47 protein-coding genes (2 of these 47 only partly in view) are annotated in these 57,671 nt (G+C 44.4%); 34 read left to right on the plus strand and 13 right to left on the minus strand.

Going from position 1 to position 57,671, the window contains the following annotated elements:
- A protein-coding gene (gene pqqB / locus KIH87_RS01970; RefSeq protein ID WP_232359865.1) for a pyrroloquinoline quinone biosynthesis protein PqqB crosses the window boundary here: on the minus strand, positions 1-678 show its 5' portion. Its footprint begins 294 nt before the window's first position; only the first 678 of its 972 coding nucleotides appear in the window; it begins with the start codon at positions 676-678; its stop codon lies beyond the left edge, outside the window.
- Between the two features lie 134 nt (positions 679-812).
- The gene (pqqA, locus tag KIH87_RS19450) at positions 813-884 is read right to left on the minus strand and encodes a pyrroloquinoline quinone precursor peptide PqqA (protein WP_332460736.1); all 72 of its coding nucleotides are present in this window, start codon (positions 882-884) and stop codon (positions 813-815) included.
- A 546-nt stretch (positions 885-1,430) separates the two neighbouring features.
- Here pqqA and KIH87_RS01975 point away from each other — a divergent pair.
- The 3 genes from KIH87_RS01975 (at position 1,431) to KIH87_RS01985 (ending at position 10,262) form a co-directional block, all read left to right on the plus strand.
- Positions 1,431-3,209: an NHL repeat-containing protein gene (locus KIH87_RS01975; protein WP_232359866.1), complete on the plus strand. Its 1,779-nt coding sequence runs from the start codon at positions 1,431-1,433 to the stop codon at positions 3,207-3,209.
- A 547-nt stretch (positions 3,210-3,756) separates the two neighbouring features.
- Complete coding sequence (locus tag KIH87_RS01980; RefSeq protein WP_232359867.1) at positions 3,757-9,579, plus strand: Ig-like domain-containing protein; 5,823 nt, start codon at positions 3,757-3,759, stop codon at positions 9,577-9,579.
- Positions 9,576-10,262, plus strand: coding sequence for an outer membrane beta-barrel protein (locus KIH87_RS01985; protein WP_232359868.1), 687 nt, complete (start codon positions 9,576-9,578; stop codon positions 10,260-10,262). The genes KIH87_RS01980 and KIH87_RS01985 overlap by 4 nt, the downstream gene beginning before the upstream one ends.
- 64 nt (positions 10,263-10,326) lie before the next feature.
- Here the strand turns inward: KIH87_RS01985 and KIH87_RS01990 are convergent, their stop codons facing one another.
- Positions 10,327-11,163 carry a LysR family transcriptional regulator gene (locus KIH87_RS01990; RefSeq protein WP_232359869.1) on the minus strand — a complete coding sequence of 279 codons (837 nt, stop codon included), beginning with the start codon at positions 11,161-11,163 and terminating at the stop codon, positions 10,327-10,329.
- Between the two features lie 196 nt (positions 11,164-11,359).
- Between KIH87_RS01990 and KIH87_RS01995 the strand changes: the two genes are divergently transcribed.
- The 4 genes from KIH87_RS01995 (at position 11,360) to mltC (ending at position 17,504) form a co-directional block, all read left to right on the plus strand.
- Positions 11,360-12,541, plus strand: coding sequence for an acyl-CoA dehydrogenase (locus tag KIH87_RS01995; protein ID WP_232359870.1), 1,182 nt, complete (start codon positions 11,360-11,362; stop codon positions 12,539-12,541).
- 226 nt (positions 12,542-12,767) lie between these two features.
- Positions 12,768-15,038: a dehydrogenase E1 component subunit alpha/beta gene (locus KIH87_RS02000; RefSeq protein WP_232359871.1), complete on the plus strand. Its 2,271-nt coding sequence runs from the start codon at positions 12,768-12,770 to the stop codon at positions 15,036-15,038.
- A complete protein-coding gene (locus tag KIH87_RS02005) occupies positions 15,031-16,089 on the plus strand; it encodes an ACP S-malonyltransferase (protein WP_232359872.1) in 1,059 nt (352 codons plus the stop codon). Before KIH87_RS02000 ends, KIH87_RS02005 begins: the two co-directional genes overlap by 8 nt.
- Positions 16,090-16,307: 218 nt before the next feature.
- Positions 16,308-17,504 (plus strand): membrane-bound lytic murein transglycosylase MltC, encoded by a 1,197-nt coding sequence (gene mltC / locus KIH87_RS02010; RefSeq protein WP_232359873.1) that lies wholly within the window; start codon positions 16,308-16,310, stop codon positions 17,502-17,504.
- A 26-nt stretch (positions 17,505-17,530) separates the two neighbouring features.
- Here mltC and KIH87_RS02015 read toward each other — a convergent pair whose 3' ends face one another.
- Both KIH87_RS02015 and KIH87_RS02020 read right to left on the minus strand, forming a co-directional pair.
- Complete coding sequence (locus KIH87_RS02015) at positions 17,531-18,052, minus strand: ECF-type sigma factor (RefSeq protein ID WP_232359874.1); 522 nt, start codon at positions 18,050-18,052, stop codon at positions 17,531-17,533.
- A gap of 29 nt (positions 18,053-18,081) precedes the next feature.
- A complete protein-coding gene (locus KIH87_RS02020) occupies positions 18,082-20,919 on the minus strand; it encodes a protein kinase domain-containing protein (protein WP_232359875.1) in 2,838 nt (945 codons plus the stop codon).
- Between the two features lie 413 nt (positions 20,920-21,332).
- On the opposite strand from KIH87_RS02020, the gene KIH87_RS02025 reads away from it, so the two are divergent.
- The 11 genes from KIH87_RS02025 to KIH87_RS02075 all read left to right on the plus strand — a co-directional run bounded on the left by KIH87_RS02025 (position 21,333) and on the right by KIH87_RS02075 (position 31,444).
- The gene (locus tag KIH87_RS02025; RefSeq protein ID WP_232359876.1) at positions 21,333-22,415 is read left to right on the plus strand and encodes a sigma-54-dependent transcriptional regulator; all 1,083 of its coding nucleotides are present in this window, start codon (positions 21,333-21,335) and stop codon (positions 22,413-22,415) included.
- A 335-nt stretch (positions 22,416-22,750) separates the two neighbouring features.
- Positions 22,751-23,401: an RNA polymerase sigma factor gene (locus KIH87_RS02030; RefSeq protein WP_232359877.1), complete on the plus strand. Its 651-nt coding sequence runs from the start codon at positions 22,751-22,753 to the stop codon at positions 23,399-23,401.
- Positions 23,402-23,484: 83 nt separating this feature from the next.
- Positions 23,485-24,726 (plus strand): hypothetical protein, encoded by a 1,242-nt coding sequence (locus KIH87_RS02035; RefSeq protein ID WP_232359878.1) that lies wholly within the window; start codon positions 23,485-23,487, stop codon positions 24,724-24,726.
- 81 nt (positions 24,727-24,807) lie between these two features.
- Entirely contained in the window at positions 24,808-25,569 is a 762-nt protein-coding gene (locus KIH87_RS02040; RefSeq protein ID WP_232359879.1) for a chemotaxis protein, read from the plus strand.
- 5 nt (positions 25,570-25,574) lie between these two features.
- Positions 25,575-26,753, plus strand: a complete 1,179-nt coding sequence (locus tag KIH87_RS02045; RefSeq protein WP_232359880.1) for a type III PLP-dependent enzyme domain-containing protein — start codon at positions 25,575-25,577, stop codon at positions 26,751-26,753.
- Entirely contained in the window at positions 26,750-27,913 is a 1,164-nt protein-coding gene (locus KIH87_RS02050) for an MFS transporter (RefSeq protein WP_232359881.1), read from the plus strand. Before KIH87_RS02045 ends, KIH87_RS02050 begins: the two co-directional genes overlap by 4 nt.
- Positions 27,914-27,973: 60 nt before the next feature.
- Complete coding sequence (locus KIH87_RS02055; protein ID WP_232359882.1) at positions 27,974-28,996, plus strand: ligand-gated ion channel; 1,023 nt, start codon at positions 27,974-27,976, stop codon at positions 28,994-28,996.
- A gap of 140 nt (positions 28,997-29,136) precedes the next feature.
- Positions 29,137-29,646, plus strand: a complete 510-nt coding sequence (locus KIH87_RS02060) for a DUF2589 domain-containing protein (protein ID WP_232359883.1) — start codon at positions 29,137-29,139, stop codon at positions 29,644-29,646.
- A gap of 28 nt (positions 29,647-29,674) precedes the next feature.
- Complete coding sequence (locus tag KIH87_RS02065; protein ID WP_232359884.1) at positions 29,675-30,298, plus strand: DUF2589 domain-containing protein; 624 nt, start codon at positions 29,675-29,677, stop codon at positions 30,296-30,298.
- Between the two features lie 150 nt (positions 30,299-30,448).
- Positions 30,449-30,805, plus strand: coding sequence for a hypothetical protein (locus KIH87_RS02070; protein WP_232359885.1), 357 nt, complete (start codon positions 30,449-30,451; stop codon positions 30,803-30,805).
- A gap of 93 nt (positions 30,806-30,898) precedes the next feature.
- A complete protein-coding gene (locus KIH87_RS02075; protein ID WP_232359886.1) occupies positions 30,899-31,444 on the plus strand; it encodes a pesticin C-terminus-like muramidase in 546 nt (181 codons plus the stop codon).
- Between the two features lie 94 nt (positions 31,445-31,538).
- On the opposite strand, the gene KIH87_RS02080 is transcribed toward KIH87_RS02075, so the two are convergent.
- From KIH87_RS02080 to rpmE, 5 genes are all read right to left on the minus strand, one after another.
- The gene (locus KIH87_RS02080; protein WP_232359887.1) at positions 31,539-31,919 is read right to left on the minus strand and encodes a VOC family protein; all 381 of its coding nucleotides are present in this window, start codon (positions 31,917-31,919) and stop codon (positions 31,539-31,541) included.
- A 27-nt stretch (positions 31,920-31,946) separates the two neighbouring features.
- On the minus strand, positions 31,947-33,089 hold the full coding sequence (locus tag KIH87_RS02085; RefSeq protein ID WP_232359888.1) for a phospholipase A: 1,143 nt from the start codon (positions 33,087-33,089) through the stop codon (positions 31,947-31,949).
- A gap of 230 nt (positions 33,090-33,319) precedes the next feature.
- Complete coding sequence (locus tag KIH87_RS02090; protein ID WP_232359889.1) at positions 33,320-34,075, minus strand: substrate-binding periplasmic protein; 756 nt, start codon at positions 34,073-34,075, stop codon at positions 33,320-33,322.
- A gap of 203 nt (positions 34,076-34,278) precedes the next feature.
- Positions 34,279-35,535, minus strand: coding sequence for a malic enzyme-like NAD(P)-binding protein (locus KIH87_RS02095; protein WP_232359890.1), 1,257 nt, complete (start codon positions 35,533-35,535; stop codon positions 34,279-34,281).
- A gap of 390 nt (positions 35,536-35,925) precedes the next feature.
- Positions 35,926-36,138, minus strand: coding sequence for a 50S ribosomal protein L31 (rpmE, locus tag KIH87_RS02100; protein ID WP_232359891.1), 213 nt, complete (start codon positions 36,136-36,138; stop codon positions 35,926-35,928).
- 252 nt (positions 36,139-36,390) lie between these two features.
- Here rpmE and priA point away from each other — a divergent pair, with 252 nt between their 5' ends.
- The 4 genes from priA to hslU all read left to right on the plus strand — a co-directional run bounded on the left by priA (position 36,391) and on the right by hslU (position 41,730).
- Positions 36,391-38,601, plus strand: coding sequence for a primosomal protein N' (priA, locus tag KIH87_RS02105; protein WP_232361411.1), 2,211 nt, complete (start codon positions 36,391-36,393; stop codon positions 38,599-38,601).
- Positions 38,602-39,097: 496 nt separating this feature from the next.
- Positions 39,098-39,619, plus strand: coding sequence for an SPOR domain-containing protein (locus tag KIH87_RS02110; protein ID WP_232359892.1), 522 nt, complete (start codon positions 39,098-39,100; stop codon positions 39,617-39,619).
- Between the two features lie 244 nt (positions 39,620-39,863).
- Positions 39,864-40,388 (plus strand): ATP-dependent protease subunit HslV, encoded by a 525-nt coding sequence (gene hslV, locus KIH87_RS02115; protein WP_232359893.1) that lies wholly within the window; start codon positions 39,864-39,866, stop codon positions 40,386-40,388.
- Positions 40,389-40,401: 13 nt separating this feature from the next.
- Positions 40,402-41,730: an HslU--HslV peptidase ATPase subunit gene (gene hslU / locus KIH87_RS02120; protein WP_232359894.1), complete on the plus strand. Its 1,329-nt coding sequence runs from the start codon at positions 40,402-40,404 to the stop codon at positions 41,728-41,730.
- A 71-nt stretch (positions 41,731-41,801) separates the two neighbouring features.
- Here hslU and KIH87_RS02125 read toward each other — a convergent pair whose 3' ends face one another.
- Both KIH87_RS02125 and KIH87_RS02130 read right to left on the minus strand, forming a co-directional pair.
- Complete coding sequence (locus tag KIH87_RS02125) at positions 41,802-42,269, minus strand: nuclear transport factor 2 family protein (RefSeq protein WP_232359895.1); 468 nt, start codon at positions 42,267-42,269, stop codon at positions 41,802-41,804.
- Positions 42,270-42,328: 59 nt separating this feature from the next.
- Positions 42,329-43,501: a serine hydrolase domain-containing protein gene (locus KIH87_RS02130; RefSeq protein WP_232359896.1), complete on the minus strand. Its 1,173-nt coding sequence runs from the start codon at positions 43,499-43,501 to the stop codon at positions 42,329-42,331.
- A gap of 287 nt (positions 43,502-43,788) precedes the next feature.
- On the opposite strand from KIH87_RS02130, the gene KIH87_RS02135 reads away from it, so the two are divergent.
- From KIH87_RS02135 to KIH87_RS02190, 12 genes are all read left to right on the plus strand, one after another.
- Positions 43,789-45,201, plus strand: coding sequence for a DNA-3-methyladenine glycosylase 2 family protein (locus KIH87_RS02135; protein ID WP_232359897.1), 1,413 nt, complete (start codon positions 43,789-43,791; stop codon positions 45,199-45,201).
- Positions 45,198-45,653, plus strand: a complete 456-nt coding sequence (locus tag KIH87_RS02140) for a methylated-DNA--[protein]-cysteine S-methyltransferase (protein ID WP_232359898.1) — start codon at positions 45,198-45,200, stop codon at positions 45,651-45,653. The genes KIH87_RS02135 and KIH87_RS02140 overlap by 4 nt, the downstream gene beginning before the upstream one ends.
- 271 nt (positions 45,654-45,924) lie before the next feature.
- Positions 45,925-46,821, plus strand: a complete 897-nt coding sequence (locus tag KIH87_RS02145) for a DMT family transporter (RefSeq protein ID WP_232359899.1) — start codon at positions 45,925-45,927, stop codon at positions 46,819-46,821.
- Positions 46,822-46,849: 28 nt separating this feature from the next.
- Positions 46,850-47,743: a DMT family transporter gene (locus tag KIH87_RS02150; RefSeq protein ID WP_232359900.1), complete on the plus strand. Its 894-nt coding sequence runs from the start codon at positions 46,850-46,852 to the stop codon at positions 47,741-47,743.
- A gap of 233 nt (positions 47,744-47,976) precedes the next feature.
- Positions 47,977-49,362: a bifunctional UDP-N-acetylglucosamine diphosphorylase/glucosamine-1-phosphate N-acetyltransferase GlmU gene (gene glmU / locus KIH87_RS02155; protein WP_232359901.1), complete on the plus strand. Its 1,386-nt coding sequence runs from the start codon at positions 47,977-47,979 to the stop codon at positions 49,360-49,362.
- 31 nt (positions 49,363-49,393) lie between these two features.
- Positions 49,394-49,858, plus strand: a complete 465-nt coding sequence (locus KIH87_RS02160; protein ID WP_232359902.1) for a GNAT family N-acetyltransferase — start codon at positions 49,394-49,396, stop codon at positions 49,856-49,858.
- A gap of 273 nt (positions 49,859-50,131) precedes the next feature.
- Positions 50,132-50,905: a DeoR/GlpR family DNA-binding transcription regulator gene (locus tag KIH87_RS02165; RefSeq protein ID WP_232359903.1), complete on the plus strand. Its 774-nt coding sequence runs from the start codon at positions 50,132-50,134 to the stop codon at positions 50,903-50,905.
- A gap of 19 nt (positions 50,906-50,924) precedes the next feature.
- Entirely contained in the window at positions 50,925-52,757 is a 1,833-nt protein-coding gene (gene glmS / locus KIH87_RS02170) for a glutamine--fructose-6-phosphate transaminase (isomerizing) (protein WP_232359904.1), read from the plus strand.
- Between the two features lie 401 nt (positions 52,758-53,158).
- Entirely contained in the window at positions 53,159-53,842 is a 684-nt protein-coding gene (locus KIH87_RS02175) for a hypothetical protein (protein ID WP_232359905.1), read from the plus strand.
- A 468-nt stretch (positions 53,843-54,310) separates the two neighbouring features.
- Complete coding sequence (locus tag KIH87_RS02180; RefSeq protein WP_232361529.1) at positions 54,311-54,466, plus strand: hypothetical protein; 156 nt, start codon at positions 54,311-54,313, stop codon at positions 54,464-54,466.
- Positions 54,467-54,553: 87 nt separating this feature from the next.
- Positions 54,554-55,663, plus strand: a complete 1,110-nt coding sequence (locus tag KIH87_RS02185; RefSeq protein WP_232359906.1) for a Fic family protein — start codon at positions 54,554-54,556, stop codon at positions 55,661-55,663.
- A 310-nt stretch (positions 55,664-55,973) separates the two neighbouring features.
- Positions 55,974-57,083: a Fic family protein gene (locus KIH87_RS02190; protein WP_232359907.1), complete on the plus strand. Its 1,110-nt coding sequence runs from the start codon at positions 55,974-55,976 to the stop codon at positions 57,081-57,083.
- A 283-nt stretch (positions 57,084-57,366) separates the two neighbouring features.
- On the opposite strand, the gene KIH87_RS02195 is transcribed toward KIH87_RS02190, so the two are convergent.
- Positions 57,367-57,671 carry the final stretch of a serine hydrolase domain-containing protein gene (locus KIH87_RS02195; protein ID WP_232359908.1) on the minus strand. Its footprint extends 811 nt past the window's final position, so 305 of the gene's 1,116 nt are visible here — the last part of the coding sequence; the start codon falls outside the window, past its right edge; the stop codon is at positions 57,367-57,369.

A 57,671-nucleotide genomic window follows, 5' to 3' on the forward strand; every position in this document is an offset into this window, starting at 1 on the left:
ATCGTCGTTGGTTTCCACAATGCCTGGCGCATAAAACACGGAGTGGCCAGTATTGTCATCGACGATCTTCAAGCCGATGTTATTGCCGGGGACGGGTTTGTCTCTGTAGGGCGAATAGGGCGGTGCATTGGAGTACAAGGGAACCGGATAAAAGGTGAGTTCTGGCACTTTCTCAACTTTGAATGGCGCAGGAAGGTGATTGTTTCCGGCTGCATCAATGTTGATGGTTTTTCTTTGATAACCGCCGTGCCAATGCTTCATCACAGGAAAAATGGGTAAGCTTTGGCTGAGATCTTCAAAGACGATGTCGGTGCAATACACATCAAGTGGTAAGCCTTCACGCATGATCATCAAGCCTAATGTATGGTCAATTTGGCTGTCGGTGAGGATCACACCTTTAATGTTCGTGCCTCGACTAATCGTGCTTCCATCTCTGCTGTTATCACGGCTTTTTCCGCAATTAGGCCACAGTTGCGGCGATTGATTAATTTGTTGACGAAGGTCGGGAGAGGCGTTGATTAAAACCCAGTCTTTTCCGTTTGGGCTAACCGCGAGAGATGATTGGGTGCGTTCAGTGACGTGAGGAGAACCTTCTCGAACGGCTTTGCAATTATGACAATGACAATTCCATTGTGGCACACCGCCACCAGCTCCGGAGCCTAATACTAATACTTCCACTGCGAGATCCTAATGTCGTGATTGGATGACAATATTGCTTACCCAGAATTCAGTTTATTCCGAACAGGTTACAGATAAAAAAATCCCCCACGATGACAATTGGCGTGAGGGATGTTTTCTTCTGCGTTTCTATATTAGCGATTGCTGATATATAGCGTTACTTCGAAACCTAAACGCATTTCTTCGAAATCAGGTTTAACCCACATAACGTTCTCCTAAATAAAATAAACAAAAGGCCAGATAAATTAAAAGGCGACAAATAAAACGATTCAATATTGAGCATCATTATTACCAGAAGTAGCGATGCTTGAGAAATATTCAACCCAAAAAAAGTGTAAATTTTCTCTACAAGTTTGATGAGGGCTGCGAGATGATTGAGTAGAAGAACTGCTATCAATCACCCTGAAAGTATTCAGTATGGGTAAAATTATCACACGCACATCAATAAGTAAAAGACGAAGTAAAAAACTTCTCCAACTATATCAGCGTTAATATCTCTCAGATTTCATACCTCTGCTTTCACGCATCTACTTTCATCGCGCTCAATGAAAAATCCTTTCTCTTTCAGAATTATGTGAACTGCTTCACGGGTTTTTTCGATATGTGAAACAGGTCACAGTCTTGCGGGTACTTTTCTTTCAATACGTAACTATTATTACCCACCAGCTTGTTGAACGTTTTAGTACGGCAAGTGCAGGTCGCGAGGTGTGACTTTATACATGTCTTAATTTAACCAGTGATGGAGATTCACTATGTTTACTCAAAATGATTTTGGAAAATGGCAAGGTGTTGTAAAACGTTTGTGTGTGGGCGCAATGTTTACAGCCGTTTCCAGCGTGGCTTTTGCCACAGGTTCCGTCGACCAAAGCTTTGGTAACGGCGGTGTGGCAAAAATAACGCTACCGAATGGCGGCTCAGACATTACCGACGCTGTGATGTTGCCAGATGATCGTATGATTATTGGTGGCTCAGGGTTTAACGGTCAGAATTCCCTGTCTTTTGTCCGATACTTGAATAATGGTGCTTTAGATACCTCCTTTGGCGGTGGTAATGGTTATGTAACCTATAGCCCGCCAGATGTACCAGTGACAGTGGTCGAAGGTTTTTCTGTTGATGCTGATCTGAACCTGTATGCTGTGGGGCATGGTGGAACGAGTTCAAATGATGCTTATATATATAAATTAGACAGTAAAGGCTTTATTGATACCAGCTTCGCCAATGCGGGAATGTATTTGCATTCCACACATCCCAGATTACCAGCAAATACCGATACTGTATTTACTGCTGTTGCGGTGCAGCCTGATGGCAAAGTGGTTGTTGTCGGGAAATCACAAAGCTTCAATGTTGGTTCATTCTTGTTACGTTTAAACCCAAATGGAACCCCTGATATCAGTTTCGGCTTAATGGGTGATGGCTTGGTGTTGGTTGGGCAACTACCGATTACACCTTCTACTATTAGTTCCACTAACCTTGGTTCTGTAAAAGTGCTTGATAGCGGAGAAATCGTTGTTGGCGGCTTTGTTCAAAATGCGGGGTGGGGCAGTTTTGTTTCTCGATATACCTCTAATGGCGTATTAGACACCACCTTTAATGGCACAGGTGTGAATATGATTGTCAACGGTGGTTGGGCTGCTGACTGGGCCGGATTTATTGAAGTTGATCGCCTTGGGCAAACCTATTTGTTATCAAGGGTAACGCTAAGCGGCTATTTTGATCGTTGTGTGGTGACCAAGTTTGGCAAAAACGGTCAAATGGATGCCAGCTGGGGAACTAACGGTCAAACATGGCTTATACCTCCGACCGGGGAACACTATAACTGTGGTTCATTAGCGCAATCCTCTGAGGGTGGTTTGGCGATTGCTATCCAAGGTCATCATCCTCTAGGAGGTACTTATAATGGCCCAGCTATTGTCGCTCGCCTGGATAGCTCGGGTAATCTGGATCACAATTTCGGAACTCAAGGCGTGGTAACTGTATGGACGCCGTACATTGTAAACAGCACCTACCTTGCAGGCTTGTTTAACCATACGTTTGTTGAGCCCCAGTCTGATGGCAGTCTGGTTTGGGCTATTGGCGAGTATCAAATGAATGGCGTGGGTTATACGCTAGGACGCTTGAATGATTCCGCTAATCGCTTCGCTGTTGCGCCAGTTTCAGGGTTTGTGGATAAAGGCATGCAACCCGCTTATTCATGGGTTTCTTCCAATATTATTCAGGTTCAGAATCTGAACAATAACGTGGCGATTAAGGTTCAGATTGATAATGGCGAATATTCTATCAACGGCGCACCCTATACATCAGCACCGGGATGGATATTCAATAACGATTTGATTAACGTGCGCAATCAAACTGGCGCGTCCCCGGGGTTTGTGGCAACCACTACATTAACCTTGGGCGGTGATCACGATCGTAAAAATGCGGGATTGATTCGCGGTGTGCAAATGGAGTTGGAATTCCTGATTTCCACCGACCCGATTACTATTGACCCAATCGACCCCGAGCCAGGCCCGCTAGAGCCGTTTACACCGTAAAGATTGATATTTTTTAATTACTTGAACAAAAGCTGCTCCTTCAACCGAGCGGCTTTTTTTATTTATAACGGCAGTGCAGGTAGCTCTGTTCGACACAATCGTGTGAAGGAGTTAGCAACTGAGGTGACAGAAAATCCTAAAAATAGAATATTTAAAATGGATATTTTTGTGGTCTTTTTTTGTTCTTCGGGTGAAATTTATTCCGTATTTTTGTACTAATTTTTCCCGTAAAAGACGTATTTGTGTTTCTTTTTGCTCGATATCTTAGGGGGTTCCAAATATATATAGGTAGGAACATACAGTGTATTTAATAGTCCCCAACTTATTAGCAGTTATTTGTTATTTTTTTTCTATTGGAGCATTCGCATCTTCCGCGAACCCAAATGTAGCTCATATTGAGACATCTCAGGCGAAACAGATTGAGCAATCAAAACAACTCCGAAGCGCTGCCTTTAAGCGTTATGGACAGAGGCACGGGCGAAAAAACAAACCGTACCCTAAAGAGAAAGCAGCGGTAGACTCTTTACATACCGCTCTGGTTAATGTGTTGAATGGAAAACCTTATCAATTTAATGGCAGTTCGCTATCAGGTTTTGGTGGTGCAAATGCAATCTCGGCAGGTAATGACCAGAAGCTGTCATCTGGTTCAAACACCGCATCGCGGAGCTTTTGGCCTTTCATTCCTTCTGCTGCGGCAATCGATACTCCAACCAATCTCACAGTGGCTGAGGATGAGTTGTACATCACCACTATTACAGCAACAACTGACGCTCCCATAAGATCATTTGACATTACTGGTGGAGCCGATCAGTTTATGTTCCGGCTAAATTCTCTCACTGGTGAATTGAGTTTTGCCAGCACAAAAGATTTTGAATCACCGGATGACGGCAATGGTATTGCTGATGGTACTTACGAAGTGGATATTGAAGTGTCGGACACTGATAACAGCACCGCTTCTCTTACTTTCAGCGTCGCCTTGACGGATGTCGATCCGGACCCCGTGCTTTCTGACACTCGTTCTGTATTTAATAACAAGGGTGAACTCTTCCTTGGCGGTCGTTATATGAAGCTCAGTATCAGTCAGTGGGGCGATTTTGGTCATGAGTGGGATCCTCCGGAAAGCTTTTTAGCACCGGACGATCTTCCAATTGTTAGACTGGCTTATGACCCGGATGGATTTGGTGAAGGAACTCGTCCCCGCACCGATTTTCTGTATGGTGACGAACGCTTTGTTGTAGGGTTTGATGATGGTCAACGTACGAGTACGTCAAACTCTGCTATGTACGGTCAGAAAAGCATGTTCACTACCGTGGAAAACCAATCTTCCGGTTCGCTGTTAAAGGCCAAGGTGAAGTCAGTATGGTCAGATAACATGCTGGTTCAGCAAGAAATCAGTTTTGATGAAAATAAGGCGTTTATCAGGAATGAAGTTACGCTGACGAATATTTCCGGTGTTAACTGGAACAGTGCTCGTTATATGCGCTCTATAAACCCAGGCAATACCTTCGAGTTGGGAGGGTTGCTCTCAACAGAAAATGAAGTGTTGTTTTCTCATCAAAGTGGCGATGATAAAGAGGTGGTTGTTGCCCGAACATTCAGTCAAATAGATCCTGCATTACAGGCTGCCAGCTCCCGTCAACCACTGTTTTTTTATTCGAAAGATGCCCGGGTAAGGGTATCCAGCTTTGGCGTGCGTAATACAGACCCTTATGCATCAGCAGCCTACGACAATACTCTTCCAAAAGGGCAGAAAGTCATCAGTGATTCTTCAATAACCATTACGTTTGAATCCGGTGCTCTGAATGACGGTCAATCCGCCAAATTTGTGTATTACACCAGCCTGGATGAAAGGTCGTTGCCTTTGGTAATGCAGGATATTCAGGCAACCGAACATGCTGATGATGCTTCTCCCATTATTGATAGTCTTTCTATCTTCATGGATAAAGCTGACGTAAACGGCACGACAACCCAGGTATCAAGTGCCGTGTCTAATGGATCAGGCTATTATGCAAGCAATGCCTATGTCGCGGGTAATGGTCTTGGTTTTAGCTTTACGCCCATTATCTTTAATCCACAAGGAGAGGTGTTGACATTTAGTATTGAAAATAAGCCTTCATGGGCAAACTTTAATCCAAATACGGGAGAGTTAAGTGGTACACCAATAAAAGAAGGAAATCACCCAAACATTAAAATTAGAGTCACTGGCGCTCCTTCGAATAATGAAGATTATTTGACACCCTTTAGCATCATCGTAATTGGCAATAATGATAGTCCGACTCTGGCTCCTGAAATATTTTATGGCGATGAATTTCCTACTCTTCATACTGATGAATATTACGGTTTTTCATTTACTCCCGAGCTTTCTGATGGCAACCAGTTTGATATCCATTCCTTTCAGGTAACCAACCTGCCTTCCTGGGCTGAGTTTGATACAACGACGGGAATGATTTCTGGTTATCCAGAAGAGGATGATGTGGGTACATACAGTAATATTATTATTAGTGTCCAGGATGGATTGCGCCAGAGTACAGGAACCCTGGGGCCTTTTGATATTGTAGTTGAGGATGTGTTTGCACAAGGCACATTTGCCGATCGAGTTCTGGTTACCAGCGAAGATACTGCATTGCATGTGGCTAATCCCCATAATGGGCAGGATTTTGTATTGGAATACTATAATGGCGCACCACCAAAATATGGGACGCTTTTGGGGTTGCCTGATAGAGTTACCTATGCACCTGGGGTGAATTACCACGGGAATGACCAATTTACGTACATTACCTGGGTTGGCGAAGATATTTATTTTGAAACGAATGTCAGCTTTTCCGTTATTTCACTCAACGATCCCCCAGAAGCAAGATCTTTGAATCTGAGCACTTCGGAAGAACGCTCAGTATCCTTTACTATCAAAGGATATGATCCGGATTATGATCATCTTACTTACATAATAGTTACTGCCCCTCAAAATGGTGTACTTAGTGGCACACCACCTACACTTATTTATACCCCTAATGAAAACTTCGTAGGTGATGACAGTTTTACATTCAAAGTGAATGACGGCAACCTGGATTCGGCAACCGCAACAGTGAGTATTGTCACTACTGGTGTCAATGATGCTCCGGTGGCAAATTCCCAAACCATTGAGTTGGAAGAAGATACTCAGGCGACCATCATACTGGATGCTACTGATGCTGAAGGCGACAGTCTTTCTTACAAAGTGATTTCGTCACCTGCTCATGGCGTACTTACTGGTAATGCGCCGGATCTGGTGTATACGCCAAATGGCAACTTTTTTGGTAATGATAGCTTCACTTTTGTAGTCAATGACGGCTCTGTTGATTCAGAAATTGCGACCATAAACCTTGTTGTGATTGGAGTAAATGATGCGCCAGTATCACAACCCCAGAGCATTCAAACGCCAGAAGACACTCCTGCCACCATCAATCTTGAAGCATTTGATCCGGATGGCGATGCACTGACTTATCAGTTTTTAACATTGCCGGAAAAAGGTGAGTTAATCGGTTTACCGCCCAATCTGACTTATCAGCCACGTCCCGACATTAATGGTAATGATTCATTTACCTACACAGTGAGTGACAATGTCTTTACCACTGATATCGTCACAATAAACATAGTGATTACCGCCGTGAATGATGCGCCTACGGTGGTTAATGATGAGGTTACCGTTGAGCAGGACAGTATTAATAATCTGGTCAATGTGCTCCTTAATGATTCAGATATTGATGGTGATAATCTGACTTTGCAAAGTGCCACGGCACAAAAGGGCAATGCTATTGTCACCTCAGATGGCAGATTACTCTATACCCCAACCCCGGAATATTCTGGCACTGATACCATTGCGTATATGATCAGCGATAATCATGGTGGCACGGGGAGTGGAACTGTATTTGTTACGATCAATGAAAAAGAGGTGAATTTGCCTCCGATAGCCGTTGAAGATAATCTTGAGTTCACAACCTTTGAATCGGTCATTATTGATGTTTTGAGTAATGATACTGACCCGGAAAATGACGAACTGAAACTGCTTAACGCGGCCTCTGATTCCGGCTCAATTGAGATTATTCAACAACAGATTCAGTTCACCCCGAATGCTGATGTGGGTGGTGATGTCAGTATTCAATATTCGATAGCGGATACCGCTGGCAATACGGCATCAGGTTTAGTGAATCTAAGGTTTTTCAATGCAGATGCACCAGTCATCACATCCCCACCTGATTTATGCGACGAGGCAGCCATTCATGCTGATTCGCTTTACACCCGGATTGATGTTGGCCTGGCTTCGGCAGTTGATCGATTTGGCAACGCTGTGCCAGTTTCAAAAGTGGATGGTGTGCGACGTTTTCCTCCGGGTAAAAACAGAGTGAAGTGGAAAGCCACCGATAATGAAGGTAATGCCAGCACACTGATGCAGAATGTTTGTGTAATGCCTCTTGTTTCATTCGCCAAAGACCAAACGGTTACTGAAGGGCAAAGGGCTATTGTCACTGTGCATTTAAACGGAAAAGCGCCTAAATATCCGGTTTCAATTCCCTATAGTGTGTCGGGTACAGCGAATGCGGCTGATCATGATTTAACGGATGGAATATTGGTGCTTGAGCAGGGAACCAGTGGGAAAATTCACATTAACATTAAGCAGGATGAAGTCGACGAAAATGAAGAATTCATTTTGCTAACACTGTCTGACACAGTAAATGTGGGCGAGCACAAAACTCACAAACTCACCATAGTGGAAGGAAATGTTGCACCACAGACAAAACTGAAAGTGAGTCAGGTGGGGGAAGAAAGGTTCCAGATTAGCAAGGAGGATGATTATGTTGATATCCGAGCTCTTGTAAAGGACGCCAACGAAAATGATAAACACTTCTATCAATGGCAAGTTGAGTCAGAGGACTTTGTTAATAACAGCCTGAATGATGATATATATCGTTTTGACCCTGAATCTCTCGCCCCCGGTTTATACACAATATCTCTTACGGTGTCTGATGACGGAGAGCCGGTAAAAACCAATCAATCTTCCGTATTTATCGAAGTCGTTGAGCAGCTGCAACCTCTCGAAAACGTCGATAGTGATGGCGACCTTATCAGTGATATTGAGGAAGGTTATGGTGATAAAGATGCTGATGGCATTCCCGATTACCTCGACCGTATTCAGGAATGTAATGTTCTGCCAGAACAAGTCTCTACCCATGATGGATATTTGATAGAAAGCCAACCCGGTACTTGTTTAAGACGCGGGGAATATACCTATCAGGGAGAAACCGGTGGTGCTCAGCTCAACTATGAGGATATTGCAAACATTAACACCGGACTGGTTGCTGATGATGTTGCGGTTGACGTTGGGGGGATCTTTGACTACATCGCTTATGGGTTACCCGTTTCGGGAACGGATTTTGCCGTTGTTACTCCACAACGAAATCCTATCCCGGAAGATTCGATTTTACGTAAGTTCTCAGTGGATAAAGGTTGGTACACCTTTGTTGAAGATGATCATAACAGTCTGTGGTCTTCTGCCGGAGAGCCAGGCTATTGTCCACCACCAGATACCGAACAGAGAAATGGCTCGGTCTGGACACCAGGAATGACTCCCGGCCACTGGTGTGTCATGTCAGTGATCCAGGACGGTGGACCTAATGACAGTGATGGTGTTGTGAACGGAACGATTGTCGATATTGGGTTCGTGGGTGTGCAGGCGGGTAATTTTATCATGCCAATTGCTGTTGATGATGTTGCTGAGGTTGTAGAAAACCATTCCGTCACTATTGACGTTCTGGCGAATGACAGCGCCCCTGATGATGGGGTGCTAACCATCACTTCTGCCTTATCAGACATTGGAACTGTCACTATTGATGAGCAGTCTTTGTTATATACACCTCCTCAAGATTACGTTGGTGAAGACGAGATTGTTTACGGCATAAACTTAATCGGTGGTGGCAGCGCACAGGCAAAGGTGTTGATAACTATCATCGCAAACGCCGCTCCACAGTTAGAGGATGATTACAGTGACGTGGTGCAGGGAGAATCAATCACCGTCAATCTGCTGAATAATGACAGTGATCCTGAGCAGGACAGCTTTATCCTGAAAAATGTAGATCATCCTGATGTCTCTTTTTCAGAGAATGGGCAGGCTACTTTTACTGCAAGCTCAAACTTTATTGGTGAAATAACGATTGAATATGGCGTTGAAGACAGCCATGGCAATAGCAGTGCTGGTCACTGGCATATTAATGTGACGCAAGCGCCGCCGGTGGTTTCGCGTACAAGTGGTGGTGGAAGCTTGAATCTTTGGTTGCTGCTACTTTTATTCTGCATAGCAATGATGGTTCGTTTAAATTATTCAGGAGAACGTCAATGATAAGACAACTATGGATGGCATCGACTATTGCTGTGGCTTCTTTTTCTGCCGCTGCAAATGATGAGGTCATTGAAAAAGAAGACGTCGTCAACAACGCTCAGTCATGCTGTCAAAACCGCCAAGGCTGGTATATCGGCGGTCAGCTGGGTAGGTCTGAAACGAGGTTAGATAATAGTGCGGTCGCTCGACAGTTTGACAGTGCCGAACTGTATTTTGATTCACTTCAGACCGATAACCAGGACTTGGGCTGGTCGGTGTTTGCAGGTTATCAGTTCAACGATTTTCTAGGGCTGGAGACCGGATACATTGATCTGGGAGATCGCAGCGTTGAGTTTGTCGGCAGATATAGCGATTCTGATGCTTACTATGACGCAGTAGAGCATATTTACCCTCAGTCGACGAAAGGACTCAGCCTGGGGTTGGTTGGCTCTATTCCCCTGTCTGAGCAGTTTCATCTCTCAGGTAAACTGCGCGGGTTATTGGGAAAGGGTAGCTATAAGACAACTGAAGACAGCACAAGAGAAGGGCAGGATAACATCTCGGATAATGCGCTGTGGTATGGGCTGGAGGCTAATTATCAGGTCTCACACCAATGGCAAATATACATTCTTTACTCGCACTTTAAACTGAGTCGAGATACAAATACCATGAAGGGTATAGGTATTCGTTATTATCTGTCATAGCCTTGTTTTTAAGTTGGGAACCAGAAACCAATATGGTTTCTGGTTCTGCATTTTCGATGATCTATCACGCATTAAACGCTTGATTCTCAAGTATTTGAATAAAGGATGTGACAAACAGGGATTCTTGTTCGTAGGCTAATCCGATATGGCGTGTCAGTTCGACATTTTCGATATAGCGAAACACCAGTTCTTCGTTGCTGTCGATCTCGCTGTAATCCGGGATTAGTGCGCAACCTACGCCAGCTTTTACCAATCCCACTGCATATTCTATGGTTTGAATTTTGGCGCGTATGTCGAGCAGAATGCCTTGTTCATTCAGTTTCGTTTTGAGCTTGTCCCAGGCTTCACAAGGGGTTCTTTGGATAAAAGGCATGTTCTCCAGGTTTTGCAAGGTGATGTGTTTTTTCAAACTTAGAGGATGATTCACCGGGATGGCGAGGCTGAAGTTCTCTTGCCACATGGAAAAGAACAGTTCGTTGTCTTTCAGCTCTGCTTTATTGATGATTCTGGCATCGCACACATCATCGGTTGGAACCAGAGTTAGTTCCATATTTTCATTGGCGGTTGTGAATTGTTTTAGCAGGTTGCTCATTCTCGCCACGCCGAGCCCTTTGGTTAAACCAAGCTTAAAGGGTTGCTTGCTGCCACTTTGCTTGAACATATCTCGAATCGCATTCGCTTGCCCTAACAACTGTTTGGCAACCGGGTAGAGTTGCTCGCCAGCTTCGGTTGCCATAACGCCTCGAGCGTGTCGAACAAAAAGCGCTTTTCCCAGTGATGTTTCCAATTGTTGTAATGATGAAGAAATGGATGGTTGGGCAATAAAGCAGGCCTTTGAAGCGGCACTGATGCTGCCTGTTTCAAACACGGCGATAAAGTAACGCAAGGCTCTTAGATCCATAGTGACTTGTTGCTCTAAAGTTAAAGCTGGGTTGTATTAATGTAAATTTTAGGAAATTAAATCATCGAGGTATAGCTTTAATGTATATCAAATAAAGATTTTTAATATTTTTTGTTGAGCTAGAATCGCCGTACTATTGCCCAGTTATAAAGACTGGTTATAAAGCACCGATTACAAAGCAAAGGTATTAAATACAATGGCTAAACGTCCTGAATTTGATTGGCAAGATCCTCTATCCCTTGATTCCGTTTTATCTGAAGAAGAACGCATGATCCGTGACAGTGCTCATCAGTATTGTCAGGAAAAGCTTCAAACTCGCGTATTAATGGCAAACCGCAACGAAGTGTTTGACCGCGAGATCATGAATGAATTGGGCGAGCTAGGTCTATTAGGTTGTACTTTACCTGAGCAGTACGGTTGCGCTGGCGTAAACCACGTTGCATACGGCTTGATTGCGCGTGAAGTTGAGCGTGTTGACTCTGGTTATCGTAGTGCCATGAGCGTGCAGTCTTCTTTGGTTATGTACCCGATTTATGAATACGGTAATGAAGAGCAACGCAACAAGTATCTGCCTAAATTGGCCTCTGGCGAATGGGTGGGTTGCTTTGGTTTGACTGAGCCAAATTCAGGTTCTGATCCTGCGAGCATGTCTACTCGTGCTGAAAAGGTTGACGGTGGCTTCCGTGTGACTGGTAGCAAAATGTGGATCACTAACTCTCCTATTGCCGACGTGTTCGTTGTATGGGCGAAACTGGAAGGCAAAGTGCGTGGTTTCATTTTAGAAAAAGGCATGGAAGGATTAAGTGCTCCGAAAATTGAAGGTAAATTCTCACTTCGTGCGTCTATTACAGGCGAAATCGTTATGGATAACGTGTTTGTGCCTGACGAAAACCTGTTGCCGAATGTTGAAGGTATTAAAGGGCCTTTCGGTTGCTTGAATAAAGCGCGTTACGGCATCGCGTGGGGCGCGTTAGGCGCAGCAGAATTCTGCTGGCACGCAGCACGTCAATATACGCTGGATCGTGAGCAATTTGGTCGTCCTTTGGCGGCAACTCAGTTGGTACAAAAGAAACTGGCTGACATGCAAACTGAAATCACTATCGGCTTGTTCGCTTGCTTACAAGCGGGTCGCATGATGGATCAAGGTATGTTGGCTCCAGAAGCGATTTCCATTATCAAGCGTAACTCTTGTGGTAAAGCCTTGGATATCGCTCGTATTGCTCGTGATATGCATGGTGGTAACGGTATTGCTGATGAATTCCATGTGATCCGTCACGCAATGAACCTGGAAGCAGTGAATACCTACGAAGGTACTCACGACGTTCACGCATTGATTTTAGGTCGTGCGCAAACAGGCATTCAGGCGTTTTCTGCTTAATAAAGTGTGTTAACGAACGAGCAAAGTACGAAAATTTGCAGTCATTGTTTTCAGATTGTTTATAGGTGAGTTCCGCCGTTGCTGTATAGATAACGGCGGAGCTTCTCCTTCTTTTCTCGTTTGTATTGAGCGTTTTAGCGTTGAGTTTTCACTTGCGTCACAGGGGATGATTCCCATCGCCGTAATGCCAGTGAAATAGCAAATACAATAACAAGAAGAAGTGAACATGAAGGACAGCAATACTCGTATTGACGAACAGTTCATCGCATCTGTTCTTGCTGGTGATTTACCTGCCATCGAAAGCTTACTGACACCGCAGCAGGCAGGTTTGTCTGATGCTGAGGTCGTCGATTTATTTGAAACTCAGGTCATGAGTCGCCATCTGGATCTGCAAAGTCGTATCATGCAGAAAAAAGGCCAGAGCTTTTATACCATCGGTAGTGCTGGGCATGAAGGCAACGCCGCTTATGCCAAAGCGTTCCGCCCGGATGATATGGCATTTTTGCATTATCGCAGTGGTGCATTTGTGATCCAACGTAGCAAGCAAGTGCCAGGGCAAACGCCGCTTTACGATATGTTGCTGTCGTTTGCAGCTTCCTCAGAAGATCCGGTATCAGGTGGACGCCACAAGGTACTGGGTAGCAAAGATTTATTTATTCCCCCGCAAACCAGCACCATAGCTTCTCATTTGCCTAAAGCCATGGGTGCAGCATACAGCATTGGTCTGGCATCCAAGCTGGAAGCCAATCCTGTGTTGCAGGACGATGCCTTGATCGTGTGTAACTTTGGTGATGCATCCGCTAACCATTCCACGGCGCAAGGGGCTATTAACGCGGCGGCTTGGGCGTCGTTCCAGTCTTCTCCCATGCCGATAGTATTTATCTGTGAAGATAATGGTATCGGTATTTCTACACCCACGCCGAACGGTTGGATACGCGCTAATTTCGAGCATAAACCCGGTTTGAAATACATGGCTTGTAACGGCCTGGATATTTTGGATACCTATAAAACGGCGGCAGAAGCGGTTGAGTACGCGCGTCGCACTCGTAAGCCGGTGTTTTTGCATTGCAAAACCATTCGTTTACTTGGACATGCGGGCTCTGATGCCGAGTTTGTGTACCGCGATTTAAATACTATTGCGGAAATTGAACGCAAAGATCCACTGCTGCATACGGCGGGTATTCTTATTGATAACGGCATTATGACGCCTCAACAAGTGGTTGATTTATATGAATCAGTAAAAGGACGTATAGCCCGAATTGCAGATTATGCCGGAAGCCGCCCTCGTTTAACCAATGCCAAACAAGTGCTGGAAAGCTTGATACCTGGAAAATCTCCGAATCCAGCCCCGGTTCCTGCTGTTCCTAGAGACAGAGCCGAACTGTTTAAGCATGAAAAACACAATATTGATAAACCTCAACACCTTGCCAAAATGATTAACTGGGCATTGCTGGATTTAATGGCAGACAATCCAAATGTGGTGATGTGTGGCGAAGACATTGGTCGTAAAGGCGGTGTGTATAACGTCACTAGCCGTTTGGTGGAGAAGTTTGGTAGTTCTCGCGTTATTAATACGCTATTGGATGAACAATCCATTTTGGGCTTAGCCATTGGTATGGCGCATAACGGCATTCTGCCTATTCCTGAAATTCAGTTTTTGGCGTATGTCCATAATGCTGAAGACCAGATTCGTGGTGAAGCGTCTACCTTGTCGTTCTTTTCAAGAGGCCAGTACACCAACCCTATGGTGATCCGTATCGCTGGCTTGGCTTACCAAAAAGGCTTTGGTGGGCATTTCCATAATGATAATTCATTGGCGGTATTTAGAGACATTCCCGGCATTGTTGTTGCCGTTCCATCCAATGGTGCTGATGCAGTAGAAATGCTGCGCGAATGCGTGCGCTTGGCGCGTGAAGAACAGCGCGTGGTGGTGTTCATTGAACCTATTGCTTTGTATATGACCAAGGATTTGTTGGAAGAAGGCGACGGTTTATGGACGTTTCCATATGTTGAGCCAGCCAAGGCAACGCCTATCAAGATTGGGGAAATCGGTGTTCATGGTGATGGCAAAGATTTAGCGATTGTTACCTATGGTAACGGCAACTACCTGTCGAGACAGGTTCAGAACGATTTAGCGCAACAAGGCATAAAAGCGCGAGTTATTGATTTGCGCTGGCTAGCGCCTTTAAACGAAGAGGCTATTTTGGCAGCCGTGGCGGATTGCCAACACATTCTTATCGTTGATGAATGCCGTAAAACCGGTTCTATCAGCGAAGCCCTGTTTACCTTATTGGCAGAAAATAACCATAAACTGTTGGCAAATATGGCAGAAATTGGTCGTATCTGCGCTGAAGATTCATTTATTCCATTAGGCTCTGCCTCATACACTGTTTTACCGTCTCGGGATGGTATTTTGCAAACGGCATTAAATCTGGTGAATAAAGGGCAAGCTGCATCCGGTGCAGTGAACAAGGAGAAGGAGGCGGCTAATGTCTAATTCTACTGGTAATAACAAAAAACAAACTGCATTAGTGGTTTGCCCAGGGCGCGGCACATACAACAAAGACGAGCTTGGCTATTTGCATCGTTATCATGCCGACAAATTACATATTCTTGACGCCATTGACACTGAACGTGCTGGTAATGTTCAGGTTTCTGTTCGTGAACTGGATAGTATGCCTGCTTACAATCTTCGCCAGCATACCGCTGGAGAAAATGCGGCTTCGTTGATTTATGCCTGCTCTAAAGCTGACTTTATGGCAATTGATCGAGAAAAATACGACATTGTCGCGGTAACAGGTAATTCCATGGGCTGGTATATTGCCTTGGCAGTGGCGCAAGCCTTGAATGAAGCGAATTCGGCGAAGCTAATCAATACCATGGGTTCCATGATGGCGGGCGGTACGATTGGTGGGCAGAGTATCTATCCCATTGTCGATGAAAACTGGATGGTGTCTGAAGGTATGGTTGCTCAAGTGCAACAGGCCATTGCTGACATTAATAAAGAGCCAGAAGCTGCGTTATATGAGTCCATCCGTTTAGGCGGTTATATGGTGTTCGGTGGTAACGAGAAAGCACTGAAAATGTTGGAGCAAGCGTTGCCAAAATTGGAAGATCGCTATCCAATGCGCTTGTATAACCATGCGGCTTTTCATACGCCGTTGCTGGATGAGATTGCGGTTAAAGCTCAGCAGTTGTTGCCTGCGTCCATGTTTCAGAAACCTGCCTTGCCCCTGATTGATGGTAAGGGGAATATTTGGCAGCCGCACAGTACCGATGTAAGCAAACTGCATGATTATACTTTGGGTGAACAGGTGAATCGGACTTACGATTTCACTAAAGCCATTGAGGTTTCAATTAAGGAATTCGCTCCCGATAAGATCATTGTGTTAGGCCCAGGGGCTACGTTGGGCGGTTCAATTGCACAAACACTTATCATGAATAACTGGCATGACTTAACGGACAAAGCAGATTTTATCGCTTGCCAGAAAGAAGACCCTCTGCTGCTTGCCATGGGAATGGAGAAGCAAAGAGAGCTGGTTGTTTAGTTTATTCCTTTCTTTTCTTTTCTTATTCCGCTTACTCCAGGAATTTATCAAGACAGCGGATGTAGCTTAGGTGCTACATCTGCTGCTTTGGTGTGAAGTAGAGAGTGAGCTTTTGCATCCATAGATTGGTGCAGTATTCTGACGATAAACCACTTTATTATGGAAAATAAAGGCTAAATGACTTCATAATGGAATGTAAATTCCTTATAGAGCTATCTATGATTCTGGCCAAAAGCCTGACTAAATCCCTCACTGGAAAACTATTGTGTTATTTGTGCATTGCGGCAATAGCATTACTGGTTTTGAATGCCTGTACTACAACCGACCGACGCATGTTAGCGCAGGCTGCAAAAGGTCGAAATGTAGAACAGGCTGCTGAAAGTTTTGCTCGCCAGAAAAAGCATCAATATCAAAATGACCCGACTGCACTTGTGCGAGATGTTCAAAACCTGACAGTATTATTTGAGCAGCTACGAGGTAATGCGGGAAAAGTCTGGGGAGAAAAGAATGTTAACTTACCCTCTCGTAAGAAGTATGTGAAATACACGGATCACTACCGCTCTCGCGCATTAGTCGACTTTGATTCAGGCAGCATCACTGTTGAAACCTTGAATGGTAAAGCGCCTGATAGCCAGTTAAAGCAAGCCATTGTGACCACATTACTGACAACCGATGACCCCGCCGAAACCGATATTTTTACGGACACACCACCTAATTTTTCAGGTCAGCCCTATCTTTACGGGCAGGTTCTGGATCAAGAGGGGAAGGCGATTCGCTATGAATGGCGCGCCAAGCGTTTTGCTGAGTATCTGATAAAACACCACCAGCAACGCAGTGAGACAAGTAAAGGCACTCGATATTCCGTCACTTTCCCGATGGTGCAGAACCATCATCAACTAAGAAAACAGAAATATTCCGAGTATGTGCTGGAATCTTCTGCCAAATATCAGGTTCCTCCTGCGCTGATATACGCCATTATTGAAACCGAGAGTAGTTTTAATCCGTTCGCTGTGAGCCCTGCTAATGCCTATGGGCTGATGCAGGTTGTACCCAAAACCGCTGGCAAGGATGTTTATACGCGTATTAAGAAACGCAATGACCAACCCACTCGTTCAGTGTTGTTTCGTCCGCAGGACAACATCGATATTGGAACGGCTTATTTGCACATTCTTGATGATATTTATCTGGATGATTTAAACAATCATCAGAGCAGGGAATATGCGGTTATTTCAGCTTACAACGGTGGTGCGGGAAATGTGTTTAAAACCTTCTCGAATAATCGTAAGCATGCGCCATCGGTGATTAATGGTTTATCTTCAAGTCAGGTATATTGGCGCTTGACTCAAAAACACCCCCGAGCCGAATCGCGTCGTTATCTGGAAAAGGTCATGCAATATCAGGAAAAATATCGTTAAATTGCAGTGCTTAATTCAGAGTTAATCTAGGCTCGTGCCATTTGCAATTCTCGTTGAACCGTGCGCACTGAAATGCCCAGCGTTTCTGCTGCTTCTTCATGACTGAGTCCGCCAAAGTAGAATAATTCCGCAAGCTTACTTTGACGCTCGTCTATTTCGCCCAGCTGTGTCATTAGCTGGTCGATGTGTAGGATATTGGTGTATTCACCGGATATGTCCACATTGTTTTTCAGATTTGATGAGGCTGTGTGTCGTTTCTGGGTCAACTTGGTTCGTGCGTGATCGACCAGGATCCGTCGCATGATATTTGAGCCAATGGCGAGAAAATGCGCTTTACTTTTGAGATCCACGTCGTCCAGGCCCATCAACTTTTCGAACGCAATATGCAAGAGTTCGGTGGCTTGCAGTGTATGGTCGTGGCGCTCTTTTCCCAAATGATAGCGAGCAATGCTTTTTAGCTGTGTATATAACAGCTCGGTCAGCAGTTCCAGTGCTTGTTGATCGCCATTTTGCCAGCGTATTAGCAGATTTGTCGCATTGCCTGTCATACTTAGTACCTCTACATCTTTTTTAATATTCAGGGAAGTTGTACTAACAATGAAGTCAGTGAGTGGGGGCGGTGTGGATTATTTAACAAGTCGTCAGCATAACGGATACTGGCTGAGTCTGTTGGTAATGTTGTCAGCAAGATTGCACGGGCATTTGAGATGCTAGCTGCCACAAGAGAGGCATCCGCGCCTAACATGAGCGAAATATCGTTGTTGATAAGAGTTAATCTTGCGCTGTTTAGTGGCGAATAAAAGGCTAATTTACGGGTCATGGTCAAGGCTTGTTGAGCGGCCTTTTGTGCTTTCAGGTAATCGTTCATTACATAGGCAAGCATGGCTTCATATTTCAATTGTTCTATTCGTATTGGGCTATTGGCAGGCATTTGAGATGCATTCAGGTGTACTGCGCTTTGAGCGATATGTTGTTTGGCCGATACGATGTTTTTGGTTATCAGTGCAAGGTGAGTTTGCATGTGTAAAGTGGCGATCAACCCATTTTTATTGCTTTCTTTCGCGTAGTTGTCTGATACTTGTTGCAATATTATGTCGGCTTTCTGGTATTGGTTCTGGTGAATAAGCATATGAGCCAGATTGATTCGTGACTCTCCAAGATCCCAATGATTTTCTGGCAAGTTTCGCGTTCGAATATCAAGGCTGAGTTCAAGGAGTGGCCAGGCTTGCTCATAATGCTCAATCTCCAAATAGAGACTGGCCAGGTCGTTGCTGTGTCGCGCGTAATTGAGTGTTGAACCTCTGACAGCATATTCCTGTTGAATGATATTCTGATAGATTTCTTCTGCCTGGCTATATTTGCCGTTTTTTACCAGAAAGGCCGCCTGACGACTTTTTACCCAAAGGACGTTTTTATTGTCGGGTTGATAAATGGTTGTCACCAGATTTGTCAGTTCATTGATACTGGATTCTGTTTCCGGAGCGTTGTTGTCCAAATAGATATGCACCAGATTGCCCAAGGTGGTGATATATCGCGGGTGTACCTTTCCAAACAGTTGTTCTTTTATTTTTAACACTTCCTTATATTGAGCTATCGCTTTTTGCAACATTCCTAACTCACCCGATGTCATGGCCTGATTGTGTCTGATAACAATCAGCCTTTCCTGTAGGGCGTCTGCAAATTCAGCGGCAGACTGATCAGCCAGATCAAACCATTTTTGTGCCGACACATAGTTTGAGGTATTCAATTCCAGAACACCATAATTGTTATAAACCTTGGAGTGGCTTTGAGTATTGCTGTGAATGTGAGTCAGACTGTCGAGGGCTTGGTTTTGCCATTGTCGCGAAATTTCAAACTGTGAATTTTTGCGAGCGTTGTCACCAAGCATACTATATATTTCAGCGACATTTTCCCAATTGGGGGATTCGGCTTTCTGCTCCTGAGAGAGTAGTTCCTTATACAGTTCATCCGCAACCGTATATTCCCCGAGCGCTTCATAGGCCTTGGCTATTGTGAGCTTGATGGAGATATCCAGAACCGGATTAAGGGAGGGTTGTTTGTTGAGTTCCTCTCTACCATTATCCAGTAATTCTTTAACGCTATATTGCCTCCCCTGACTGTAGTTAGGGTCAGCTTTTTTGAATAGATTCACAATAAACTGAGTGGTCTTTTGGTATTTCAAACTTTCGGTTTCTGCGGTTTGTCGAAGATTCACTTCCCGATATCCCCAAAGAACCGATAACGCCAAAATGGACAATAATGCTCCAGCTAACCACATTTGGCGTCGTACCCAGAGACAAAATCGGGTTAACAGGGTTGTAGATGTGGCGAGTACAGGGTATTTCGCCAAATATCGTTCAATGTCGGTTTTCAATTCATTGACGGTTTGATAACGCAACAATGGGTCGATGTGGGTTGCTTTACTAAAAATGGCACGTAATTGTGGTGATGTAATGTGTGCTGAGGCATCACTCAAACCCTGTTGAATTCGATTAAGTAATGGCTTGGTTGGCTTCTGGTGGCGATATTTTTTCAGAGTTGTCAGGGTTTCTTCTGACAGATGGTTAGGGTGCTGCTGAACTGCCAATTCAAATAATAATATGCCCAGTGAAAAGACATCGCTTTCGGTACTGGGAGGTATTTGAGCCATGGCTTCCGGGCTGGCATAGGAATAGCTGATTGCTATGTGTTGCTGTTTCCAGTCGGCCACGGTTTCGGTGGTGGTTAGATTCGCGATACCAAAATCGAGTAATTTGAGGATGCCTTCCTGTGTAACCAGGATATTATCGGGCTTGATATCACAATGTATGATTAGTTTTTGATGGGCTGATTGCACAGCGTGGCAGATGGTAATAAACAGCGACAACCGTTCCTGGAGGCTAAGATTGTTGTTCTGGCAGTATTCCGTAATGGTAATGCCTTCAATGAATTCCATGACGAAATAGAGCATTCCATCCGATGTGGTTCCGCCATCGAGCAGGTGGCAGATATTGGGATGATTGAGGTCGGCCAGAATTTGTCTTTCTCTTTGAAAAAACGTGTGTACAGATTGATGGTGTAAGCCATCGCGAATAATTTTGATGGCGACTTTTTGCTGAAACTCATGGTCGCTTCGCTCTGCAAGATAGACATCACCCATACCACCATGACCAAGGCGTTGGGTCAGTTTGAATTTGTCAATGTGTGTACCCACTAACGAGGCTTCCTGGCCTATTTCATTAGCGACTTTACTGACAGTATCGAGGATAAGATCTTGATTGCTGATGGCAAATGAAACCATCTTCATGACTTTTTGAATACAGGCTGGATTGCCATCACATTCATTTTCTACAAAAGTCTGGCGTGACGATTCTTCAACTTGCATGACTTTCTCAAATACAAACTGAAGACGTTTAATATCAGTCGTGGAATTCATCCATCAATCCTGTTTATTTGTCTTAATTGAGAAAATGCAGAGATCACGAGTTGGATAACGCCGAATCTGCCGCAATACTGGAGTGTGAACAGGGCCCGTCGTTGAATGGGAATGCTTATAAGAGAACTATCAGTATTTCAACGTCTTAACCTTTTCTATGAAGGCTTTTCCATTGTTTACAGCGATTCTATATTCTCCTTTTTACCACCACTCCAATTTTTGCTGTGAAAATAAATTAACTTTTTTTGGCGGTTTTGCCAACCAATCTCGCTTTAACCCAAAAGGCTAAATGTTTATTCGCTATTGAAGCGTCAATGGGAATGAAATACTCGGGGAAAGTGATGAATGTGATTCAATCTACGTTTGAAAGCTTTATATCTAGAGATAGTTTATTACCTGTAATTGGAAGGGATTTGCAACAAAAGCTTCCTTTATTGAAGACCTTCTCCATGTCTCATGAAACCCTACTGATTAAAGGCGATTCTGGCGTGGGTAAATCACGGTTGGCAAGATGGTGTCATGCCAATTCAAAACGTCGATATGGTGCCTTTGAGGTTTTGGATTTGGCGACGATCCCGGATGAAATGAAAATGGGGGCGCTGTTTGGATGGAAGAAAGGCGCGTATACCGGAGCCATGCAATCAAATCCTGGAGCAGTGGGGAGAGCCATGGAAGGTACCTTGTTTATTGATGAGATTGATAAGTTGTCCATGGAAGCGCAGGCCGGATTATTGCAGTTGTTGGACGGTGGATATTACCAGCCATTGGGTGATCGTGAGTCTTTACGCAAGGCTGATATCCGCTTCATTATTGGTACCAATGCCAATTTACAAACCTTGGTCAGGGAAGGGCGGTTTAGAGAGGATTTGTACTACAGGATCAATGTATTACCCGTGAATTTGTTACCGCTGTCACAGCGACCCGATGAAATTGTGCCTTGGGCAGAATACATGCTGCATCGCTGCTTGCAAACAAATCAAAGCGACCGTCATGTTACTTTGAGTTCTTCTGCGAAACAACGACTGGAGCATTGTCCTTGGCCGGGCAATCTTAGACAACTGGACACTATTGTCCGTAGAGCCGATGCAATCTGTCGTTCAGAAAATCAGGTAAAGAGTCCGGCAGCGAAACACTATTGCATTGATGATACACATATTACCCAGGCATTAATGATGGATGGTTCCAGTATGCTGGATTCACGCGGTATGAGTGGCGATTCTATTGAGAAAAACCTCCAGTGCTCAATGTGGAAAACCGCAGAGCTTTTCGTTGAGCTTGCGATGAAAAAAGATACGCAGCAGAAAAAATTGTGTTTGAGTCTTGCAGATACCTTTAAGGCTCATGTACTAAACGTTGCTTTGGCAAAATTGATGGATAAAAAGCTTGTATATCAGCTTTTTGGGCGTGAAAAGGCAATATTAAATCGAACCTATCAGCGAGAGCTTCGTAAAGAGTTAGAGCGTATAGAAGAGTTTGAACACGCTATCGGGCGATAACTGACGCGATAGTTCACTCGCTCCTTAACTCGCAGGGAATGACGTTTGTCATTCTCATCTATCAATGCCGTCTATTAATTCAAAGAGTCCCTCTCATTATTACAGAACCTGTCTGTTTGAGTCTGTTTCTTCATTGGCTTTCTTTTTGTCCTGCAAGTCGAACCTGTTGATTGCGTGAGGATTGACGCAGACTTGCTGAATCCCGCGTCACGGGGTACGCAAAACAGCATGGGGTAAGTGAAAATGTATTAATAAACAATAGGATAGCTATTGGTATTCACGTTGCTAAACGTCAAGGACTGATTCGTTTACACATGAATAAAGAGGTTATCCCAATGTTTGATATGCAACATGGTTTTGACGAGAACAGCGCATCTTTTGGGCATCATACTGATCTTCACACACACCAACATCTTTCTCATCACATCGTTCATCCATCAAGCGATACCGTTGATGGTGATACAAGTGATAATGCCAGTGTGTCGAAGCAATTCTGGCTGTTATGGTTAGGGTTGGAGAAGAAGATTTTTAGTTACTGTTATTTCCGGCTAACACAGCATTTTCATGATGCTCAAGATTTGTGTAGTGAGACCATGTTAGTGGCTCATAAACACCTGCCTAATGTTAAACATTCCGATAATTTGCAAGCTTGGTTATTTCGCATTGCCCGGCACACTTATTTTGACCAATTGCGACGTAACAATTGTCATTTACGGTTTTGCCTGAGTTTGGAAAATGACCCGGAATTTTCACGGGATGATCTGTTTAATAGCACCCTCAATGATCGAGCCATCATATTCATCAAAAGGGCAATAAAACGCTTACCGAAAGACTATAAAAATATCGTCTTTGACTTTTTCTTTAGAGACAAATCTTATAGGGAAATTGGTATAGAACAAAGTGTCACTGAAGCGCAAGTTCGCAAGGTTATTTTTCGTTTTAGAAAACGAGTTTATCCATCAATCCACCGTTATCTGAGTAAATAATTGGAACAAAATGTACGGGGTATCCGTTTGTAAGCGACAGACTCTGTGTTGTTGAAATTAATTTAAATAGAAAAAGGTGATTTATGAGTGAACTTACGATCAGCCAAAAAACGCTCAATTTTTTGAATGCGTATCTTGGATTGATGAAATCTGATGAATATAAGGCTATTGAGACGACGGTGGCCAAAATTGATAGCGATAACAAATCATTATTGAGTAAGGATCTGGTAAAAACGTTTCACCGTTTGGTGGAATTTCATCGAGGTAAAAGTGACGAAGATCCTGCCAGTACCACATGGTATACCAATTGTCAGATTGCAGATTTGAACATCGTCGAAGAGAATGGTGACTACTACTTTGATGTAAACACTGATCGCTCAACAAATATCGGAGCTGGTTGGTTTACCTGGGCAGCGGGTGTGTGTCCTGACGATGTTAGTAGTAAATCGGAATTAGTCGATTACTGGTTGTTTTCAAATGCGGCGAAATCCTTTCTGGAAATCACGCAACTTATCAATGACATTTCTGAAAATGGTTCCAAACTTTCCAGCACTGAGAAGAGTTCAAAAATTGTTAGTAATGTTGAGAGTCTAAAAGATTCAAGATTCTTGAATGAGTTAAAAGCAGCAATTTTGGCGTTGGGTGCAACGGGGAAAAGTGATAGTCCCCAGTCCCATTATAAGGTGCTTAAGTTTACTCGCGCCAAAGGTGCGGGATGGACTAAAGAGATTTCTACAAAAGAAATGGAGAAACTCCATCAAAAGCTGGGCGAAGGACATCTTGGCGACAAGCTGCAATCAATGCGCCTTGGTAGATTGTTTATTGATGTCAATGATGCATTTACCAGTACGGTTGAAAAGTCCTTAAAGGATGCATTGAAAACGCAGCAAGAGCTGCTTGCAACCCCCGGGTTTATTACTATTGATACAAGACAGCCTAATGATCCTGTGTATGCTGAATTGAAAAAACTGGCCTTGATGCAGGCAATTATTTCCAATTTCAGACGGGTTGTATTGAAAGAGCTCAATGATCAGCGCTGGGGTCATAAGGTTGCCCATATCAGTGTGCGTCAAACGGTCGATAGTTTGACTGCTGCCAATAATATTGTTGGCGCGGCTTTAGAAATGAGCGGTATGACGGGCATTAAAGACCTGTTTAACAGCATTTCGGATGCTGCGACAAAAGTGGCTGTTAACGCTGCTGCCATTCCTGTCGAAATTGATGGCATGTTGTTGGAATACTTCGATACAGAAGTGGGGCGTCTTAACGACCTTGCAAAACAAATTGCAGATAACTACAACATGCTATTGCAGTACCGAAACTAGTTTACTGGTGCATAGCCTTGACTGCCAACCTCGGAAGGCGGTCGTTTCCAGTGCTCTTGGAGTGAATATGTTGGAGCGAAAATGCCAAGTAAAACCTCTTTATCGTTAAATCCCCCTGCATATCAATTTCGCCCTTTAAGAGAAGCGATTTTTATCGGCATTCTGATTTTGATTGCTACCACCCATGCTAACTATTTTTTGTACCAAAAAGCATTGGAAGCACAAAAGGGCGAAATTAATGACGGTTTGATGCTGTTGAGTAAGGCATTGGTGAAATTCATTGAACCATCGTTGCACCAGTCATTAACTGCGCGGGAACAGCAGTACACTGAGGCATATCGTGAAGCGTTGGTTCCATTGGCAAAAGTGCTTCAGGGAAGTAAGGAAATCGTCAATGTTTACACCATGGTACGGCGAGATGAAGATATTTTGTTTGTGCTTGACCCCACGCCTTCGGGTGACATTGATCATGATGGTCAGGAAGACAAGGCGTTTTTAATGGAAAAGTATGAATCGCCCCCCCATGAGTTACGACAAGCCTTCGCTGCACAGCAATATACCGTTACTGAACATCCTTATCAGGACAAATGGGGAGAACATTTCAGCAGCTTCACACCACTGCTTGACGAGCAGGGAAATATGTACGGCATGTTAGGACTTGATTTAAGTGCAGAAGGATATCGAAAGCGGCTCTATCCCATTCAGCGTCATTTTGTACGCACCTCCGCAGTGAGCGTCTTTATTGCCTTTATCGTGGCGTGTTTTATCTGGTTTTTAAGGCGTTTTTGCCAGGTTGTGCATCAAAACCGAATGCAGTTGATTAATTTTCTTCGGAAGGAATAACCCTCATGTCGAGTAAGTTTTCAGAGTGGATGTCGAACATACGCGATGACTGTATTGGTTATGACCTTGAGCGCATGGCGATACATTGCGCAGAGTTGCAGGATGTACTGCCAGAGGTGGATTTTCGATTTGCCATTAAAGCCTGCCCACAGCCCGTGTTGCTTAATCACATAGCGCGATCCGGGATGGGGTTTGATATTGCCAGTGTTCAGGAGTTGGATTTGGCGTTGAGAGCCGGAGTTAGTGTAGAGCGAATTCATTTTGGCAATACTATTAAATCGGCAAAAAGCATTCAGTATGCGTATCGTCGAGGAATTCGGGATTTTGTTACCGACAGTGTTGAAGATTTACTGAATATTGCGCAGTTTGCCCGTGGTAGTCGGGTATTTTGTCGCATTTATGGTACGGGTGAAGGAGCTCTTTGGGGGCTGAAAGATAAATTTGGTTGTTCACCGGAAGACGCCGTATCGCTGTTAATTAAAGCCAAGGCATTGAATCTGGTTCCTGCGGGTATTTCTGTTCATGTGGGGTCGCAGCAGTTGCTGCCCGAAGTGTGGAAAAGCACTTTTGATCAGCTGGCGTTGCTACAACATCAACTACTGATGTCAGGAATTCAACCTCTTTATTTTAATCTTGGTGGTGGGCTTCCCGCATCAGGTTACAAATACCCTAATGGCGAGAAAATGCAGACCAATTGGCCATTAACCGTGCAGTTTATCCAGCAGGGTATTGAACAATTACGCCATGTTGGCGGGAAATCACTGCATTTTATGATGGAGCCAGGGCGTAGTATTGTTGCTGATTTTGGAGTGTTGAGGTGTCATGTAGTGCGCTTTTCTGAGCGCGTAAGTGCCAACGGTGACAAGGTGTTCTGGCTGTATTTGAGCGCCGGACGTTTTAACGGATTATATGAAGCCGATGCATTGCAATATGAGTTGCATTTTCCCGGACACTCCGCTGCATCGGAGCACGTACCAGCGATCTTGGCCGGACCAACCTGTGATAGCGATGATGTTATCAACAAAGGGCAACATAAAATTGCCGTACCTAAACACTTGCGCGAAGGTGACCCGGTCTGGTTTCTCTCATGTGGAGCGTACAGTTCCAGTTATGCCACTGCGTTTTTCAATGGTTTTACCCCGCTACCTGTGAAATATCCCGGTTCAGAGGAGCATAGATTATGATGAGGATTCTCCCGGTTCTGATCCTGGCTATGAGTGGCTTTTTGGTCAGTGTTGCCATGTCGATTTCGGTTATCTTCATTCCGGTGAAACTGGAATCCATGTTTCAGGATGAACATATTATCGGTGCGTTGTTGTCCCTTGAGCCGTTTCTGGTCGTAGTGTTCTGCTTCTTTTTACCGGCAATGCTGCGCTTCCAGGGGACTTTGTATTGGTTGGCGTTAATGCTGCCCATCAAAGGTATTGCATTTAATCTGATGCAGTATTCAAGCGTATGGACTTGGGGAGGCGCGATCATTTTACTGGGCATTGCTGGTGGGGGACAAATCACTTTGTACCAGTATTGGTGCAGTCAGTATTGTTCTCAAATGTTTTCTGGCAACCAGGGAATGGTGCTGGGGATATTCGCTACAGCGATCTCCCTTGGTTTGGCGGTGGGGCCGTATTTTCAAGCCGAGCTCTTGAGCATGGCAACCTACTTTCCGTTATTGCAGCAATGGCAACTCAATAATGCGTCGGGTTTGATTTTGTTGTTTGGCGTATTGGGTACATTGCCTGTGATGATGATTTATCGTTCGGCACCGCATCGCCAGACCATTGAGTCCTATTCGTTTGTGGATTGCTATCGGCGTACTAAAGGTGCCATGTTGGCTATTGTCACTACGGGATGTTGCTTTTTTAGTTGTACCGGATTTTTAGTGCTGTATGGCCTGGATAATCAATTGGATGACGCACCTTACCTGTTTTCGGCATTTATTCTGGGTGCTCTTATGCTGGAGTTACCGATTGCTGCAATATCTGACAGAGTGGACAGAAAGTACATGATCGTTCTGTGCATTATGGTCAGTATGAGTTGTGTCTCGTTTCTCCCGATTGCCATTACCCATTTCTATTATGCCGTGACCTTGTTGTTTATTTGGGGCGGATTTATGGGAGCCATATATTCTGTGGCGTTGGCACTGATTTCCGAACTGTGTGAGCAAGACGGCCTGTTGGTGTCCAGTTGCACCTATACACTGATGGAAAATATTGGCGGAATTATCGGGCTAATACTGACCGGACTATTCACTACCCTGATTGGGGGGGACGCTTTGGTGTACGTATTGATGGCGGCATGTCTGGCATATTTTGCCTATGCACTTACGCGCTATCCCATTCGTTAGAATTTAGCCTATTTCGAAACGATCTGGATAATGTTTCCCTTATGCTTTGGAGTGCTGGCAATGGACTTAAAATCAGTGGCTTTATTCGCATTGATATGGCTTTGTCAGGTCAACCTGAGTGTGGCTCAGGAACAAGATGTGTCTTATGTCAAAAGTGGTATTTATGCCACTGAAATTTACGATATCGACTTTCAAAAAGAACAGTTCGATGTGCAATTCTGGATTTGGTTCATTCATGAAAATGAGTCCTACCTACCATGGGAAAGGACAGAGGTTATCAATGCCAAGTCATATCGAATCGTATCTCACATACGGGAACATCGTGGTAATCAGTTTTTTGATTCTATCAAGATGAAGGCTGTGATCCGTGGCGAGTGGGATATCAATGATTACCCTTTCGATCAGCAAGTATTAACGATTGATATTGAAGATAATCAGCAAACGGGAAGCGACTTTCGATTCCTTGCCGATCAGCTTCCCAGTGGGGTTGAGCAGGCTAGGCTGCCTCATGGGTGGACATTACGCAATATCGTTATCGCAAGTACCAAACATCAATATGGAACCACCTTTGGCGACCCGAATCTTACTGCAACAGACAAGCCGGAATACAGCCGTTTGCAAATGCAATTGACGCTGGAAAGAGAGGGGAATCGGCTATTCATTGTTATCTTTATCGGCTTTATTCTGGCCTGGTTGTTAACCATACTGGTTTATGCATCAAATTGCTGGAATAGGTTGGCTTCGGTCATGAATATGCAGGATTTGTTGAATATTTGCATTGGTGCGTTGTTTGCGGCCATGTCCAACTCATTCACGTTGTCGAATTTGTTGCCCTATACCACCTATCTGGTGCTGGCTGATCACTTTCAAATTGTGACCCTGGCTAACCTTATTATGGCGATGTTGATGAGTATCTGGACGCATACCAGCTTACATAAAACCTATGCGACAGAGGCATCAAGAGCGGCATCCCGGCATAAATTATTGGTGTTGAATCGCTGGATTACGGTGTGCTGGTTTGGTTTGAGTTCTGCGTATCTGGCTCATTTGTTGTCATTTTCATGGATAACGGTGTTCGCTTAAGCGTTTTTAACCTTGTTCTATCTTTCTTCTCGCATTTTGGGTTCTTGAGCGTACGTTCATTAACCCGCCGCTTGAATTCAAGCAGTTACTTCATTCTTTTAGTGTGATTTTACTTAACCCGGCAATAAGGCAGGTTCGTTATGGCTTCTGCAAATTTATCTCTACAAAATCTGGTAGAGGCAATCATGAATTCGATTGCCGATGCTCAGGATCAAATAGAACGTCAAACGTTAGATAACATCTATGAATGGTTTGATGAAAACGGTAGGCCAAAAATGGTCTCTTTCCGAGTCCCTGCTTTTGGGCCGGATGCAGACCAAAAGCGCGCCCGAGGCGAAATCGCGGAGCGCGAAATCAATGTTCCCATGCTCACGCTAATGCAAAACAACCCTATCAAGATCAAGCGATTGGTCAGCAAGTTTGAAATTGCGTTGGGGGGCGTTGAACTGCAAGAGCAGGATGTTAGTGGAGCAAATACGGGTCTTGGTGCCCAGGCTGGTCAGCGCATTAAAAAGATTCTTTCAACGGATTTGTTTACTGGTGATTCCAAGCGGCGTAGTCGAACGGCCAGCATGGAAATTGAGTTTGAAAGTGGTGAACCCACAGAAGCTTATCTGAAATTACAGAATGAACTTCTTAAGCTTTTTTAACTAAGTCGATGATTATCGAGGAGATATTATGACTGAACTTGTGAAAATGTCAGACCAGTTTGGCGGTTTGCCAATGGGACAACTAATTGGGGCGCCGCTGACCGCAGCCTGTGATGCGCAAATTTCCTTAGCGAAGGCAACGTCTGACTTCATCGAAACCGTTGGTTTTGTGAAAGATGCCAATAACCTGAGCACTGTGCGCATGGTTCCCTTTTCTTTTGAAAAGCCGGAGCAACAGGAAAACCCGGATGGTACAGTTGAACTGGTGAAAGCCAAATATACGGTTGAAGTGCCATTCATCTCTATTGTGACAGTACCTACGTTACAAGTAACGGAAGTGGATGTGAACTTCATGATGGAAGTGAAATCGTCTTTTAGTGAACAAACACGAGATGACAAGCAAGCCTCCATGGAGCTTGAAGCGGGTGGTGGTATTGGGCCATTTAGTGTCAAAGTGACTGCACAAGGCTCCATTTCTTCCAGCAAGGAAAGCCAGCGCTCTTCGGACAATTCGGCCAAATATGATGTGAGTGTCAGGGCTCGTTCTCAAGGTACACCAGAAGGGCTATCCAGAGTTCTGGATATTCTGCAGCAGTCTATTGCTCCCGTACCTGTGAACGCTAAGCCTGCCGCTGTGGCTGCACCAGTTTAGAATCGGGCAGAAAACATCGAGTCAGGATGTGGATCGTTATAATCATGCCCGACGGCACGCTGTCGGGCTTTCTGTTTTGGTGACATGAAGCCGGTGCATTTAAGCCATTTGCTTCAAGATGTTGATTGTTTATAAGTTGTGGGGTGTAACATGTTTGGACATGGGAGTGGTGAACTCAATACCTTCGATATCACTGAAGTGGGGCACATTGAGCGGGTGGTTGTGGGAGCAACGACCCCGGATCGAATTCCTGAACCTTCGGAAAGCAAAAAGCAAATGGCGTTTGTTAATCGTTGCTTGAGTGAATATCCCAAAGGAAGAATTATTGGCATAGAGCGTAGCTTCTCGGTGATACGAATTGGTGAGCATCAGGTCGTACTGGAATCAGTGGCTTATCACATAGGATTTAAGAAAGTGCCGTTATGGATCACCGAAGAACAGAGTCGTAAACCCCAGTATGAAATCGATCCAGATAAGGTTGAGGACATTGTTGGTCGGTTTGTTTGAGGTAGTGGATAAGTCTTTCAGAAATGCGCTTGATGAACAGGAATAATCCCATTTCTCAACTCTTAAAATCTCTTGGTAAAAGAAGAGGTCGTTATGATTGATTTTACGTTTATTGCTGAACTGGAAGGAAGTCGACGTCGTGGCTATGTTCCCGATCCCGATGGGAGTCAGTCGGGAGTGACCATTGCCTGTAGCTTTGATATTGGGCAATGTGATGAATACGAAATAAAGCGGGCATTTTCTCCTGAATTAGCAAGTAAGCTATTGCCTTATGCCAGTTTGAAAAAGCAGGAAGCACTAGCATGCATTCATGCCCTTCCTTTGGAAATCAGTGAGCAGGAAGAAGCTGAGATTAATCAGTTTAGCCATACCCAGGCCGAACAGCGTCTGAGAAAGTTGTGGCAAGAAAGTGGTGCGAAAACGGATTTTGATGATTTACCCGATGAGTGCCAAACTGTTGTGGCTTCCGTCGCTTTTCAATACGGCAACCTGGCAACCAGAACCCCGAATTTTTGGCGACAAGTGACATCGGGAAAATGGCAAGAAGCATTGGCCAATTTACGAGATTTTGGTGACCGATATGGCACAAGAAGGCATAAGGAAGCTCAGTTGCTGGAGCGGATTGTTCATCGTGTCTAAATCATTTTCTCAATCTTGAAGCTGCGACATATATGTATAACAGAATTGCAGTGAAATGCCGGTTACCCGGCATTGTTTGTTTCTGCTTTCCGATTCACTCCGCAGGATAAGCCCACACCGCGAATTCATTGCCGCTAGGTTCTGTAAAATGAAAACGTCGACCACCCGGGAAGTCAAAGATGGGTTTAGTTACTGCGCCACCAAATTGTTCTACTTTGCTTTGCGTGTCTTCAATTTTGTCACTAAAGAAAACTAACAACGCACCGCCATTGGCCTGGCTGCTGTGCTGATCCGATTTGAAGAATCCGCCATCTAATCCTTGGTTGCCAAACGCGGTGTAGTCCGGGCCATAATCAGTAAATTGCCAGTTGAACACCTGCTCAAAAAAGGCTTTGGTTGCAGGAATATCCCTTGCCGGGAATTCAACATAATCGAGTTTTTCGTGCTCTTTAGATGGCATGTCTGATTGGCTCATAGTGTTTCTCTGTCATTGTTTTAGTTTCTATAAAACATCGTTTAAGGCGATACCAATGCCAAAACGTGTTTGACTGTAGTTGTAGTCAATAAGGCTCTCGCCGTAGCCTGTAAAAGCTGTGGCATAACCTCGAAGTTTACCCCAAATAGGAAAGGTGAGTCCTATTTCGGCGGCGCCTTTGTGAGTAGCAAAGTTTTGGCGGCCTAAGAAGCTGAATTGCATGTCACTCCATTTATATACCATGCCTAATTCAAAGTGCCCCATGTAATCATTGATATCCGGGTTGTCGTCGCCACTGGGATCCAGAATCGACTCTTTTTCTTCCTCTTGCATTCGATACCAAGGGCGAAGAGATAAGGCAAAGTCATCCTTTTCATACAAAAAATGTCCATACACTCTGTTCCAACTTCGGGAAAGCTCCTGGGTTCTTCCGTTCGACTGATGCTCAAACCCTACAACAAAGCCAGTATTGCCACCAAAAGGATGCCAGTCGAGTGGTGCTATATAGAATAGTTCCGGTGTGTAATTCGATTCGCGGAATGGCTTGGAAATGTTGTCGGCGTATATCTGCCACCATGCTTGCAGAGTGAAACCAAAATACAGGCCATCGTTCTCAATAAAAAGACTGTCGGTGTTTAAAGGTACTTTCAGACTGAGTTGGAACTTCGCTTCGATATCTTCCAGGTTTTCCTGATATTCGTTCTTTTCGGAATAGGCCTCTTTGTGGATTCTACTAGTAGTGATCGCAGGCAAGATGTAATTCATCTTGTGCGGTGTAATCACGTAAGGGGCGAATTCGGTTTGCGATTCCTTCAACATACGCTCGGAAATTGCCCCTGTTTTTACTGGCGCAGTAGATCCTGCTAATGAATCCAATAGCGAAGTTTGAGCAGGATTATTGGCAAGTTCCTTTTGCGCATTATCAGATGCTGGATTTTCTCTGGCAATGGTTTTAACTTTGGGTTTGGGCTGTTCGCATAGCTTGCGGATGTCTGTAAGCGTTAACGTGCCCTGTCCCATTTTATACTGATTCATTACACACTGAATTTGTGCGTCAGAAGTTTGTTTTAAGGTTAATGGCTCTGCATGGGAACGAGCCGTTGCTACAACGAAGAATAAAAGCAGCATCGCCGAAAGCCGAGATAAAAAGGAAAGTTGCTTGATTTGCATAGAGATAGGTCTCTCACTCAAATAGGTTTTAGTCACTCAATGACCTGGGTAGTCGGCATTTAATAATAACGATACCAGAGGATACAGGTGAAATGATGCCGCGCTTGTAGAAGTGTACCGCATACTGAATGTAATTCCATTTGTGCGGTCAGTTCATCTAAGTTCACGGATAGAATATTGGATATCTGATAATGCTAAGTGTTTCAGGTATGACAATATCAGGCAATGTGCTAACGATACTGTTTTTCAAGTTTTTGCCATTCTGGGTCGAATGCCATGTGGTCGATGACTGGGGCGACGACCTCAAAAACGTCTTTCCTGCTATGAGGAACCAAAATACGGCGGTCAAAGATGTCATGGGGCTTTTTAGACAAATGGAAGTACATATGTCGTTTTTGCTTGCCAATGATATAGTCAAAGGTAGAGCGGCTAATGACGGCGAAGTCGATACGTTTGGCAAGTAACAGGTCGAATAAATCCAGTTCGCTGGCAGTGTTTACACGCTTTATCGCCCCGTCATTTACCAGTTCGTTAATGCCGTGATAATAAAAGCCTCTCACCCCTCCGACGATTTTTCCTTTCAGTGAATCAAGATCGAAATATTCAATAGGAGTATCTCGTAGCGATATTATTTCATCGCGATCAGTGAGCACTCGAGCTGTCCACAGGTATTTGTCTTCATCTTTATCTTGAAACCAGACCGGGTTTACTCCTAATACAATCCCATCGAGTTTTTTTTGTTCCAGCATCAGGTCGATGCGTTTTCTGGGAATATAAACAGTCTCGAATTTATATTCGGCAATATGGCTATTTAAGTAGCGTTCAATGTCATAGTAAACCCCCGTTTTTTCATGTGCACTCACCACTAATGGTGGTTTTAAGTGATAAATATAAACTGGAATATTTTGTGGTTTGGCTTCTGCACTGTTTTGCGGCAAGAAATAGACGGATAAATAAAGGAACAATAAAGCGATGATTTTGAACATCTTCTACTACAGCATTTTCCATAATTTAAATTAACTATAGTCGGTTTTTCAGGAAAGGGCAGATTCTCAGAAAATATTATGAGGGTGAAAGTAACAATTAGATATTTGCAGAAAATTGAGAGGAAGTGTGTGCAATGAAACTGATTAAAAAAGCCGTAGCAACACTCATGCTGCAACGGCTCGAATCTCAATCTGAATTAGTCTCAGCCTCGCATGTCAGCCAAATAATCAGCGGGTAATTCAGTGATAGAGGCAACGCCAGAATTAATAGCTGCCTCAGCAACGGCTTTGGCTACACGATAACAAAGACGAGTGTCCATTGGCTTGGGAATGATGTAGTCCTTACCAAAAGTTAACTCGGAAACCTGAGCTGCTTCCAGGACTTTTGCTGGTACAGGCTCTTTAGCGATATTGCGTATAGCTTCTACTGCCGCGAGCTTCATTTCATCATTGATTACTCTGGCTCGAACATCCATCGCGCCTCGGAAAATAAATGGGAAACAAAGCACGTTGTTTACCTGATTGGGATAATCAGAACGGCCTGTTGCCATAATGATGTCGCTACGCGCTTCGTGAGCTAGCGATGGTTTGATTTCCGGATCCGGATTGGAACAGGCGAAAACCACAGGGTTTGGAGCCATTAATTTAAGCGCTTCTGGTGGCAGTAAATCCGGGCCTGATACGCCAACAAACACGTCAGCGCCTTCAAGGGCATCTTCAAGAGTGCGTTTGTCAGTGTTGTTGGCAAACAAGCGCTTGTGCGGCGGGAGCTCGTCACGACGAGTATGAACCACACCCTGGCGATCCAGCATGTAAATATGCTCACGTTGCGCACCACATTTCACCAGCATTTCCATACAGGCAACGGCTGCAGCGCCAGCACCAAGGCATACAATCACCGAATCGTGGATCGACTTACCCTGAATTTCCAGAGCATTCAATAAACCGGCTGCTGTAACAATAGCTGTGCCATGTTGATCATCATGAAATACTGGAATGCTGCAGCGTTCAATCAGCGCTTGCTCAATTTCAAAACACTCAGGAGCTTTGATATCTTCCAGATTTATACCGCCAAATGTGTCGGCGATATTGGCAACAGTGTTAATAAATTCTTGGGTTGTTTCATGCTTTACTTCGATATCAATGGCATCGAGGTTGGCAAACCGTTTGAACAGTAATGCTTTCCCTTCCATAACGGGCTTAGAGGCAAGAGGCCCCAAATCTCCCAGACCTAAAATGGCTGTGCCATTGGAAATAACAGCAACCAGGTTTCCCTTTGCAGTGTATTTGTATGCTGCGTCTGGATCTGCCGCGATTTCTCGCACGGGTTCGGCAACGCCAGGACTATAAGCGAGAGCTAGATCTTGGGCACTTTCGGCTGGTTTGGTGAGGGCGATACTAATTTTCCCGGGTACAGGGTTAGCGTGATAGTGCAAAGCTTTAGCTTTTATATCAGACATAGGTCGAGCCTTTTAATACTAATTTGATGTTGATAGGTAGGGTTTTTATGTTTGCTTTTTGCACCAGGCTTTCCATGCTCACACTCAAATTCCATATTGAGCCTAATTTGTGCCACTTCCCGAGGCACTTTAACAGTTAGTTAAAAAAATGAAAACGCCTTGAGAACGCCATTTTCTTACGCTTGCCGAGAGACATTCTATACTATCTTGAACGTGCTGTCTTTTGCTGTGAAATGGGTTAAATATGTTACCAATTAAAGAGCTCTGACCAGATGAGAAAATTGGAAGAGAATCAAAAGATTGCCAGAGAGAAAGTAAAAACAATGTTAATAAAATGAAAAAAGCACCCCGAAGGATGCTTTTTCTGAATACGTTTTTATCAGTTTTAGCTTATTTAGATTTAAGCGCACCGAAACGTTTCTTGAAGCGATCAACACGACCACCTGTATCAACGATTTTCTGCTTACCAGTATAGAACGGGTGACATGCAGAACATACGTCCAGGTTCAAGTCTTTGTTCAAAGTTGAGTTGATCTTCATAACGTTACCGCAAGAACAGTTTGCAGTAATTTCGTTGTATTCTGGATGGATACCTTCTTTCATGGGAAACCTCTGACTTAAGGCCGTATCGCTAACCCGCCCGAAGCTGGCCACCATACGTTGTTAAATTCAATTGTCCCAACCTCGGTTGGAACGTAAAATTCATCTATTGCGGGCTTGCCGCAAAGAGGCGCGCATATTAATGTATCCGCCAGTCTTGTTCAAGCCTGAAATGCTGTTTTTTTCAGCACAAATAACAAACTTTTTGTGCTTAAGTCAGTTATGAGTGATCTATGGAGTTAACGCTACGTCGTGATGGCAAATTCTATTCTTGAAGTCGCGCTTCCCGTGCCCATGCGTCGAGTGTTTGATTACCTCTGTCCTGAATCTCTTTGTGATGTGATTAACATCGGTTCTCGTGTTGCCGTTTCTTTTGGTCATCGCCAGCTGATTGGAATTGTTGTTGCGACCAAATCAGAGTCTGAATGGCAAATAGATAAGCTCAAACCAATCCGCAAATTATTGGATGATGAACCGGTTATCGACGAGGCGTTGTTTACGTTATTGAACTGGGCGAGCAAGTATTACCATCACCCTATTGGTGAAGTGTTGACTACCGCGATTCCAGCAAGGTTACGTAAAGGTGAAGCGAATGAACGCCCTGGGTTGACCTATTGGCAAGCGACAGATGAAGGAATGTCTGCCGATCTGGATTCACTTAAACGCGCTGCCAAACAGCAGCAATTGTTGCAAAAATTGCAGCAAGGTCGGCAACCCGAGTCCTTATTGCGAGAGCATTACTCACCTCAAATCTTCACCGGATTACGCAAAAAAGCTTTTATTGAATCATTACAGGTCATTCCAGCATTAAGTTGTGACTGGGCGCAGCATATTGAAGTCAGCGACAAGCCCTTTGCTTCAAAAGAACAGGCGGTGGTGATCAGTGCGTTGAAACAACAAACGCAGCAATTTAGTGTTAGTTTGATCGAAGGTGTAACCGGAAGCGGCAAAACCGAAGTGTATTTGCAAGCGATTGAGCCAATTCTAATGCAGGGTGTTCAGGTTCTGGTATTAGTTCCAGAAATTGGATTAACGCCGCAAACGGTGAGCCGTTTTCAGCATCGCTTTCAAATCGAAGTGGGTGTGTTGCATTCAGGCATGACGGATAACGAGCGTTTGTCGGTTTGGCAGCGAGCAAAAGCCGGGGATTTGGGCATTGTCATCGGCACGCGTTCAGCCGTGTTCACGCCTTTTAACAAACTGGGCATGATCATTATTGATGAAGAACATGACAGTTCCTATAAGCAGGCCGATGGGTTGCGCTATCATGCGCGTGACATGGCGGTCATGCGAGCAAAGCAGTTAAATATACCGCTGCTGCTTGGTTCAGCAACGCCATCTTTGGAAAGTTTGCACAATGCTCGCCAGAAACGATATCGCCACTTTCAACTTCACCAGCGTGCGGGTAATGCATTGCATACCCATTTTCATACCCTGGATTTACGTCAGCAGCCATTGCAATTTGGTTTAGCTCCAGGAACCATCAAGCAGATACGGCATCATTTAGAGCAAGGTAATCAGGTACTGATTTTCCTGAATCGACGAGGCTATGCGCCAGCTTTGCTGTGCCACGAATGTGGACACGTTGAGTTATGCGGTCATTGCGAGCGTCCTTATACCATGCACAAGCAAATGAACCAGTTGCATTGTCATCATTGCGGTCATAGCAAAGGTTTACCTCGTCAGTGCAGCGAGTGCCACAGTAAAGACATTGCGCCACTGGGCATGGGAACTGAGCAGTTGGAACAAGGCATTCAGCAAATGTTCCCGCAATACTCTGCCATTCGTATCGACAGCGACACCATGCGCGCCAAAAGCCGTTTGAATCAAATTCTGGACGATATTCAAAGCGGTGAACATCAACTCTTGATTGGCACGCAGATTCTGGCGAAAGGACATCATTTTCCTAACGTTACCCTCGTTGTCGTGGTGGATATTGATGGGGCTTTGTTTAGCGCAGATTATCGCAGTGCCGAACAGCTGGCACAGTTGATTACTCAAATTGCTGGAAGAGCAGGAAGGGCAAGTAAACCGGGTGAAATGTGGTTGCAGTCTCATCATCCCGGGCATCCATTGATAGAAGATTTGCTGCACAATGGCTACGGACATTTTGCCCGACAGCTGTTGTTAGAGCGGCAACATGCGAACCTACCGCCGTTTAGCTATCAGGTGCTGATTCGCGCTGAATCTGCGGAAAAGCAAGCTGCTTACGATTTTCTATTGAGCTTGTGCCGAAGCTTTCGGGAAACACCATTGCAGGATCAAGCCACATTGCAAGCCATTGGCCCCTTACCCGCTTTATTAGAGAAACGTCAGGGGCGCTACCGTTTTCAATTGATTTTGCAAAGCCAGGGCAGAGCTCCACTCCACGAAGCATTACAAAGGCAATTGGCGATGATGGAAAGTCACCCGTTGGCGAGTAAGGTGAGGTGGTCTGTGGATATTGATCCTCAAGAGTTTTACTGATTGTTGATGCTATTTGTGCCGCCAGCTTCGTTATCAGTCGCTCGTTTAGTCTGTACTCGTCATGCTGAACTTGTTTCAGCATCTTGTTAATTGGCATGAGATTCCGAAATAAATTCGGAATGACGAGTCTTTTATCTATACTCACTGCCAGTTCATCCAGCGTCATATTTCATGTCGTCATGCTGAACTTGTTTCAGCATCTTGTTAATTGGCATGAGATTCCGAAATAAATTCGGAATGACGAGTCTTTTATCTATACTCACTGCCAGTTTTCATCCAGCGTCATATTTCATGTCGTCATGCTGAACTTGTTTCAGCATCTTGTTAATTGTGTATGAGATTCCGAAATCGATTGGGAATGGCGAGGGTATTTTCAATATATATTTAACTTTTTCTCTGACTTATATCTGAATAGTTCACATTTTTAACATTCAACTGTTTACCTGCGCTTTTCTGTCAGTAGAATTGCGCACTGGTCAGTAGATAACGACAGATTATGGCACCGAAAGATTACGTTGGACGCGGTCAGGCCAAGAAAGCTCAGCCTCCACCTCGCCCACCATTTCCCTGGATTAGAACGATTATTACACTGCTTTTGGTAGTGGGCTTTGCTGTATTTTTATGGTTCATTCGGGATGAAAAGAAAGATGAAGTAGAGTTACAAAGTCAGCCTACCGTTAAGGAAGTGGAGCCTTTACCTGATCCGCCCAAAGAAAAATGGGAGTTCATGAAAATTCTGCCCGATCCTAATAATACGGTTGAAGTTGACGTGCCTGATGCTCCAAATTCAGGTAAAACCTATGTAATGCAGTGTGGTTCGTTTAGAACGGTTGCTCAAGCGGAAGAAATGCGTGCCAAAATTGCTTTCCAAGGGTTGGAATCGCAAGTGAAAACCAGCGATGGTCAAAATGGCAAATGGCATCGCGTCGTGCTTGGGCCTTATGACAGTAAACGAAACGCTGAGCGTGACCGCCATAAACTGCAACGAGCAGGCATGACAACCTGCCGTATCTGGTAAGCTTCTAGAATACAAACAAAACGGAATGGCTATGCAGGTCATTCCGTATCTGCTCTTTACATTCTCTTCATCTTCTTTTATCGCGACTTCTGAAATTTATTCTTTAAACAATCCTGCCTGAAGTCATTTCATTTGGGGTTGAAAACCCATAATCCACCCCCACAACAGGGAAATCAAATTTGAACATAGATGTCGTCGCCTTTCATATTGAGGCTCCGGACATCTTATCCAGAAAGGAAATATCGTGACTACTATTGTTTCAGTAAGACGCGGAAATCAGGTTGTTATGGCGGGTGATGGTCAAGTTTCACTTGGTAATACCGTTATGAAAGGCAACGCGAAAAAAGTTCGTCGTCTTTATAAAGATAAGGTTCTTGCCGGATTTGCTGGAGGTACTGCAGATGCCTTTACCTTATTTGAACGCTTTGAATCGAAGCTGGAACAGCATCAAGGGCATCTTACCAAAGCCGCCGTGGAGTTGGCCAAAGATTGGCGTACCGACAGAATGTTGCGTCGCTTAGAAGCCTTGCTTGCTGTGGCAGATGAAACGGCGTCACTTATCATTACGGGTAATGGTGATGTGATCCAGCCAGAGAACGACTTGATCGCGATTGGCTCAGGCGGCCCTTATGCTCAGGCTGCGGCTACCGCTTTGCTGGAAAATACGGATTTGGGCGCTAAAGAAATGGCTGAAAAAGCCTTGAACATAGCGGGTGATATCTGTGTCTTCACCAACCATTCCCAAACTATTGAAATACTGGATTATTAACAGGATCGAATGCATGTCTGAGATGACCCCTAGAGAAATCGTTCACGAGTTGGACAATCACATCATTGGACAACAGAACGCGAAACGTGCGGTTGCCATCGCGCTTCGTAACCGTTGGCGTCGAATGCAGTTAAATGAAGATTTACGTCAGGAAGTCACACCTAAAAACATCCTGATGATCGGCCCGACAGGGGTCGGTAAAACTGAAATTGCTCGACGTTTGGCTAAATTGGCTAATGCGCCCTTCATTAAGGTGGAAGCCACCAAGTTCACCGAAGTGGGCTATGTTGGTAAGGAAGTGGACACCATTATTCGTGATCTTGCCGACATCGCAGTAAAGATGACTAAAGAGCAGGAATTGCAAAAAGTACGTTATCGTGCGGAAGAAGCCGCCGAAGATCGCATTTTGGATGTGTTGCTGCCTCCTGCTGAAAACGTTTGGGGTGAGAAAGAAAAAACCGAAGATTCCAGCACGCGCCAGATCTTCCGCAAGAAGTTGCGCGAAGGCAGTCTTGATGAAAAAGAGATCGAGATTGATGTTGCTCTGCCTCAGGTTGGTGTTGAAATCATGGCGCCTCCAGGTATGGAGGAAATGACCAGTCAACTTCAAGGTATGTTCCAGAATCTGAGCGGTACGCAGAAGAAAAAGAAGAAGTTGAAAGTAAAAGATGCGATGAAATTCCTGATAGAAGAAGAAGCCAGCAAGCTGGTTAATCAGGAGGAGCTGAAAGAAAAAGCGCTGGAATCGGTTGAGCAAAACGGCATCGTATTTATCGACGAAATCGACAAGATTTGTAAGCGTGAAGGCACGGGTACTGCTGATGTTTCCCGTGAAGGTGTGCAGCGTGATTTGCTGCCATTAGTTGAAGGTTCAACGGTTAATACCAAACATGGCATGGTGAAGACGGATCATATTTTGTTTATCGCGTCTGGCGCATTTCAAATGTCCAAGCCTTCTGACTTGATCCCTGAACTTCAAGGCCGTCTGCCAATTCGCGTTGAATTGTCTGCGCTAACAACGAATGACTTTAAGCGCATTTTGACTGAGCCGAATGCATCCTTAACCGAGCAGTATCAAGCGTTGCTAAAAACCGAAGGTGTCGATTTATCTTTCACCGAAGACGGCATTGATCGTATCGCTCATGCGGCATGGCAAGTGAATGAAAGCATTGAAAATATCGGTGCGCGTCGTTTGCATACCGTGATGGAAAAGTTGATGGAAGATATCTCGTTTGATGCTTCCGAAAAAAGTGGTCATGCGTTGGAAATTAATGCCAAGTACGTAGATGATCACCTGGATGCATTGATCGAAAACGAAGACCTGAGTCGCTTTATTTTGTAAATTCATTATTGAATTTATTTTTCAAAACGGTGCGTTGAGAATTGCTCTTAAGCACCGTTTTTTATTGGCTTTTATTTGCCGTGATGTCTTCTCAAATGTTTGATTAAACCCTTTTCATCAAATTCCATGACCATAATGTGTGGAACGCTGTATTCGATAAACTTATTCAGGTGTGATGGTTTAACTTTGCCGTTTTCTGTGAATTTAACCGCAACTACATTGGCACCAATGAGCATTTCTCCTATTTCAATTTTGTTGTAGGCGATCTCATCCTGCATTTTGCCCATCAATCCTTGTTTGAACTCGTTTTTGTCCGTCACCGTAACATTAAATTTTACATGCTCGTCGGTGAATTCATCCGAGAAAAACGACAGGAAGTGATCAATATCGGCTTCGGTGGTAGAGGGTTGTTGCTTGGCTTCTTTAGCCTGTAGAAACTGGGTCGCTTTGGCTTTCAGTTCTTGCTCTGACAGCCCGGAAGCATAAGCGTTTGATGCAAAAATACCGCATACAAGAATGAGTAATAAGCGTTTCATCATATCTCCTTGAAATTTCTTTTTAATAATTCCTGAGTTGGAGCCGGAGAAATGGATACTGCTTACTCTCCTGCGTTGCCGGTGTTTTCCTCATTATTGGCGAATTGGTCTGAGTTTAAATGTTGAAAGTATTTTGCCCAGAATTCAGCGCCAATTTCATTAATCACATTGGACTCGGCATTCATCAATACGGCAAACCCTGCGCCGGTTTCCGGAGAGAAACCGATTTCCGCACGATAGCCTCGTACCCAACCACTGTGATAATTCAACTTGTGTCCGTCGAAATCATAAACTCGCCAGCCATATCCGTAATAAGCGTCATGCAAATGGCCTTTCCACCCTTTTCTATATATCTCGCGTTTGGTGCGTATTTTGGGTGTGGTGACACCGGTAATGACTTCCGGGCTTAATACGTCGGGACGTTCACCTAACAAGGCTTTAAGCCAGATCCCCAAGTCTTTTGAGTTGGTATTGATGCCAGCTGCAGGGGCAAAGCGATAGTAATTATTAGACACGTTGGTTTTCTTCCAGGTCTTATCTCGTGTCAAAACATGAGGTTTAGCCCAGGATTTCGCGGATTCAAGAGGGACTTTACCTACTGAGGTGTATTGCATTTTTAAAGGTTGCAAAAGCTCTTTTTGCAGTAAGGAGCTGTAGGAAACGTTGTTTTGATTAAAATGCTGTTCTAACACGCCGAATAAGGCATTTTGATAGGTGTAACATTCACCCGGTTGGCATAACGGTTGTAATTCTGCCAGTTCATTAAGAATACGTTTGACCGAATAGTTAGCTTCAATCAGGTTGTCGTAAGCATTGGGCACCAAACCACTACTCTGACTGAGTATATGCTCAAGGGTGATATTGGCCATACCGGTTTGGTCGAAGCCAAAATCGGGCGCGAGTTTTGAAATAGAGGTTTGCCAATCCAGCTTACCTTGCTCTACCAATTTCGCGGTTAAACTGCCGGTAAAGGTTTTCGATACCGAAGCCAATCTGAACAGCGTAAATTCATTGATTTTAGTACCGTTGGATTCGGTGAGACCATAACTGAAATATTGAGCTGGAGTGCCTTGTTCTACATAGACCATGCTGTAACCGGGCACTTTCTTTTCTTTTACTTTTGCTTGCGTGCCAGCCAGGAATTCGTCCATCCAATGTGGCGACTGAGCCTGCACTGCCTGGCTAGAGGCTAGTATAAATAAAGTGATAAATTGAAAAGCTCGGATTTTGGGCATTATCGTTATAGTTCTTGTTGCTTTATGTGATGATGTCGAATGACCTAATTCTCTTACAAACTGAGATATCGACATCGGTTTCCCTGTATAGCCGGGTATTATCTTATTTCGCTACTTATTAAGCAATGGAACTTAAGCAATGGAAGTTGCTCGCACTGGTTTAAGTATAGTCAATTGATTGTTATGACCGCATAAATTGAAACCAGTTCCGATTTCGTCGCGATTCATTAATAATTCCCGATTACACTTATCTCATTCTGTTAGATTGAATTTTCGAGAGTTACTTCATGTCCGCCTTGGTTTCGATACCGCATTCTCAGTACCAGCAAGCGCGTCATAGCCGTGATCCGCGCTTTGATGGTCGCTTTTTTGTGGCGGTGAGAACCACAGGTATTTTCTGTCGCAATATTTGCCCGGTAAAAATGCCTAAAGAAGAGAATGTGGAGTATTTCGACTTTGCAGCTCAGGCCATGCAAGCGGGTTATCGCCCTTGCTTGCGGTGCCGTCCAGACAGTGCGCCGGGATCTTTTGCCTGGAAAGGAACCGAAACCACATTAATACGCGCAATGAAGCTGTTAAAAGAATCACCGTCTTTGTCTATGCAAGCTTTATGTGAGCGATTAGGGATTTCCGATCGCTACCTGAGAAAGCTATTTCAACGCTATTTGGGCATTGCGCCAAAGCAATATCAAATGACTGAGCAGCTATTATTTGCCAAGAATTTACTGCATGAAACTCAGCTTTCTGTCGAAGATGTTGCGCAAAGTTGTGGCTTTAACAGCTCACGTCGTCTGCAAGACAACATGATGAAGTTCCTGCGCTTATCGCCAGGGCAGGTTCGGCAGCAAAGCCTTACACATGCCAATGGTAAGGCTTTATGTAATAGCTTACGCTTGTCGTTCAGGGAACCTTATCATTGGCCACAGGTTAGAGATTTCATGGCATTAAGGGCGATAGAGGGGGTGGAAATCGTCACAGATGACGGCTATCAACGTCATTTCACCTTGCCTGTAGGTGCTGAGTCAGAGCCTGTACATGGCACTTTCAAAGCAATGTTCAATGCTGAAGAGCGGGTGTTTGATGTACAGATAGAAATGAATTCTTATCGAAATCTCGGGGACGTTATACGTAATATTCGTCGTGTGCTGGATTTGGATGCAGACAGTAATGCCATTGCTGAATGCATGATAAAGGCTGGTGTTCCAGAGCAAACTATCGTGCAGGGATTGCGTTTACCCGGAGTGTGGAGTGTGTTTGAAGCGGGGGTAAGGGCAATTTTGGGGCAGCAGGTTTCGGTAAAGGCTGCGATTTCTCATTTGAGTCGATTAACTGAAAGCTGTGGTTTTGAGATTGATGGAAAATTGTATTTCCCTACGGCACAACACATTTTGGATAACAATCTGGATTGTTTGAAAATGCCGGGAGCCAGAAAGCAGACTTTACATAATCTTGCTCAGTACATGGTAGATAAGGATAAGCAAAGTTCGACAGGTCTACATCAAGTTGACGATTGGTTATCCATTAAAGGTATTGGCCCTTGGACAGTTGCCTATGCCCAAATGCGTGGGCAGTCAGAGCCCGACATTTGGCTGGATACCGATCTGGTCATCAAGAAGCAACTACAACAACATGACATTTGCGCTGATTTTGCAGCACCTTGGCGTAGTTATCTTACTTTTCAATTATGGAGTATGGCGTGAACCACACTTATTTATCGACAGAACTTGGCTTGGTAAAGATCACTGGCAACGAAGCCGCGATTACTCATATTGATTTTGTTGCCAACAAAGATTTCCCAGAGACAGAAACGGTTGTATTAAAGCAGGCGAAAGCTCAACTACAAGAATACTTCGATGGTTCCAGAACAGAATTCGATTTGCCACTTTCTCCTAAAGGCACGGCTTTTCAACAGAAAGTTTGGGAGCAGCTACAAACGATTCCTTTTGGGAAAACAGTGAGTTATCAGGATATTGCTAAAGGCATTGGTAATCCCAGAGGTACACAAGCGGTTGGTGGAGCAAATGGTAAGAACCCAATTGCCATTGTGATCCCTTGTCATCGAGTGATAGGTAAGAATGGTACTCTTACTGGATATGCCGGTGGGCTGGATAAAAAAGCCTGGTTATTAGCGCTGGAACAAAAGCATAATTAGGCGTATATTCGGCGTCAATTCTGCGGTGGTGTTTAATATAGATCGCTATATGAAAGCGCCGTATGAAATAGCAAAAATAATCATTCCAAGTAGTGTTTCTACATAAATTCGAGCTCGTTTCTATCTTAGGAATTAAGAGCTCAATTACAACCAACTAAACGGAACCAAAGCTCTTATAAAGTTATCTTCGTTTGGTTTCTTTTCAGGTTGATTTAAGCATTAGGCCACATACTCCGTTGGCTTTCATTTTTACTTTTTTGCGGGAACTGCAATGCATTTGAAATGGCTACTTGAACTTGTCTTGTTAGCGGCAATTTGGGGCTCATCTTTTATGTTTATGCGCTTGTCAGTGGTTGAGCTGGGCGCATTTCCAATGACCTTTACTCGTACCGTCATCGCGACATTATTCTTGGGAACGATTCTCTATTTCACCCGACGCAAAGACATGCAACTTATCGCCAAACATTGGAAGTTGTTGGTGCTTATTGCTCTGAGCAGCACCGCAGTGCCTTTCTGTTTATGGAGCTTTGTGAGTTACTATCTGGAATCGGGCCCAATGGCTGTATTGAACGCTACTACACCGTTGTTTGGGGCTCTGATTGCTTTTGTCTGGTTAAAAGAAAAACTGGAAAGCAGCGCTATTATCGGGCTGTTTTTGGGGTTCATCGGAGTGTGTGTCTTAATGATAGTGCCTCAGTCGGGAGTGAGTTTGGAAACTCTTCCTGTATTAGTGGGATTGATGGCGACCACATGCTATGGCATAGCTGCAAACCTGACGAGAGCGAAAGCTAAGGGCTTGCCTCCTATGGCGGTTGCTACGGGCAGCCAGTTGTTTTCTTCTTTGGTGCTTGCGCCATTTGCCCTTTATACCTGGCCTGAAGCTATGCCCAGTTCGACGGCTGTGTGGAGCACTGTCGTACTAGGGATTGCCTGTACCGGCTTTGCGTTTTACATGTATTTCAAAATGATTGCAGAGCAGGGAATTACCAAAACCTTATCGGTGACTTACCTTATCCCCTTGTTTGCTATCCTTTGGGGAAGCTTGTTCCTGGGCGAAATTATTGAGTTTAGAACCTTGTTAGGTGGCGGCTTTATCTTGCTAGGCGTTGCTTTTACTACCGGTTATATTCGGTTGGGTCGAAAGCGATTAGCTGAAACTAATTGCTAGCGCATAGAAACATCAGATAAGGATTCAAATGATGCAGCTTAAATGGGTTTTTGAACTGCTATTGTTGTCTGCCATATGGGGTTCATCCTTCATGTTTATGCGTATTGCGTCGCCTGAAATTGGCGCAATGCCTTTAACCTTTATTCGCTGTGTTATTGCCACGGTTATTCTTGGCGCAATCGTCTATTTTACTCGCAAGACGGAACTGCGACTGATCTTACGACATTGGTTTTTACTCACTGCACTGGCCATTACCAATACTGCGTTACCTTTTAGTTTATGGGCTTATGTCAGTTTGTTTCTTGAATCCGGAACCATGGGAATTATTAACGCTACTGCGCCTATGTTTGGGGTGCTTATTGCTTTTTTCTGGCTAGGAGAAAAGTTAACGTCGGGAGCCTTGTTAGGTTTGGTTTTGGGCTTTTTAGGCGTGGCGATGTTGCTTATCGACCCTGCATCAGGGCTCTCTCTCGATATCGTGCCAGTGCTTATTGGCTTGTTCGCCTGTGTGAACTACGGTTTGGCTGCCTGTATCAGCAAAGCCTATGCCGAAGGACTTCGCCCTATGACGATTGCAGCGGGCAGCCAATTGTATTCTTCGTTAGTGTTACTGCCATTTGCCCTGATGTCGTGGCCTGAACAAGCCGCCAGTGCTGAAGCCTGGTCGAGTACCTTGTTTTTAGGTGTGGCTTGCTCGGGGTTTGCCTTCTATCTTTACTACAAATTAATCGCCGAACAAGGCATTGCAAAGGCGCTCACCAATATGTACTTACTGCCATTATTCGCCATTTTGTGGGGAGCTTTGTTCTTGAACGAGCAATTGCAGTTAAAGACCTTCGTTGGCGGCGCAGTTGTGTTGCTAGGCATTGCACTGACTACCGGACTTGTTCGGGTAGAAAAGCGCAGAACAGCAAAAGCTTAAATTCGTCATGCTGACGACGGTCAGCACCTTCCAAAACAGCGTTTCACTTCAGTTTTCCTGTTAACACAAAATGGCCTAATAAAAATAAGGTTTCCACTAAAACTTGAGTTAGAATAGCGGCAATTTTTGTCGATTAATTACCTGATTGTCGCCAATAAATCCGAGCTGCCCTGAATAGGGAATTAGCTATACCGGCGATTCAGGTTTGTGTAACAGGTTTAAGGGAATTCCTTATGTCACTTTCTGTTGTCATTTTGGCTGCTGGTAAAGGCACCCGAATGAAATCTGCATTACCTAAAGTTTTACATCCCATTGCAGGGAAACCTATGGTTCAGCGCATTATTGATACGGTGAAAAGCCTGGGTGCTGAACAAATCAATCTGGTCTACGGTCACGGTGCTGACCAGCTAAAAAGTGCCTTGGAACATAACAGCGTGAACTGGTGTCATCAGGCTGAACAGTTGGGCACTGGCCACGCAGTGCAACAAGCTTTGCCTCATATTCAGGATAGTGATGATGTTCTGATTCTGGTGGGTGATGCGCCGTTAATCAAAGCGTCTACATTGCAGCGCCTGATGGAAGTTAAGAAAGCTGCCGATGTGGCTTTGCTAACAGTCGATTTGGAAGACCCAACCGGAATGGGGCGCATTATTAGAGAAGGCGATCAGGGTAAAGGTAGCATCAAGGCCATTGTTGAGCACAAAGATGCAACACCAGAGCAACTGGCGATCCGCGAGATTAATACGGGCATTATGATCATGTCTGGCGCTGACTTAAAGCGCTGGGTGTCGCAGTTAGATAACAACAATGCTCAGAATGAATATTATCTGGTTGATGTGATTGCGATGGCCGCTAACGAAGGCAAGCATATTCAGTCCGCGCAACCCGATACAGCCATTGAAGTTGAAGGCATTAATAATCGTGTGCAACTGGCTCGTCTGGAAAGAGCTTTTCAGCGTGAACAAGCGGAAGCCTTGATGATGCAAGGCGTGACTCTGTTTGATCCGGCGCGTTTGGATATTCGTGGTGAGGTTGAAACAGGCCAGGACGTGGCTATCGATATAACAATCGACGTCAACGTGGTACTGCAAGGCAAGGTTAAGCTAGGCAACAATGTGTCAATTGGCGCGAACTGTATCTTGATCGACTGTGAAATTGGCGACGGTGTTGTCATTGAAGCGAATTCTATTGTTCAGCAAGCCAAAGTTGCAGCCCATTGCGTGGTTGGCCCTTATGCGCGTTTGCGCCCCGGCACTGTGCTGGATGAAGGGGCTAAAGTGGGTAACTTTGTTGAAATGAAGAAAGCCGTATTGGGCAAAGGCTCTAAAGCTAATCACTTGTCGTATATTGGTGATGCAGAGGTTGGTGAGAACGTCAACATTGGTGCAGGAACCATTACCTGTAATTACGACGGTGTGAATAAATCGAAAACCATTATCGGTGATGGCGCTTTTATTGGCTCAAACTCAGCTTTGGTTGCTCCGGTGGAAATTGGCAAAAATGCCACGGTTGGAGCAGGTTCAACTATCAATAAACCCGTGCCAGACAACAACCTTGCCGTGGCGCGTGCCAAGCAACGTGTTAATGACAACTGGAAGCGCCCGGTTAAGAAGTCTTAGTTAAAAATTTGCAGTTAAAGAGCAAGCCAGAATGAATATTATCCTTGATGATTTGAGTGGTTCTAAAATACAAGCATTGCTGCAAGAACATCTGGATGACATGTACGCAACTTCGCCGCCGGAGAGCGTACATGCTCTTGATCTTGAAGCGTTGAAACAGTCTCATATCAGCTTTTGGAGTATTTGGGACGGGAGCAATTTGGCGGGTTGTATTGCACTAAAGGAACTTGATACGGCACATGGCGAGATCAAATCAATGCGTACGTCTCGGGATTATCATCGTCGAGGTGTGGCTTCTCGTTTGCTAAATCACTTGATTGAAGAATCTCAAAAGCGTGAATATCAGCGCTTGTCGTTGGAAACGGGAGTTGAAGATTATTTTGCTCCTGCACGTTTACTCTATAAAAAGCATGGCTTTATCGAATGCGAACCCTTCGCGGATTACAAGCTTGATCCTAACAGCGTGTTTATGACATTGGCGCTAGAACCTTTCTAAATAATCGAAGTGATGGTCTTCTACAGAAAGTGGTGAGCAGACCCTCAGCCGCAAGGATGCGGATGTGGAACCGCAAGGGATTGATTTACGGCGAGTCTGCGATCCATTTCTGTAGGAGGCTTGCAGTTATCGCACACTTCTATAATCGCCTCTCTATATTTGTGCGGAGCATTGTATTTGTGTTTTGAGCGGGTATTAAATACTTGCATTAACTTTCATTTAAATTAGAATCCTTTCAAATCGAAACTTTAAGCTTTCAAGTTGATTTCAATTTTGCATCCTCGAAATACACAACAACGTCGTCGACAGATCCTTGATCATATTACTCAGAATGGTGAAGCCAGTGTTGAGGAATTGGCGCGTCAGCATCAAACCTCCGAAGTGACTGTTCGCAAAGATTTAGCTGCGTTGGAAACCGACGGTTTGGTGTTACGTCGATTTGGCGGTGCGATATTGATGCCTGTGGATGCACCTGAAATCAATCATGATAAAGTTTCGAATCGAAAGATAGCTATTGCTAAACTGGCATCAAGCCTTATTAAAGATCATGACCGCATCATTGTGGATAGCGGCTCTACCACGGGTGCATTACTGCCAGAGCTGAACGAAAAAACGGGTTTGGTTGTGATGACCAATTCCCTGCATGTGGCGAAAGAATTATTAGAGTTAGAACAGGAACCCACTGTACTGATGACAGGCGGAACCTGGGATACACAATCACATTCCTTTCAGGGCGCAATGGCTGAGCAAATGCTCAAAGCATACAATTTTGACACTGCTTTTGTTGGAGCCGCCGGGCTCGATGTCGACAGAGGCACTACTACTTTCAACGAGCTAACCCACCTGACTCAAACAATGGCAGAAGTGTCTCGCCAGGTTGTGGTGTTGGCTGAATCAAGCAAATTCGCACGTAAAATGCCTAATCTGGAGCTGCCCTGGAGCTGTATTTCTGTTTTGGTAACAGACAATCACATCGCACCAGAAACCAAAGCAGCAATTCAGGCTAAAGGTGTTGAGGTGATGTGTGCGAATACCGCAGATGAATAGAATATTTTAGGAGATCACCATGTGTGGAATCGTTGGGGCAATTGCAGAACGTAACGTTGTTAATATTTTGCTGGAAGGCTTGAAGCGCCTTGAATATCGCGGTTATGACTCTGCGGGCGTGGCGTTGGTCGATGCTGACCAGAAACTCCATCGCGTGCGCCGTATAGGAAAGGTGCAGGAATTACAAAATGCGTTGGCAGAATCGCCTCTTAAAGGCTCCATCGGTATTGCTCATACACGTTGGGCAACCCATGGTGGTGTTACCGACAAGAATGCTCACCCTCACTTTTCCAGCGAGCAGATCGCTGTCGTTCACAATGGCATTATCGAAAACTATCAAAGCCTGCGCGAAATATTGCGCAGCGATGGCTACGACTTCCAATCTGAAACCGATACCGAAACTATCGCTCATACAATTCACAAAGAAATGAAACAGGCTGAGAGTTTACTGGACGCCGTGTGCAAGTCAGTAAAACAGTTTCATGGCGCTTATGGCACAGTAGTGATGGATAAAAACGATCCTGAAACGCTGGTGGTTGCCCGTTCTGGCAGCCCATTGGTGATTGGCTTGGGCATAGGTGAAAACTTTATTGCCTCTGATCAGCTCGCGTTATTGCCGGTGACTCGTCGTTTTATCTTCCTTGAAGAAGGCGATGTTGCTGAGATCACGCGCACATCTGTACGTATTTTGGATAAAAATGGCGAGGAAGTAGAGCGTCAGATCCACGATTCGGAAATCGAACACGACGCCGGAGACAAAGCGGGATATCGCCATTACATGCTTAAGGAAATCTACGAACAACCCATCGTAGTGCGCAATGCGTTGCAAGGGCGATTGAACAGTGAAGGGCTTTTGCCCGGCATTTATGGTGATGATGCCGACATGATTTTGCAAAAAGTTCGCCATGTTCAAATTGTCGCCTGTGGAACCAGCTATCACGCTGGCATGACCGCTCGTTACTGGTTGGAGCAATACGCTAACGTGTCTTGTAATGTGGAGATTGCATCGGAATTCCGCTACCGCAAATCCTTCGTACACGACAACAGCTTGCTGATCACCATCTCTCAGTCCGGCGAAACCGCAGACACATTAGCGGCACTGCGTTTGGCGAAAGAGCTGGGGTATATGTCGAGCTTAACCGTGTGTAATGTACCGGGATCGTCATTGGTTCGCGAATCAGACCTGTCCTTCATGACCAAAGCAGGGGCTGAAATTGGCGTGGCTTCAACCAAAGCCTTCACCACCCAATTAACCGCTCTGTTAATGCTTACGTTAAAGCTTGGGCAATGTAATGGCATGAGCAAAGAACAAGCCAATGCGATTGTTAATGCCTTGAATACTTTACCTGCCAAACTGGAAGCAACGCTGAACCTCGACAAAGAAATTGGCCAACTGGCAGAAGAATTTGCCGACAAACACCATGCGCTGTTTTTAGGCCGAGGCGACCAGTACCCCATCGCAATGGAAGGTGCATTAAAGCTGAAAGAAATCTCCTACATTCACGCTGAAGCCTACGCTTCTGGTGAGCTTAAACATGGCCCATTAGCGCTTATCGACGACGAAATGCCTGTCATTGTGGTTGCCCCCAACAATGAACTGTTGGAAAAACTGAAATCTAACGTGGAAGAAGTTCGCGCCAGAGGCGGTATTATGTATGTATTCGCCGACAAAGACGCCAACTTTGAAAGCGACGCCACCATGCGCGTGATCAACATCCCACACGTAGACGAAATCGTCGCGCCAATCGTGTATACCTTACCGCTGCAATTGTTGTCATACTACGTTGCAGTGATAAAGGGAACAGACGTAGATCAGCCTCGTAACCTGGCAAAATCCGTTACTGTTGAGTGATTTGACTCATGAAATGAGTTGATGTGGGATGACAATAAAGTTTCATCCCACACAATAAAGTATCATACCAAGTATTAAAGTATCATACTGACCCAGATCGCATTGAGATAATTGCGGACGTTCACCGCGACCTTCTGACTTAACAATTTGGTGGTATATACGAGCAATTCTCTATCAGGAATTGGCTGTTGTTATTTGAGTATACCCGAACCACTGTAAATCCCAATTCTCGCTTTCCCCACAACGTGTTACACATAAAGCGCTGGTAGCTGGCTCCAAGTTATTGTTAGTATGGGAAAAAATAAAGAGAAACGCTGAATAAACGGTATTACGCCATCTGCGGCATACCGTGAATTCATGGTAATACACGGTTAAGTTACTTAGAGGAAGTTTTTGATTAAATGAAGAATCTAGTCGTTTTTATCTCAGGTCTCGTTATTTGTTCCGTTCTTGCACTTTTAGTTTTAGCCCTTACAGGCGAAGTGAAGGATCTTGAAACAGAAACCTACAAGGCGTTTTTGCAGCTTATTGTCATTGGTGTTGCGGGTCATGTCGTTTCTATCTTGATCACAAAAGCGAACAATGAAAGGCAGGAGTTTTTAGAAAGAAATGAATTTAGAAACAGTATCTTAACTAGGTTAAATAATGCATTTATTGAAGTTAAAAAAATTAGAAGGGTATTAAGAGCAGTAGCATTAAAGAGGGATACTGGCGACAAAATCTTATATTTTGTTAAAGTCGATGACTATCACAGTCAAATGCAACTATTGAATGAATATCAGCTAGAGTTAGAAGTTCTTGCCAAAGATATTTCTACAAATTCGGCGCTGTTTACTAATTGTGATGAAATATCAACTAACCTCAACTCAATGGAAGAATACTTGAACAGTATTGTAGATGAATACGAGCATAAACAATTGACAATTGAAAGTGACCCTCAAGGAACAATTAACACTCAAAATTTAAACAAGTTACAAGACCTAATTGGGAATTATCGTGGCTCGATATTTCGTACCGAATTCGTCCACACTTATTATTCTAGTCTTGAAAAAGTTCGGGAAGATTTAGTTCACATCGCAACTTAACAAGGCGCTTAACACGTTCCCTTCGGTCACCGGGACAGTAACGCAGCGGCGCTTCGCGATTATGCCGCTACGTCACTGCCCGTTAGCTTAACGTTAGGCATTATTAATTCAAAGTTTGGGGGTTAAAGCATTATTGGAAGTGGCAATTGATATCTCGTTCGAGTTGGAGTTGCCTTCTCTAATCAAGGAGGTAGTTATGAACAATTTGAACTTCATTATTTTACTAGTGAAATGCGTTTGGTGTGAGGCGGTTTTTCTGTGGGGCCTGGTGGCAACCTCAACTCGAATGAGAGATAGATTGTTTATGGAAAGTGATGCTTCCCAAGAGAAAGCCGGGGTTCGATTCCCAAACCCACTCCAAATTTAAAGTGGCATGAAACATAAATCATGCCTATGTAACCTTCCCATAAAATGAGTGCACTAAGCTTTTGATATATAGTGGGGATTTAGCTAAACGAATAGTAGTAAGTGAATAGTCGAATCAACATCCCACACGTAGACGAAATTGTCGCGCCAATCGTGTATACCTTACCGTTGCAACTGTTGTCATACTACGTTGCAGTGATAAAGGGAACAGACGTAGACCAGCCTCGCAACCTGGCAAAATCGGTTACTGTCGAGTGATTCGGCTCATAAAGTGAGTTGAATAAATGCGTTAATTGAATCATTATTTGATTTAATTAACGTCATTTATTGAATCATTGAGCAGGTATGTGGATTTGGCAGCAAGAAAACTGGCCTCATTTTCAGTGGGATAATGAGGCCATTGAGCCGAGATTAAGGCAAGTCAGGCTTAATCAGGGAGTCTTGTTGGGCAAAGCGACTGCTCAGCCTCAGAACAAGAAACAAACTATGCTGGATACTCTTCTGGCTAACATTGTTCACTCCAGCGCGATTGAGGGTGAAAAGCTTAATGCTGCCTCAGTTCGTTCCTCGTTGGCGAATAAACTTGGGATAAGCCAAGAGCGTCCATTTCCTACCACTGAGCAAACCGACGGTTTGGCTGAAATCATGTTGGACGCTACCGAGAACCTCGACGAACCTCTCACACTTGAACGTATATTGCATTGGCACAAGTGCCTTTTTCCTGAAGGTTACACCCTATTCAGTCCGATAGTTGGCGGTCGGCTTCGGGGAGATGCGCCGATGCAGGTTGTGTCTGGGAGAATTGACCGTCCAACCGTTCATTTTGAAGCACCGGAACGAGCGCGACTTGATGCCGAGTTAAGCCAGTTTATTGAATGGTTTAATGATTCAAAGAACAGCCATCGTCTTGATCCTTTATTACGAGCCGCAATTACGCACCTTTGGTTTGTGACTATTCATCCTCTGGATGATGGTAATGGTCGAATTACGCGGTTGTTGACCGATTTGGCGTTAGCTCAGGCAGAACAACAATCCATCCGATTTTACGCCATGCCTGTCGCTATATTGGCTAAGCGCAAAAGCTACTATGAGATCCTTGAGCATACTCAAAAAGGCGATTTAGATATTACGCCCTGGTTGCTGTGGTTTTTCGACACATTAGAAGAAGCATTTTCTGGAGTGTTAGCTGAGATTGAACAAACACTCTTTAAAACAATGTATTGGCAACAAGTTGATCAAACCCGGCTTGGTGCTGAGCAAACAAAGGTGCTAAATCGAATGTTGGATGGTGCCTTTGAGCAGGGCATTAATACCAGTCAGTATCAAAAAGTAGCCAAGGTGAGCAGAGCCACCGCGACACGTCATCTATTATCGTTGGTTGAAGCGGGTTGTTTGACGAAGTCAGACTCCGGTGGACGGAGTACGAGGTATTTTTTAAGCCGTTATGATAAATAGATTTGCACTCACTTGGCATAGACTCAATTCGATTGTTTATCTTCTAAAAAACGTGCCACAAGTTATCCAAACAATGATTAAGCAAAAGACGTTAGAGTGAAACTTTATTGTCTGAAAAAATTGGGTCTGAGCTTACCCTCCGTTCCTTAAGGATGAAACTTTGACTTTGTTTAGTATTCTTACATAGTGAATAGAATACTCCTGTCGGTGGTTTTAGGATGATACTTTATTGTTCACCGACATGAATAAATGTGTTAATTGAATCATTATTTGATTTAATTAACGTCATTTATTGAATCATTGAGCAGATATGTGGATTTGGCAGCAAGAAAACTGGCCTCATTTTCACTGGGATAATGAGGCCATTGAGCCGAGATTAAGACAAGTCAGGCTTAATCAGGGAGTCTTGTTGGGCAAGGCAACTGCTCAGCCCCAGGATCAAAAACAAGCCATGCTGAATACTCTTCTAGCTAACATTGTTCACTCCAGCGCGATTGAGGGGGAAAAGCTTAATGCTGCCTCAGTTCGTTCCTCGTTGGCGAATAAACTTGGGATCAGCCAAGAGCGTCCGTTTCCTACCACTGAGCAAACCGACGGTTTGGCTGAAATCATGTTGGACGCCACTGAGAACCTCGACGAACCACTGACGCTTGATCGTATATTGCATTGGCATAAACAGCTTTTTCCTGAAGGCTACACACTTTTCAACCCTATCCTTGGTGGTCGGCTTCGGGGAGGTGCGCCGATGCAGGTTGTGTCTGGGAGAATTGACCGTCCAACGGTTCATTTTGAAGCACCTGAACGAGCGCGACTTGATGCCGAGTTAAGCCAGTTTATTGAATGGTTTAATGATTCAAAGAACAGCCATCGTCTTGATCCTTTATTGCGAGCTGCCATTACGCACCTTTGGTTTGTGACTATTCATCCTCTGGATGATGGTAATGGTCGAATTACGCGGTTGTTGACCGATTTGGCGTTAGCTCAGGCAGAACAACAATCCATCCGATTTTACGCCATGTCTGTCGCTATATTGGCTAAGCGCAAAAGTTACTATGAGATCCTTGAGCATACTCAAAAAGGGGATTTAGATATTACGCCCTGGTTGCTGTGGTTTTTCGACACATTAGAAGAAGCATTTTCTGGAGTGTTAGCTGAGATTGAACAAACACTCTTTAAAACAATGTATTGGCAACAAGTTGATCAAACCCGGCTTGGTGCTGAACAAACAAAGGTGCTGAATCGAATGTTGGATGGTGCCTTTGAGCAGGGCATTAATACCAGTCAGTATCAAAAAGTAGCCAAGGTGAGTCGAGCCACCGCCACACGCCATCTATTAGCGTTGGTTGAGGCGGGTTGTTTGACGAAGTCAGACTCCGGTGGACGGAGTACGAGGTATTTTTTAAGCCGTTATGATAAATAGCCGTATATTCGCCTGACGCGGGTTGCATTCTATTATCTATCTTTTAAAAAGCGTTCCATAAGTTATCCAAACAATGATTAAGCAGAAGACGTTAGAGTGAAACTTTATTGTCTGAAAAAATTGGGTCTGAGCTTACCCTCCGTTCCTTAAGGATGAAACTTTAACTTTGTTTAGTATTCTTACATAGTGAATAGAATACTGCTGTCGGTGGTTTTAGGATGATACTTTATTGTTCACCGACAGGAATTGTGGGATGACAATAAAGTCCTCTCCCACAGCCTTACTATTCGGCTAACTGCACTGACTTTAAATAAGTGCTTTCTACAATTCCAAGTAGTCTATCCCTGAATTCTATTGGGCTTGTCCAGGTATTGATGGCATAACCTACGCTTAATTTACTTTTCGGGAAGTAGAGGGCGTCGTTGATAAATCCATTGATTGCTCCACCGTGGTGGTACATCTGAACGCCATTTACATCCCTCACCTTTAGTCCTAAGCCATATTGGGTTTTATCGCCATTGCTTAATGTGCAGGGGGTTTTCCTTAATTCAATCGATTCTTTGGGTAATACGTTGCTTTGCAAAAGCT

The sequence above is a fragment of the Paraneptunicella aestuarii genome (assembly GCF_019900845.1).
GTDB classification, from domain to species: Bacteria; Pseudomonadota; Gammaproteobacteria; order Enterobacterales; family Alteromonadaceae; genus Paraneptunicella; species Paraneptunicella aestuarii.

Coding starts and splice junctions, on each gene's coding strand:
- glmU (WP_232359901.1), top strand. CDS start 47,977: ATGTCACTTTCTGTTGTCATTTTGGCTGCTGGTAAAGGCACCCGAATG.
- KIH87_RS02110 (WP_232359892.1), top strand. CDS start 39,098: ATGGCACCGAAAGATTACGTTGGACGCGGTCAGGCCAAGAAAGCTCAG.
- KIH87_RS02145 (WP_232359899.1), top strand. CDS start 45,925: ATGCATTTGAAATGGCTACTTGAACTTGTCTTGTTAGCGGCAATTTGG.
- KIH87_RS02070 (WP_232359885.1), top strand. CDS start 30,449: ATGTTTGGACATGGGAGTGGTGAACTCAATACCTTCGATATCACTGAA.
- KIH87_RS02175 (WP_232359905.1), top strand. CDS start 53,159: ATGAAGAATCTAGTCGTTTTTATCTCAGGTCTCGTTATTTGTTCCGTT.
- mltC (WP_232359873.1), top strand. CDS start 16,308: ATGATTCTGGCCAAAAGCCTGACTAAATCCCTCACTGGAAAACTATTG.
- KIH87_RS01995 (WP_232359870.1), top strand. CDS start 11,360: ATGGCTAAACGTCCTGAATTTGATTGGCAAGATCCTCTATCCCTTGAT.
- KIH87_RS02040 (WP_232359879.1), top strand. CDS start 24,808: ATGCCAAGTAAAACCTCTTTATCGTTAAATCCCCCTGCATATCAATTT.
- KIH87_RS02035 (WP_232359878.1), top strand. CDS start 23,485: ATGAGTGAACTTACGATCAGCCAAAAAACGCTCAATTTTTTGAATGCG.
- KIH87_RS02015 (WP_232359874.1), bottom strand. CDS start 18,052: ATGACAGGCAATGCGACAAATCTGCTAATACGCTGGCAAAATGGCGAT.
- KIH87_RS02125 (WP_232359895.1), bottom strand. CDS start 42,269: ATGATGAAACGCTTATTACTCATTCTTGTATGCGGTATTTTTGCATCA.
- glmS (WP_232359904.1), top strand. CDS start 50,925: ATGTGTGGAATCGTTGGGGCAATTGCAGAACGTAACGTTGTTAATATT.
- priA (WP_232361411.1), top strand. CDS start 36,391: ATGGCAAATTCTATTCTTGAAGTCGCGCTTCCCGTGCCCATGCGTCGA.
- KIH87_RS02075 (WP_232359886.1), top strand. CDS start 30,899: ATGATTGATTTTACGTTTATTGCTGAACTGGAAGGAAGTCGACGTCGT.
- KIH87_RS02045 (WP_232359880.1), top strand. CDS start 25,575: ATGTCGAGTAAGTTTTCAGAGTGGATGTCGAACATACGCGATGACTGT.
- KIH87_RS02055 (WP_232359882.1), top strand. CDS start 27,974: ATGGACTTAAAATCAGTGGCTTTATTCGCATTGATATGGCTTTGTCAG.
- KIH87_RS02065 (WP_232359884.1), top strand. CDS start 29,675: ATGACTGAACTTGTGAAAATGTCAGACCAGTTTGGCGGTTTGCCAATG.
- KIH87_RS02135 (WP_232359897.1), top strand. CDS start 43,789: ATGTCCGCCTTGGTTTCGATACCGCATTCTCAGTACCAGCAAGCGCGT.
- rpmE (WP_232359891.1), bottom strand. CDS start 36,138: ATGAAAGAAGGTATCCATCCAGAATACAACGAAATTACTGCAAACTGT.
- KIH87_RS02185 (WP_232359906.1), top strand. CDS start 54,554: ATGTGGATTTGGCAGCAAGAAAACTGGCCTCATTTTCAGTGGGATAAT.
- KIH87_RS01975 (WP_232359866.1), top strand. CDS start 1,431: ATGTTTACTCAAAATGATTTTGGAAAATGGCAAGGTGTTGTAAAACGT.
- KIH87_RS02095 (WP_232359890.1), bottom strand. CDS start 35,535: ATGTCTGATATAAAAGCTAAAGCTTTGCACTATCACGCTAACCCTGTA.
- KIH87_RS02050 (WP_232359881.1), top strand. CDS start 26,750: ATGATGAGGATTCTCCCGGTTCTGATCCTGGCTATGAGTGGCTTTTTG.
- hslU (WP_232359894.1), top strand. CDS start 40,402: ATGTCTGAGATGACCCCTAGAGAAATCGTTCACGAGTTGGACAATCAC.
- KIH87_RS01985 (WP_232359868.1), top strand. CDS start 9,576: ATGATAAGACAACTATGGATGGCATCGACTATTGCTGTGGCTTCTTTT.
- KIH87_RS02160 (WP_232359902.1), top strand. CDS start 49,394: ATGAATATTATCCTTGATGATTTGAGTGGTTCTAAAATACAAGCATTG.
- KIH87_RS02090 (WP_232359889.1), bottom strand. CDS start 34,075: ATGTTCAAAATCATCGCTTTATTGTTCCTTTATTTATCCGTCTATTTC.
- KIH87_RS02005 (WP_232359872.1), top strand. CDS start 15,031: ATGTCTAATTCTACTGGTAATAACAAAAAACAAACTGCATTAGTGGTT.
- KIH87_RS01990 (WP_232359869.1), bottom strand. CDS start 11,163: ATGGATCTAAGAGCCTTGCGTTACTTTATCGCCGTGTTTGAAACAGGC.
- KIH87_RS02130 (WP_232359896.1), bottom strand. CDS start 43,501: ATGCCCAAAATCCGAGCTTTTCAATTTATCACTTTATTTATACTAGCC.
- KIH87_RS02080 (WP_232359887.1), bottom strand. CDS start 31,919: ATGAGCCAATCAGACATGCCATCTAAAGAGCACGAAAAACTCGATTAT.
- KIH87_RS02190 (WP_232359907.1), top strand. CDS start 55,974: ATGTGGATTTGGCAGCAAGAAAACTGGCCTCATTTTCACTGGGATAAT.
- KIH87_RS02020 (WP_232359875.1), bottom strand. CDS start 20,919: ATGAATTCCACGACTGATATTAAACGTCTTCAGTTTGTATTTGAGAAA.
- KIH87_RS02000 (WP_232359871.1), top strand. CDS start 12,768: ATGAAGGACAGCAATACTCGTATTGACGAACAGTTCATCGCATCTGTT.
- KIH87_RS02150 (WP_232359900.1), top strand. CDS start 46,850: ATGATGCAGCTTAAATGGGTTTTTGAACTGCTATTGTTGTCTGCCATA.
- KIH87_RS02085 (WP_232359888.1), bottom strand. CDS start 33,089: ATGCAAATCAAGCAACTTTCCTTTTTATCTCGGCTTTCGGCGATGCTG.
- KIH87_RS02060 (WP_232359883.1), top strand. CDS start 29,137: ATGGCTTCTGCAAATTTATCTCTACAAAATCTGGTAGAGGCAATCATG.
- KIH87_RS02030 (WP_232359877.1), top strand. CDS start 22,751: ATGTTTGATATGCAACATGGTTTTGACGAGAACAGCGCATCTTTTGGG.